General features: G+C 67.3%; 44 protein-coding genes, 2 pseudogenes and 2 CRISPR repeat arrays (1 of these 48 running past the window's edge). Of the genes and pseudogenes, 34 read left to right on the top strand and 12 right to left on the bottom strand.

What is annotated here, in order from left to right; genetic code table 11:
- Positions 1 to 797 carry the 5' portion of an MFS transporter gene (locus tag ACIHFB_RS44600; RefSeq protein WP_365288075.1) on the bottom strand. Its footprint begins 436 nt before the window's first position, so only the first 797 of its 1233 coding nucleotides appear in the window; it begins with the start codon at positions 795 to 797; its stop codon lies off the left edge, out of view.
- 78 nt (positions 798 to 875) lie between these two features.
- Here ACIHFB_RS44600 and ACIHFB_RS44595 point away from each other — a divergent pair, with 78 nt between their 5' ends.
- Positions 876 to 1424 carry a TetR-like C-terminal domain-containing protein gene (locus tag ACIHFB_RS44595; RefSeq protein ID WP_365288077.1) on the top strand — a complete coding sequence of 183 codons (549 nt, stop codon included), beginning with the start codon at positions 876 to 878 and terminating at the stop codon, positions 1422 to 1424.
- 99 nt (positions 1425 to 1523) lie between these two features.
- Here the strand turns inward: ACIHFB_RS44595 and ACIHFB_RS44590 are convergent, their stop codons facing one another.
- Entirely contained in the window at positions 1524 to 1748 is a 225-nt protein-coding gene (locus tag ACIHFB_RS44590) for an integrase core domain-containing protein (protein ID WP_400129873.1), read from the bottom strand.
- Positions 1749 to 1873: 125 nt separating this feature from the next.
- The gene (locus ACIHFB_RS44585; RefSeq protein ID WP_400129872.1) at positions 1874 to 2002 is read right to left on the bottom strand and encodes a hypothetical protein; all 129 of its coding nucleotides are present in this window, start codon (positions 2000 to 2002) and stop codon (positions 1874 to 1876) included.
- A 507-nt stretch (positions 2003 to 2509) separates the two neighbouring features.
- Here ACIHFB_RS44585 and ACIHFB_RS44580 point away from each other — a divergent pair.
- The 8 genes from ACIHFB_RS44580 to npdG all read left to right on the top strand — a co-directional run bounded on the left by ACIHFB_RS44580 (position 2510) and on the right by npdG (position 11881).
- A complete protein-coding gene (locus ACIHFB_RS44580; protein WP_365288079.1) occupies positions 2510 to 3307 on the top strand; it encodes an alpha/beta hydrolase in 798 nt (265 codons plus the stop codon).
- Positions 3308 to 4038: 731 nt separating this feature from the next.
- Complete coding sequence (locus ACIHFB_RS44575; protein ID WP_400129871.1) at positions 4039 to 4920, top strand: alpha/beta fold hydrolase; 882 nt, start codon at positions 4039 to 4041, stop codon at positions 4918 to 4920.
- A gap of 83 nt (positions 4921 to 5003) precedes the next feature.
- Complete coding sequence (locus ACIHFB_RS44570) at positions 5004 to 5726, top strand: hypothetical protein (protein WP_365288083.1); 723 nt, start codon at positions 5004 to 5006, stop codon at positions 5724 to 5726.
- A gap of 509 nt (positions 5727 to 6235) precedes the next feature.
- On the top strand, positions 6236 to 7528 hold the full coding sequence (locus ACIHFB_RS44565) for an MFS transporter (protein ID WP_365288085.1): 1293 nt from the start codon (positions 6236 to 6238) through the stop codon (positions 7526 to 7528).
- 36 nt (positions 7529 to 7564) lie between these two features.
- On the top strand, positions 7565 to 7711 hold the full coding sequence (locus ACIHFB_RS44560) for a hypothetical protein (RefSeq protein WP_365288099.1): 147 nt from the start codon (positions 7565 to 7567) through the stop codon (positions 7709 to 7711).
- A gap of 146 nt (positions 7712 to 7857) precedes the next feature.
- On the top strand, positions 7858 to 10491 hold the full coding sequence (locus ACIHFB_RS44555) for a bifunctional FO biosynthesis protein CofGH (RefSeq protein WP_400129869.1): 2634 nt from the start codon (positions 7858 to 7860) through the stop codon (positions 10489 to 10491).
- 5 nt (positions 10492 to 10496) lie between these two features.
- The gene (cofC, locus tag ACIHFB_RS44550; RefSeq protein WP_400129868.1) at positions 10497 to 11171 is read left to right on the top strand and encodes a 2-phospho-L-lactate guanylyltransferase; all 675 of its coding nucleotides are present in this window, start codon (positions 10497 to 10499) and stop codon (positions 11169 to 11171) included.
- Positions 11168 to 11881 carry an NADPH-dependent F420 reductase gene (npdG, locus tag ACIHFB_RS44545; RefSeq protein ID WP_400129867.1) on the top strand — a complete coding sequence of 238 codons (714 nt, stop codon included), beginning with the start codon at positions 11168 to 11170 and terminating at the stop codon, positions 11879 to 11881. Before cofC ends, npdG begins: the two co-directional genes overlap by 4 nt.
- A gap of 41 nt (positions 11882 to 11922) precedes the next feature.
- On the opposite strand, the gene ACIHFB_RS44540 is transcribed toward npdG, so the two are convergent.
- The 4 genes from ACIHFB_RS44540 to ACIHFB_RS44525 form a co-directional block, all read right to left on the bottom strand.
- Positions 11923 to 12687: a transposase gene (locus ACIHFB_RS44540; RefSeq protein WP_400129891.1), complete on the bottom strand. Its 765-nt coding sequence runs from the start codon at positions 12685 to 12687 to the stop codon at positions 11923 to 11925.
- 360 nt (positions 12688 to 13047) lie between these two features.
- Positions 13048 to 14223: a hypothetical protein gene (locus ACIHFB_RS44535; RefSeq protein ID WP_400129866.1), complete on the bottom strand. Its 1176-nt coding sequence runs from the start codon at positions 14221 to 14223 to the stop codon at positions 13048 to 13050.
- Positions 14224 to 14278: 55 nt separating this feature from the next.
- Positions 14279 to 15961: a prenyltransferase/squalene oxidase repeat-containing protein gene (locus tag ACIHFB_RS44530; RefSeq protein ID WP_400129864.1), complete on the bottom strand. Its 1683-nt coding sequence runs from the start codon at positions 15959 to 15961 to the stop codon at positions 14279 to 14281.
- Positions 15958 to 16215: a hypothetical protein gene (locus ACIHFB_RS44525; RefSeq protein ID WP_400129863.1), complete on the bottom strand. Its 258-nt coding sequence runs from the start codon at positions 16213 to 16215 to the stop codon at positions 15958 to 15960. The genes ACIHFB_RS44530 and ACIHFB_RS44525 overlap by 4 nt, the downstream gene beginning before the upstream one ends.
- Before the next feature lie 476 nt (positions 16216 to 16691).
- Between ACIHFB_RS44525 and ACIHFB_RS44520 the strand changes: the two genes are divergently transcribed.
- Positions 16692 to 17126 carry a hypothetical protein gene (locus tag ACIHFB_RS44520; protein WP_400129862.1) on the top strand — a complete coding sequence of 145 codons (435 nt, stop codon included), beginning with the start codon at positions 16692 to 16694 and terminating at the stop codon, positions 17124 to 17126.
- A 77-nt stretch (positions 17127 to 17203) separates the two neighbouring features.
- On the top strand, positions 17204 to 18217 hold the full coding sequence (locus tag ACIHFB_RS44515; protein ID WP_400129861.1) for an NAD-dependent epimerase/dehydratase family protein: 1014 nt from the start codon (positions 17204 to 17206) through the stop codon (positions 18215 to 18217).
- On the opposite strand, the gene ACIHFB_RS44510 is transcribed toward ACIHFB_RS44515, so the two are convergent.
- Positions 18218 to 19552 (bottom strand): DNA-binding protein, encoded by a 1335-nt coding sequence (locus ACIHFB_RS44510; protein ID WP_400129860.1) that lies wholly within the window; start codon positions 19550 to 19552, stop codon positions 18218 to 18220.
- Positions 19553 to 20792: 1240 nt separating this feature from the next.
- Between ACIHFB_RS44510 and ACIHFB_RS44505 the strand changes: the two are divergent.
- The 5 genes and pseudogenes from ACIHFB_RS44505 (at position 20793) to ACIHFB_RS44485 (ending at position 26649) form a co-directional block, all read left to right on the top strand.
- Positions 20793 to 21561, top strand: a pseudogene (locus ACIHFB_RS44505) (transposase).
- Between the two features lie 337 nt (positions 21562 to 21898).
- On the top strand, positions 21899 to 22624 hold the full coding sequence (locus ACIHFB_RS44500; RefSeq protein ID WP_400129890.1) for an SAVMC3_10250 family protein: 726 nt from the start codon (positions 21899 to 21901) through the stop codon (positions 22622 to 22624).
- 40 nt (positions 22625 to 22664) lie between these two features.
- A complete protein-coding gene (locus ACIHFB_RS44495; RefSeq protein ID WP_400129859.1) occupies positions 22665 to 24767 on the top strand; it encodes an AIPR family protein in 2103 nt (700 codons plus the stop codon).
- A 1-nt stretch (position 24768) separates the two neighbouring features.
- Positions 24769 to 26169 carry a protein kinase gene (locus tag ACIHFB_RS44490; RefSeq protein ID WP_400129858.1) on the top strand — a complete coding sequence of 467 codons (1401 nt, stop codon included), beginning with the start codon at positions 24769 to 24771 and terminating at the stop codon, positions 26167 to 26169.
- A gap of 123 nt (positions 26170 to 26292) precedes the next feature.
- Positions 26293 to 26649, top strand: a complete 357-nt coding sequence (locus ACIHFB_RS44485; protein WP_400129857.1) for a hypothetical protein — start codon at positions 26293 to 26295, stop codon at positions 26647 to 26649.
- A gap of 2 nt (positions 26650 to 26651) precedes the next feature.
- On the opposite strand, the pseudogene ACIHFB_RS44480 reads toward ACIHFB_RS44485, so the two are convergent.
- Positions 26652 to 27208, bottom strand: a pseudogene (locus ACIHFB_RS44480) (IS5 family transposase); the annotation flags it as partial.
- Between the two features lie 172 nt (positions 27209 to 27380).
- Here ACIHFB_RS44480 and ACIHFB_RS44475 point away from each other — a divergent pair.
- Positions 27381 to 28388, top strand: a complete 1008-nt coding sequence (locus ACIHFB_RS44475; RefSeq protein ID WP_400129856.1) for a hypothetical protein — start codon at positions 27381 to 27383, stop codon at positions 28386 to 28388.
- A gap of 231 nt (positions 28389 to 28619) precedes the next feature.
- Positions 28620 to 29077: direct repeats of the CRISPR family, unit length 29 nt; unit sequence GGACAGACCCTCACGCGTGTGGGGAAGAC.
- A gap of 169 nt (positions 29078 to 29246) precedes the next feature.
- On the opposite strand, the gene ACIHFB_RS44470 is transcribed toward ACIHFB_RS44475, so the two are convergent.
- Positions 29247 to 32945, bottom strand: coding sequence for an NB-ARC domain-containing protein (locus ACIHFB_RS44470; RefSeq protein WP_400129855.1), 3699 nt, complete (start codon positions 32943 to 32945; stop codon positions 29247 to 29249).
- A 1213-nt stretch (positions 32946 to 34158) separates the two neighbouring features.
- On the opposite strand from ACIHFB_RS44470, the gene ACIHFB_RS44465 reads away from it, so the two are divergent.
- The 17 genes from ACIHFB_RS44465 (at position 34159) to ACIHFB_RS44385 (ending at position 55470) form a co-directional block, all read left to right on the top strand.
- On the top strand, positions 34159 to 34317 hold the full coding sequence (locus ACIHFB_RS44465; protein ID WP_400129854.1) for a hypothetical protein: 159 nt from the start codon (positions 34159 to 34161) through the stop codon (positions 34315 to 34317).
- A gap of 163 nt (positions 34318 to 34480) precedes the next feature.
- Positions 34481 to 34834 (top strand): hypothetical protein, encoded by a 354-nt coding sequence (locus ACIHFB_RS44460; protein WP_400129853.1) that lies wholly within the window; start codon positions 34481 to 34483, stop codon positions 34832 to 34834.
- Positions 34835 to 35776: 942 nt separating this feature from the next.
- Positions 35777 to 36720: direct repeats of the CRISPR family, unit length 29 nt; unit sequence GGACAGACCCCCACGTGCGTGGGGAAGAC.
- 328 nt (positions 36721 to 37048) lie between these two features.
- Positions 37049 to 39889: a CRISPR-associated helicase Cas3' gene (cas3, locus tag ACIHFB_RS44455; RefSeq protein ID WP_400129852.1), complete on the top strand. Its 2841-nt coding sequence runs from the start codon at positions 37049 to 37051 to the stop codon at positions 39887 to 39889.
- 486 nt (positions 39890 to 40375) lie between these two features.
- A complete protein-coding gene (casA, locus tag ACIHFB_RS44450) occupies positions 40376 to 41929 on the top strand; it encodes a type I-E CRISPR-associated protein Cse1/CasA (RefSeq protein ID WP_400129851.1) in 1554 nt (517 codons plus the stop codon).
- Between the two features lie 37 nt (positions 41930 to 41966).
- The gene (locus tag ACIHFB_RS44445; RefSeq protein WP_400129849.1) at positions 41967 to 42674 is read left to right on the top strand and encodes a type I-E CRISPR-associated protein Cse2/CasB; all 708 of its coding nucleotides are present in this window, start codon (positions 41967 to 41969) and stop codon (positions 42672 to 42674) included.
- Position 42675: 1 nt separating this feature from the next.
- On the top strand, positions 42676 to 43875 hold the full coding sequence (gene cas7e, locus ACIHFB_RS44440) for a type I-E CRISPR-associated protein Cas7/Cse4/CasC (RefSeq protein WP_400129848.1): 1200 nt from the start codon (positions 42676 to 42678) through the stop codon (positions 43873 to 43875).
- Entirely contained in the window at positions 43872 to 44681 is an 810-nt protein-coding gene (gene cas5e / locus ACIHFB_RS44435; RefSeq protein WP_400129847.1) for a type I-E CRISPR-associated protein Cas5/CasD, read from the top strand. The genes cas7e and cas5e overlap by 4 nt, the downstream gene beginning before the upstream one ends.
- Entirely contained in the window at positions 44659 to 45381 is a 723-nt protein-coding gene (gene cas6e / locus ACIHFB_RS44430) for a type I-E CRISPR-associated protein Cas6/Cse3/CasE (protein WP_400129846.1), read from the top strand. The genes cas5e and cas6e overlap by 23 nt, the downstream gene beginning before the upstream one ends.
- A gap of 46 nt (positions 45382 to 45427) precedes the next feature.
- Positions 45428 to 47014, top strand: coding sequence for a Mu transposase C-terminal domain-containing protein (locus ACIHFB_RS44425; RefSeq protein ID WP_400129845.1), 1587 nt, complete (start codon positions 45428 to 45430; stop codon positions 47012 to 47014).
- Positions 47011 to 47880 carry an AAA family ATPase gene (locus ACIHFB_RS44420; RefSeq protein WP_400129844.1) on the top strand — a complete coding sequence of 290 codons (870 nt, stop codon included), beginning with the start codon at positions 47011 to 47013 and terminating at the stop codon, positions 47878 to 47880. The genes ACIHFB_RS44425 and ACIHFB_RS44420 overlap by 4 nt, the downstream gene beginning before the upstream one ends.
- Positions 47881 to 48120: 240 nt before the next feature.
- Positions 48121 to 49716 (top strand): ISL3 family transposase, encoded by a 1596-nt coding sequence (locus tag ACIHFB_RS44415; RefSeq protein WP_400129843.1) that lies wholly within the window; start codon positions 48121 to 48123, stop codon positions 49714 to 49716.
- A 68-nt stretch (positions 49717 to 49784) separates the two neighbouring features.
- Positions 49785 to 50219: a hypothetical protein gene (locus tag ACIHFB_RS44410; protein WP_400129842.1), complete on the top strand. Its 435-nt coding sequence runs from the start codon at positions 49785 to 49787 to the stop codon at positions 50217 to 50219.
- 392 nt (positions 50220 to 50611) lie between these two features.
- Positions 50612 to 50878 (top strand): hypothetical protein, encoded by a 267-nt coding sequence (locus ACIHFB_RS44405; RefSeq protein WP_400129841.1) that lies wholly within the window; start codon positions 50612 to 50614, stop codon positions 50876 to 50878.
- Positions 50863 to 51396 (top strand): RNA polymerase sigma factor, encoded by a 534-nt coding sequence (locus ACIHFB_RS44400; RefSeq protein ID WP_400129839.1) that lies wholly within the window; start codon positions 50863 to 50865, stop codon positions 51394 to 51396. The genes ACIHFB_RS44405 and ACIHFB_RS44400 overlap by 16 nt, the downstream gene beginning before the upstream one ends.
- An 89-nt stretch (positions 51397 to 51485) precedes the next feature.
- Positions 51486 to 52250, top strand: a complete 765-nt coding sequence (locus ACIHFB_RS44395; RefSeq protein WP_400129889.1) for an ECF subfamily RNA polymerase sigma factor, BldN family — start codon at positions 51486 to 51488, stop codon at positions 52248 to 52250.
- Between the two features lie 614 nt (positions 52251 to 52864).
- A complete protein-coding gene (locus ACIHFB_RS44390) occupies positions 52865 to 53164 on the top strand; it encodes a hypothetical protein (protein WP_400129837.1) in 300 nt (99 codons plus the stop codon).
- Between the two features lie 92 nt (positions 53165 to 53256).
- Positions 53257 to 55470, top strand: a complete 2214-nt coding sequence (locus ACIHFB_RS44385) for a tetratricopeptide repeat protein (RefSeq protein ID WP_400129836.1) — start codon at positions 53257 to 53259, stop codon at positions 55468 to 55470.
- Here ACIHFB_RS44385 and ACIHFB_RS44380 read toward each other — a convergent pair.
- Both ACIHFB_RS44380 and ACIHFB_RS44375 read right to left on the bottom strand, forming a co-directional pair.
- A complete protein-coding gene (locus ACIHFB_RS44380) occupies positions 55418 to 57019 on the bottom strand; it encodes a UvrD-helicase domain-containing protein (protein WP_400129835.1) in 1602 nt (533 codons plus the stop codon). The two genes, ACIHFB_RS44385 and ACIHFB_RS44380, sit on opposite strands and share 53 nt — an antisense overlap.
- Before the next feature lie 70 nt (positions 57020 to 57089).
- Positions 57090 to 57587, bottom strand: coding sequence for a hypothetical protein (locus ACIHFB_RS44375; RefSeq protein ID WP_400129834.1), 498 nt, complete (start codon positions 57585 to 57587; stop codon positions 57090 to 57092).
- Positions 57588 to 57671 lie beyond the last annotated feature (84 nt).

Below are 57671 nucleotides of genomic sequence, written 5' to 3'. Positions count from 1 at the left end.
CCGCCGATGAGGTGGTTGGTCAGCCCGAAGATCCCTGCGGCGACCGACGCACCCAGCGAGAGATACAGGCCACCGAGTGCCCAACTGGCGATCAGAATGGGCACGAGTGAGTAGAAGTCCGGGCGGAGCCGTTCGGGCACGCCCACCCGCGGCTTCAGTGAGGCGGCGACGCCGGCGCGCGACGCCGAGGTCTCAGGTATCCGCCAGACGGCAAGAGCGGCGAGAACCATGCCGCCCAGCAGCAGCAACCAGACCAGTTGAGTGGGGGAGGGCGCGTACTGCACCAGGGCGCCGCACCCGAGCGCACCCAACGCGAGGCCGCTGGTTGGCGCGACACCATTGATCAGCCCGGCGCGGCCAGGTGCGTGCGGCGGGTTGAGGTCGACCAGGGTTGCGCTGAGCGTGCTCATCGCCATGCCGGTCGCGATCCCCTGCAGGACACGGGCGAGGCACAGCACGGCGACGTTGCCCGCGAAGGCGAACGCCACGAGTGCGGCCGCTTCCAAGGCGATCGCGGCCGCGAGGACCGGGCGGCGCCCGAGGTAGTCGGACAGTGCCCCGAGTACGAGCAGCGAGGCGATCAGCCCCAGCACGTAGATCGCGAAGACCACCGTGAGCGTGGTCGCCGAAAAGTGCCATTTCGCCTGGTAGACGACGTAGAGCGGGGACGGGGCGCTGGAGGCGGCCAGGAAGAGGACGGAGATCGCGGCGACCGCCGCGAAACTGACCGGATGGGACAGCCGGGGCGACAGCCGGCGCGGCGGCGCGGTCGGCGCTAGCAGGGAGGGCTCGGACACGACGACTCCTTAGAGCAAAGATCGATGCGTTTGGGCCCACCATAACTCAAACGCATCGATCGATGCGATAATGAAGGCATGCTGACGAACGCCAGGCCTGGAGGTCGCTCCGCCCGGGTGCGCGCCGATGTGTATCGGGCGGTACAGGAACTCCTGGTCGAGGAACCCGACGAAGTGCTCACCCTGCCTGCCGTCGCCCATCGCGCCGGGGTCCATCCGACAACGCTCTACCGTCGCTGGGGGTCGGTCTCCGAGTTGCTCGGCGATGTGGCGACCAGCCGGTTCAGCGGCGACATCGTGGTGCCGGACACCGGGTCCTTGCGCGAGGACCTCGAACGCTGGACCAGCGATGTTGCGACCGATCTGGCCGACCCGGACGTGCTGGCGCTGATGCGCGCGGCCATCGGTTCCGGCCCCGCGGGCGGTTTCACCTGCACCAGGGACCGGCACGCTCAACTCGCCGCGATGCTTGACCGGGAGCGCTCGCGCGGTGGGTCCGCGCCGGAGGTCGAGCGCGCCGCGGACGCGCTGCTCGGCCCGCTCTACTACCGCGCCGTCTTCACCGACGGTGCCACCGAGCCCGGATGGGCACGAGGGCTGGTGAAGGCACTGCTCGATCGACAGTGACCGCACTTCGGCCCGATGTACGGTGACACTTCGATCGGCCCGGACGGACGGGGGCTGAGGTTGGTCCCCAGGAGTTGACACCGGGTTTCACGCGGCGAGTTACAGCGCAGTTGATGTGATCAGCCGCTGTTCGAACTCGATCGGTGTGCGGTAGCCAAGAGCAGAGCGCCGTAGGCGCCGGGTGTAGTGAGCGAGCCAGCGGAATGACTCGAGCCCCGTCTGCGCTTCGGAAGTCCAGTGCCGTCTGTGGAGCAACTCCCGCTTGAGGCCCTGGAGGAATGACTCGGCCTGAGCATTGGCGTTGCTCAATCCGACGCCTCCCATGCTGCGGGGCTGCCGCACGGTCGGAGGCGTCGGCGAAGGTCCGGCTCGCGTAGGGCGCCCCTGTTCTCGCGCTCCAGCTGCCACTCCTTCTCCGCCTTGAGTAGCCGGGCGCTCTCGGGCCACAGCTAAGTCGGCCCCCCGGCGGGACTCTCGTCGGCACCGTCCATGCGGTGCTCGGACGTGTGCTGGGCAGTGTCCTCGCGGACCCGCGGACGCAGCGTCGTCTCCCCGGTGATCCCGAGCTCTGCGGCCACGCCGCCTACGTACGCCTGGCGCTGCCGGCTCGGTGCAACGCGACGGCGCCCTTCAGGATCTCTGCTGGGCAAGATCCAGTGTTGAGGGAGTCCACTCCAAAGGATCAGCCTCAGCGCCCATCGTGGGCATGCCTAGAGACGGCGGCATCGCAGTAAAGAACATGTCGACTCAGGCCGAGGTGAAGGTCCGTCGGGAATGGAGTCGGAGCATGGCATCCCGTGACGCGCCCTGTCGTGGCCGTGAGGCCCTGACCGCTCAGCCGCTCCGACGGTCAAGCATTGTTCACGACACGACGTGACGCGACGTCGGGGCAGTGCGGGCTCAGCGCTGCGGTCGAGCGCTAAGACTTGAATGACATAGTCAAAAGCTATACACTTACGTCAAGCGAGGATTGGTGGTCGCTACAGGCAGGGCACATGGCTGGCACCCTGATGACCTCCCTCGCCTCGAGATCGCATCGATGTTCACGTCCGGATCAATATCCGCTTGACGAGCAAGGGGCTTCCATGGCGAGTTCAACAACCATCCCGAACAGCGACATCGTGTTCCGTCGTGGCGGCGCGGGCGGCCGTGCCATCGTGTTCATGCACGGGTTTCTCGATGACCAGTACGTCTGGAACCCGGTCATCGCCGAACTTGCGGCATCCGAGTTTGAGACCGTGCAGTTGGACCTGGCCGGCTTCGGAGACCGCACGAAGACGAGTGGGCCGTTGACGTTTGACCGATTCGCGGCCGACCTGTCCGCTGTGGTTGACGCGGTCGGCAAGCCGTTCGTGCTCGTTGGCCACAGCATGGCGGCACCCGTCGTCGAACTGGTTGCCACGGCGCGCCCCGATCGGGCGAAGGGCCTGGTGCTGGTGTCGCCGATCCCGATGGCCGGTACCCGGTTGCCGGATGAGGCCATCGAGACCTTCCGATCGTTGGGTGGACTTGGGGCGCCGGAGCTCGGGGCCGCCCGTCGGCAGACTGCGCCGTCGGCCCCCGAAGCCGAGGTGGAGCGACTTGCCACGGTTGCCGCTAAGGCCCGCCCCGAGGTCGTGCGGGCGCTGGCGGATGTGTGGAACAACGGCTATCCGGACGGCCAGCGGCCCAGTGGCTTCTCCGGGCCGGTACTTGTCCTTCCTGGTGCCGACGACCCGTTGGTCACTGGCGAGGTCGTGGCCACCGCGGTCGCGGCGCGGTTCGACTCGGCCAAGACGAAGGTGACCGAGATCGAGAAGGCTGGCCATTGGCCGCACATCGAGCATCCCTCCGCAGTGGCCGCTGAGATCAATCGTTTCCTGGCAGACAGCGTCACAACCTGAGCCGTCGGCACGATCGGAAGTCATGCCTGGATCAAAGCGTTCCCAGTGAGCATCCGGACGCCTGTGCTCAGGACTTGGCGTTGGAGGGAAGCATCCTCGCCTGCTCGATTGGGGTCCCGCCTGCGCGGGGGTGTGATGGGCGCGATCAGTGGGGCAACGCCCCCAATCTCGGTTCGGCACGTCACGCCTTGCAGCGTCCGAAAGGTGTGCAATCACCTTGCCCGGAAGCTTCTGTTAACGAGTTCAAGCAACTTCCTCCGCCCGCCATCGCCGCTGTGTAGAGCCGGTGTTTGGGCGGCGGACTCGAAGTCGCGCTACCCACTGGCGTCGAACTGATCGCCTGGATTGCGGAGTTCACTGACATGGTGGCGAAGGGCCCTACCCGCGCCTACCCGGCTCCCAAGGCTCTAATGCGCACTTGGGCCTTGGGCGGTGTCACAGGCCCCGGCCAGGCCGTGTTGGACGTCGCCCTGCCGCTGTTTGAGACCGCGGAGACCCAAGGAGCCTTGGCGTCCCCGGTGGACGCGCTTGAGGCAGGACGGCCAGACCGGCGTTCGGCTTCGAGAGGAGCTGAGGCAGGCGCACAACGCCAACGTGTTTCGCCAGGCCTCAACAGCGGACGCATTTCCGAGGCAGATGTCGTGGCTGTCGAGCGGCCCGCCCGCGTAGTCGCACCTGCCCGCCAACTCATCACCACCACGCCAACCGGCCGACAGGATGGAGAGCCGAAGATGACGGCGGAGTCAGCTCACCCGGCTGGGTATTCTCATGTGACTGCGCCGACGCAGTTCATCACCCAGGACGGGATCCGGTACGCCTATCGGCGTTTCGGCGCCGGAAGCGGGACGCCGCTGGTGTTCCTGCAGCACTTCCGCGGCGGCATGGATCATTGGGATCCTGCCGTTACAGATGGACTCGCTGCGAACCGTCCGGTCATCCTGTTCAACAATAGGGGAGTCGCAAGCTCCAGCGGCCAGACTCCGGACACCGTGGAAGCCCAGGCCGATGATGCAGCCACATTCATCCACGCGCTGGGTCTCGCCCAGGTTGACGTCCTGGGGTTTTCCGTCGGCGGCTACGTCGCGCAGGCGCTCACACTTCGTCACCGCGCACTGGTGCGGAGACTCGTACTCGTCGGGACCAAGCCCCGTGCCGGCGACGACACGGACCGGCACCCCGACGTGAACACTGTGGGTACCAGGTACGAAACGCCTACGCTTGAGGACTTCCAATTCCTGTTCTTCGCGCCATCAGCGACCAGCCAAGCCGCGAGCGAAAGGTTCTGGGGGCGCCGTCACCAGCGCACCACAGACACCGACCCCCCTACCTCAAAGCAGACCATGCAAGCTCAAATAAGGGCGATTGTCGACTGGCAACAGCCACATGGGAAGCCGTTCGCTGAGCTGGAGACGATCACTCAGCCGACTCTGATCGTCAATGGCAACCGCGACATCATGGTTCCCACCATCAACTCCTACCTTCTCTCCCAGCACCTCCTCAATGCTCAACTAATCGTCTATCCCGACTCTGGTCACGGTTCGCTTTTCCAATTTCCCGAACTGTTCGTCACCCATGTCGCACGATTCCTGGATGCAACGGTGGCCTACACCTGAAAGATGCTTCACCACGCCGTATCTGTTCGCCTGCCTAGGCGTTCAGCGAAAAAACTCGGCCTCCAGAGCAGGAGAAAACCCTGATGTCCGAACTGTTGTCAGCTGTTCTTGACGCACACGGCACCGTGAAGCGATGGCAAGAAGTCGAAGCCATTGACGTCACATTCAACTTTTGGGGGAACTTGCTTGACCTGAAAGGCTTCCCTGGCCATTTCCGTCCCAGCGTGTCCATCGACCCGCGCTCTCCGCGCACGACTATCCTGCACCTCGACCGTGACTCTGAGGATCGCTGGATCTTCACGCCTGATCGCGTATGGATCGAACGCCCAGACGGTTCGGTGGTCACTGAACGAAGCGATCCCCGTTCGGCGTTCGCCGGTCATGTGCGGGATACGCCGTGGGATCCGCTGCACCTTACTTACTTCCTCGGCTACGCAGTGTGGAACTACCTCACCGCTCCGTTTCTCTTCACCCAGCCCGGATTCACCACGCGCGAACTCGAACCGCACACGGAAAGCGGCGAAACCTGGCGGAAATTGGAAGTCACGTACCCTGATCACGTCGCTACGCACACCAAGGTGCAGACCTTCTACTTCGGCGAGGATTTCATGCTCAAACGCATGGATTACATCACCGACGTGCTCGGCGGTGTCGCTGCGCATTACACCTATGACGTGAAGACGGTCGGCGGGATCGCGTTCCCCCACTTCCGCAGAGTCGTGAGGCGGACCCCCGAAGGGCCGCTGATCAACGGGCCCACCTCGTTCGCGCTGGATTACACCGATCTCCATGTGCGAAACCGCTGACCAGAATTCTTGAAGTCTTCTGGGCCGCCAGTCGGAGTCAATACATTCCCGCGCCTTGCCGGTGGCAATGCCGTAACCCTCCGGCCTACCGGGCATGCCGGCGAGTCCAAAACCCCGGACGCCCGGCCGCGTCCGAGCCCGCAGAACCGCAGGGTTGGAAGAGCTGACCGAGGACGCGGAGTTCGCCCCATTTTGCCCCCGTGGTACTCGGTGAGCTCTCGCTCGGCCGTCTCTTCCGGCTCGGTGGTCCGCTGTTCTGCCGGCAGTTGTCGCTCCGGTCGGCGCCCGACGCGGCCGTGCGAGGGGCGGGCGATGGACATCTCTTGGTATTCGTTCTCGTCCCGTGTCCCGCATCACGTTGGGCCGCCTTGACTGTCCTAGACAGACCTGTCTACCGTGAGATCGGAGCAGACAGACATGTCTAATCGCTTCGATGTGGCGTCGATCGCTGAGCGGATGGTCGCCGGTGGACCGTCTGGTCTTCGAACACATCCCTACGAAGGATCGTCATGAATGCCGTCGAACAACCCGGGCGGACAACGGTGTCGAGCCGTGTGATTCCGCCGAGGATGGCGTTTTGGGTACTTGCCTCCGTCGTGGTCTCACTCCTCGCGGCCTCGAGTGCGCCCACCCCCCTCTACGCGACCTATCAAGCCGAGTGGGGCTTCACCCCGATCACCACCACGGTCGTCTTCGGTGCCTACGCGATTGCCGTGCTCGCCGGTCTGCTGGTTCTCGGGAAGCTCTCCGACCACGTGGGACGGCGCCCGGTGCTCATCACCGCGATTGCCGTGCAGGCTGCAGCCATGCTCTTGTTCTCCGCCGCCGGTGGAGTGGAGGCCCTGCTCATCGCGCGTCTCGTTCAGGGTCTGTCCACCGGCGCCGCTCTCGGTGCGGTGGGTGCAGCCATGATGGACATCAACCGCCCCCGCGGTTCTGTGGCGAACGGCTTCACCCCCGGTCTCGGCACAGCGTTGGGCTCGCTGGGCAGTGGCTTCGTGGTGCAGTACCTGCCGGCTCCCATGCACTTGATCTACCTGAGCCTGCTCGCCGTGTTCGTAGTGCAGGGGGTCGCCCTCGCGTTGATCGACGAAACCGTCAGCCGCGAGGCGGGAGCTCTGGCGACTCTGGTCCCGGACATCGGACTCCCGCGGTCGGTCCGCGCTGCGGTGACGGCCGCAGCCCCCGTCATCTTCGCTGCGTGGGCGCTGGCCGGCTTCTACGGATCCCTTGGCCCCGCCCTCGTGCGAACCCTCGTGGGCTCCACATCAGCCGTCTACGGAGGACTGGGGCTGTTCGTCCTCGCAGGGATTGCGTCCCTGACCGCCCTCGTCCTACACAAGACTCAGGCAACCACCGTCATGTACACCGGCATCACGGCCCTCATTGCCGGAGCGGCGCTCACTCTGCTGGCCATCTGGCTGGCATCGCCCGCTCTGTTCTTCATCGGTACGGCGGTGGCCGGCGTCGGGTTCGGCAGCGGCTTCCAGGGCGGCATCCGCACCGTTATGCCGCTGGCCAAGGCTCATGAGAGCGCCGGCGTGCTGTCCTTGCTGTTCGTCGTCTCCTACCTCGGTCTGGGAATTCCCTCCATGGGCGCCGGGTTGCTGGTGGTACACGGCGGAGGCCTCATCCCGACCTCTGAGGAATACGGTGGGCTTGTCATCGCTCTCGCTCTGTTGGCCCTGGCAACTCTGCTGCTGCGCGGCAGGCAACGTCGCCCCCTCACCCTGACCGTGGCGTCTGTGACGCGGGCGAGTGACCTTCCTTCGACTCAGAAGGCCGAATGCGTGGCCAGATAGCCCCCGACCGTGCAAGATCGCCCGGTCAAGCAGGACATGATCGCGCGTGAACTCCGCGGCCAAGAGAAGGCCGAGTGGTGGAAACTCACGGACGCCGCTTACCCGGACTTCGTCGACTACCGGCCCAGGCCAACCGGGAGATCCCTCTCATCGACCTGGAGCCCGTCACCGACGAGGGGCTGACACCTCCCACCGTCAGCCGTCTGCGCGCCGCCGGGAAAGTCCTCACCGCCAGCCCGCGCGCCCGCCAGTCCGCCTGCGCGCACCTGCGGCCTTCGAAGCACCCCTTCGAAGGCAGCATCCCATACGACAGGAAGTCCCTGAGCACCATGACCAGTATCGACGAGGCGGTACAGGCCACCAGGCCGACTGCCACCAGCATGCGGCGGGCCCTGAAGCGCGCTGCCAACGGGGTCTCCCTCGATGTGCACGAAGCCGCCGTTTTGCTTCAGGCCCAAGGAGATGACCTGACTGACCTCGTCGCGACGGCGGGGAAGATCCGAGACGCCGGGCTGGAAGCGGCCGGTCGTCCCGGAGTGATCACGTACTCCAAAAAGGTCTTCATCCCGCTCACGCGGCTGTGCCGGGACAAGTGCCACTACTGCACCTTCGTCACTGTGCCCGGCAGACTGCACCGCGCAGGCCACGGCATGTACCTTTCACCGGACGAGGTGCTCGACATCGCCCGACAAGGCGCCGAACTCGGCTGCAAAGAGGCTCTGTTCACCCTAGGCGATCGTCCCGAGGACCGCTGGCCCGAGGCCCGGGAGTGGCTGGACGCCCACGGCTACGACGACACGCTCGCGTACGTACGGGCCATGGCCATCCGCGTGCTGGAGGAGACCGGTCTTCTCCCGCACCTGAACCCCGGAGTCCTTTCCTGGAGTGACTTCCAGCGGCTGAAGCCAGTGGCACCCTCCATGGGCATGATGCTGGAGACAAGCGCCACCCGCCTGTGGTCCGAGCCCGGCGGACCCCACCACGGCTCGCCGGACAAGGACCCGGCCGTCCGCCTGCGCGTCCTGGAAGACGCCGGCCGATCGAACGTGCCTTTCACGACCGGAATCCTCATCGGCATCGGCGAGACCTACGACGAGCGGGCCGATTCGCTCTTCGCGATCCGCAGGGTCGCACGCGAGTACCACGGCATCCAGGAAGTGATCATCCAGAACTTCCGCGCCAAACCAGACACCGCCATGCGCGCGATGCCCGATGCCGAACTCGAAGAACTCGCCGCCACCATCGCGGTGAGCCGGATCGTGCTGGGACCTGCCGCCCGCATCCAGGCGCCACCCAACCTGCTGGACGGCGAGTACGCGCTCATGCTGCGGGCGGGCATCGACGACTGGGGCGGGGTGTCGCCACTGACCCCGGACCACGTCAATCCCGAGCGGGCCTGGCCGCAGATCGAGGACCTCACGCTGCGCACTTCCGCTGAGGGGTTCCAGCTACGGGAGCGGCTGACGGTCTATCCCGAGTTCATCCAGCGCGGCGAGCCATGGCTGGACCCTCGCCTCCTGCCCCACGTCGACGCCCTCACCGATGTGAAGACCCGCCTGGCCCATGCGGATGCCCGACCGAGCGGGCTGCCCTGGCAGGAACCGGACGCCGCATTGACCCCAACGGGCCGAACCGATCTGCATCGCACGATCGACACCGCCGGCCGCACCGACGACCGCCGCAGCGACTACAACTCCGCCTACGGTGACTGGGATGCGGTACGCGCACGGGCCGCTGCGACCGGCGTACCTCAGCGCATGGACGGTGACGTCCGGTCCGCCCTCGCACAGGCGGCTGACGAACCGTCAAAGCTGTCGGACGACCAGGCTCTTGAGCTGTTCCATGCCGACGGCCCCGCGTTGGACGTCCTCACCGGGATCGCCGACGCCGTCCGGCGCGATGCCGTCGGCGACGAGGTCACCTATGTCGTCACGCGGAACATCAACTTCACCAACGTCTGCTACACCGGCTGCCGCTTCTGCGCCTTCGCCCAGCGCCGTACAGACGCGGACGCGTACACCCTCTCCCTCGAACAGGTCGCCGACCGCGCCGCGCAGGCGTGGCAGGTAGGTGCGACCGAGGTCTGCATGCAGGGCGGTATCCACCCGGACCTGCCCGGCACCGCCTACTTCGATATCGCGCGGGCGGTGAAACAGCGCACACCCGACATGCACGTCCACGCCTTCTCACCCATGGAGGTCATGAACGGCGCGACCCGCACCGGACTGTCCATCCGCGACTGGCTCCAGCAAGCGAAGGAAGCCGGGCTCGACAGCATCCCGGGTACGGCGGCGGAGATCCTCGACGACGACGTCCGCTGGATCCTCACCAAGGGCAAACTGCCCGCCGCCACCTGGGTGGAGGTCATCACCACCGCCCACGAACTGGGCCTGCCTTCCTCCTCCACGATGATGTACGGCCACGTGGACACGCCGAGCCACTGGCTCGCACACCTGCGGACGCTCGCCCGCATCCAGCAACAGACGGGAGGCTTCACCGAGTTCGTGACGCTCCCCTTCATCCACACCAACGCGCCCATCTACCTGGCCGGGGTTTCCCGTCCGGGCCCCACTCCGCGGGACAACCGAGCCGTGATCGCCATGGCCCGCCTCCTTCTCCACGGTCACATCGACAACATCCAGACCAGCTGGGTCAAGCTCGGCGCCGACGGTGCCGCCGAGATGCTCCGCTGCGGTGCCAACGACCTCGGCGGAACGCTGATGGAGGAGACCATCTCCCGTATGGCCGGGTCGAGTTACGGCTCGTACAAGTCCATCCGGGACCTCAAGGACATCGCGGAGGCCGCTGGCCGGCCGACGCGTCAACGGACGACCCTGTACGGAGAGGTCCCGGCCGAACGCATCACGACGGGGACCGCCTCGGACGGTCACCTGCCCGAGTTGCTGCCCCTCGTCGAGTCCGCCTCGGTCCCCTCATACACCGGCATCCCGACTTCGGAGTGAGAGCCGTGCCCGAGACCTGGACCGTCGTACTGCCGGTGAAGCCCTTCCACCAGGCCAAAAGCCGACTGGCCGGCTGGTGCAGCGCGTCGCGCAAGGATCTCGCGCACGCCTTCTTCAGAGACACGCTGGATGCCGTACGCGACACCACCGGCGTCGGTCGCGTCCTCGTGGTGACGAACGATCCACAGGCCGCCGCCGAGGCCGCGCTCTTGGGGGCCATGACCGTAATCGACCACCCTCGAAGCGGGCTCAACGCGGCGGTCCACAGGGCAACCTGCCAGATGCGCGCCCTTGCGGAGAACGGGCCGATCGCTGTCCTGACCACTGATCTACCCGCACTTCGGAGCGCCGAGCTGGGCCACGTCCTGGCTGAAGCAGCCCTACACGACAAGGCGTTTCTCGCGGACCGCACGGGCCAGGGCACCACTCTGCTGGCCGCGGCACTGCCGCAGTTGCTCACCCCCTCATTCGAGGGAAATTCCGCCCACCGCCACCGACTCGACGATGCCCACGAGATCACCGGCCTGGACGTGCCCAGCGTCCGCCTCGACGTCGACACCCTCGACGACCTACATCTCGCCCGACAGTTGGGCGTCGGCCGCCACACTCAGGACGCCCTCACCCTGGCGCTCCAGACACGGCGGCATCCGCGCCACGCACGAGAGGACCACTCCCCATGAACTCACCTGCCATCCCCATGCCTGCCGCACCGCAAGCCCTACCGTCGCAGTCCGAAACCGGCGACATCGCCCAACAGACCGTCGGCATACTCGGCGGCACCGGACCACAAGGCAGCGGACTCGCCTACCGGCTCGCCCGTGTCGGACAACCAGTCGTCATCGGCTCACGCACGACCGACAAAGCACAGGCGGCGGCGGCCGAACTCGGCCTCGGCATCTCGGGCCTGACCAATGCCGAGGCAGCCAAGCGCAGTGACATTGTGATCGTCACCGTGCCGTGGGACGGGCACGCCGCGATCCTGGAGGAGCTGCGCGAGGACCTCGTGGGCAAGCTCGTCATCGATTCCGTCAACCCGCTCGGCTTCGACTCCAAGGGGGCCTACGCCATCCGGCCACCGGAAGGAAGCGCAGCAGAGCAGGCCGCCGCACTCCTGCCGGACTCCCGGGTGACGGCCGCGTTCCACCACCTCTCGGCTGTCCTGCTGACCGATCCGAAGATCGAGGCGATCGACACCGACGTCATGGTGCTCGGGGAGGACCGCGCCGACACCGACACCGTGCAGGCCCTGATCGCACGCATCCCCGGAATGCGTGGAGTCTTCTCCGGCCGACTCCGCAACGCTCACCAGGTGGAAAGCCTGGTGGCCAATCTCATCTCGGTCAACCGCCGCTACAAGACACACGCCGGGATCCGGATCACCGACTTGTGACCCCCTACACTGACCGCCCACAACTGTTGTGCTCCTCGAACCTATCCGCACGAAAATGGGCCTGCGTCCACTTGATGGACGTGGCACTGCCTCCGTCCGCGCGCGAGAGATAGAGCCGCCAGGTGTCTGTGATTTCCCCGTGCTAGCTCCCGACGCCAGTCATGTGCCGTGACGTTGACTGCGCGTTGCGGCGGCCTGGCCTTCGTGGACCTGGCCGGCGTCCTCGGTTCCCACCGGTGACCGAACTGCCGTTGGGCAGTGCGCTGTCGTAGCAGGCAGCGAGACGCTCGCCGAGAGTGCCCGGGGTCGACGAAGTGGGTGGCGCGCTCATCCATGCGGCGACGGCGGCGACGCGCTCGCCGCCCGGAGCGCCGCACGCCAGCCTTGCGTTGCAGGCCGCCACGGTGCGGCAGGTAGATCGCCTGGTAGATGGTCTCGTGCGCCAGGTGGCGGTCCGGCTTGTCCGGGAACGCGGCGCGCAAGACCTGGCTGATCTGCTCCAGGCTCCAGCGCCGGTCCAGGTGCTGCTGGATGAACTGCTTCAGCTCCGGATCGCGCCGTATCTCGCCCTCCTTCGAACGGGCGCGGCGCACAGCAGCACGCCGCCGAGCCTTGAACGGGTGGTACTTGCCCGTGCGGGGGTCGCGGTCGCGGCGTACCTCCCGGCTGATCGTGGCGGGGTCGCGGCCGAGTTCACGGGCGATCGCGCGCAGGGACTTCTTGGCCCGCAACAGGTCGGCAATGGTGATCTGCTCGTCCTCCGAGAGGTAGCGCGGCGAGACGTCGGAAGTCGGCTCCTCGGCGATCGGCGGGTAGAACCGGTCGCGTCCTGTCCGGTCGGTGTCCTTGCGCCCGTACCTCCATCGGGTCCCGGTCCTCCGGCTTGGGTTCTAACGCTTGTTGCAACGTTCCTTGATCATTCGGTGTGTGTTGATGGCGAGGTAGGGACGTAAGCACAGACTGGACCTTGACGTTGAGTACCGGCGTCTTTTGGTGGCCGGGGTGGGGAGCAAATCGAGTGGATGCTGAAGCCGGCTAGGATCTCGGCGCCATCCCCGTGGGTGCAGGGAACGCTTCGAGCACCAGGGCGAACCTGGCCTGGACTTCGGGACCATCCCCGCGGGGGGAGGCGAAGAGCACGAATCTCCCATCGATGGAGGAGACTGTCATGCCCGCCTCTGGCTCTCACTTGGTGGGTTGTCCGTGCGGTCAGGATCCGACCGCGTGTCGCCGTCTTCGTGCGTTCCGGTCACGGCTGACTGCTCTCCTTCGAGGACGCGGTCGTGTAAGCAGCCCCACCACCAGGCAATAGCGGGAATGGGAGGCGGGTTCCCGACGTCCGGTCCGTGATCTGGCCCGCCGACGGCCACGTTCGCCAGAAGGTCGGCATATCGCGTATCCACACCCTCGCGGTAGCGGGAGCTGGTGTGCCAGAAGTGGGTGCTGCCGGCCACCACCCGGCCGAGATCCCCCAGGTACTGGGTAAGTGCCGCGGAGGTGCCACAGCGCGTCTGCTCGCGCAGCCGCAGGAACAGTGCCATGGTCTGGTTGCGCAGGCCGACCGTGTCCGCCAGGCCCTGCAGGGTGTCCCCGCCCCGCCGTATGGCGCAGAGCGTGACGATGCTGGTATCGGCCAGTTGGTCGGTCAGCTCCTTGGGCAGCGAGAAGATGTCGTTGTCGTATGCGGCGAGCAGCCAGGTCATCTCGGTCAGGGCGCGTACCGGCGGTGCGACGAGATCGGCCGATGCGAGGTGATAGTTTCCCGCGATCTCGCAAAGGGTCGTAATCACGCCCATGCCCACGTCGGAAAGACGCATCGCGGTCACCCGCGCCAGGTCACCCACGCCGACTTCACGCTGGGCCCTTTGCCACACACCCCCGAAGAACGCCTCCCTCCAGGACACGGCCAACCGGTGCGCATGCACCGGCGTGGCGAGGGCGAAGAGGCGTGTACGCAGGTCAACCAGGGCCAGGGCGAGAGGATCGTCATCCAACGGCGGACATAGCGGCGCGTCCAGCAGACGCAAGAGACGATGGAGGCGGACGACGAGAACGTCCCGGTCCGTTGTCAGATCGTCGATCAGGTCGTCGACGATAAAGCCCCAGCCCATGAAGTCGGCAGCAAGCTGCGCCCGCTCCAGGTCGGCGTACGGGTACCAGACGGCAGCCAGGCGGCCGAAACCTGCGCGGGCCAGAGCATCGCAGTACCTGTCATCCCGGCATATCGCATAGTTCCTGACGAAGGTGATCGCTTGTTCGTTGATGAACTCACTCTGCGCATGCATTGCCACTGGGATGGGGTTCCACAAAGGGGCGACAGGGATCTGTGGTGTGGCGGTCATCTCACCTCGCTTCGGGTGGGGCCAGCCCAGAGGCTGCATCCACCGTGGGAGTTGGCTAGGGCACAGCTGCGGATCCGGGCGCCGGTTCTTCGACTGAGCCCGTGGGGCGAGTTGGCGCTGGTTGCTTCGGAGCGGTGGTTGCGGTTCGCAGGGCGTAGTGGAGTTGGGTGAAGGCATCCAGGACATGGACGTCGGCCAGTACTGGGTAGTCGAAGGGCAAGGGGCGTGGGCCGAATTGGTCGGGGACCGATGTGTAGCCGCCGTCGGCATTCTGGTGGGCAAGGAGGTAGTGCAGTCCACGTCTGAGGGCGTGGCGGTCGCCGGTGTAGGCGATGACCGTCAGGGCGTGCGCGGTGGACACGACGTCGCTGTCCTTGCCCGGGTGGTAGCCCCAACCGCCGTCGGGATTCTGGGTCTTGGCGAGGTATCTGGTGCTTGCCAAGGTGGCGTGAGCGATGCGTGCGCTCCGGTCCGCAGAAGCTGGAGGGACGTGGCGAAGGGCGTCCAGAACCCGGTGGATGGCGCTGGACCGGCTGCGAGTCCAGCTGTTTTCGAAGGTGCCGTCGCCTCGCTGAGCGGAGAGGAGGAAGTCGACGCACTTGTCCAGGAGCGGGGCGTGGTCTTGCCAGGAGGCGGACAAGGCCATGACGGCCCCGGCGGTCATATCGGCCTCGCGTTGATGGCCGGGCATGTAGGTGGGAAATCCTCCACGGGGGTCGGCCATCGCGCCCAGGTACTGCTCTGCCCGAGCGAGTACCTGCCGGTATCGGGCTGTGTCTGTGATGCGCAGGAATTCGATGCAGACAGCCGTGTCGTCGACGTCGGTCTGGGAAGTGGTCTCGGTGTACCCCCAGCCACCGTCGCGCTGCTGCAGGCCGGAGATCCGGTCGCCCATCTGGATCAGGAGCGATTGTGGGGCCCGAGCTGCGGCGAGTGCTCTTCCGGCCAGGGCGGTCACAAAGATCTCCTGGCCCGCGATGAAGGGCAGGCCGCCGTCGCTGTTGCGGATCCGGCACAGGGCAGCGATGCCGTTGTGCAGGAGGGGGCTGTCCGGTTGGCAGGCGTGGAGGGCGTGCAGGGCGATCAGGTGCGCGAGCGCGTTCCCTTCCCACACCTGATCGAGGCTGGCGGATGCGAGTCTGCCGGCCAGGTAGTTCCGGTCTGCGGTGCTCACGGCAGCGTGTCCTGCGCGTGCATGGCCGTGGAGGATCTTGATGGCACACAGGGACAGCTCGGTCCATGCCGCGTATCCCTGGTAGTGGAGGGTGTGCGCGTCAGTGTTTGTGTCGGTGGGCATGACGCCCGTCAGGGACAGCAGCGTGCTGAGCATGAGGCGTTTGCGGGCCCCGGTGTGGTGCCGGAACTCATTCAGATAGGCCACTGCCCGGTCGTGCTGCCCGGGTTGTCCCATGGCCGCTTCGACGATCATGGTGTCCATGGGGCCGTCCGGGCGGGCGTTGCGCAGGTATCCTGTGAGACCGTCGTGGACGGTGGGCAGGGTGCGGGTCTTGCGTAATAAGGACAGCAGCAACGCTGACTCCAGCACACGGCTGCCACACTGGTCCCGGACCAGGCCGTCCTCTTCGACTCGACTGTTCAGGCGGTCACGCAGGCGCTCTGCCTGGAGCCGGATGTGCGCTAGGGAGCGGTCCAGGTCCGGCTGCGTGCTGTCCGTAGACGCGGCGGGGTTGTTGCTGGCGTCGTAGGAGGGCGTCTCGCGGCCGGTGGTGGTGCTCATGAGGCCGGCCTTTCGGTGGTGTCCGCGGTCCGGCGGATGAGGGCAGTCAGTTCACGAGACAGTGCGAAGTGTTGGTGCTCCGCGGCCGCTTCGACGAGCTTGACGTCCTCGTAGCCGTGTGCGGCGAGCCATCGCAGCACGTCGTCCACCAAGACGTCGGGCACCGAAGCGCCGGAGGTGACGCCGACCGTGGATACCGGATCCGGCCAGCCCGCGGCATGCGGGGTGAACGACACAGGCGTAGGGATGGTCATGGCAGGGCCTTTGCAGCGGGCTCACGCAGCCCCACCAGGAGGGCGTGATCGTGGGAGTGGATTCCTTCATCGCACTGCACGCCGTCGGAGCACCGTCACCCTCTGCCAGAAGGCAGAACGTGTCACATGGCGCACCATCTCGCTCTGGTTGAAGGGCGAACGGACTGCGATGAAGGACGCGTACCCCGAACAATGCGTCCCACAGCAGTGACACGACCTTGGTCAGGGGCGTACGACAGCACGCTCAGCGCTCATACGCACGGCACGGCCAACGCCGTCCCCCGCGCACGGAACAGCCCCTTCCGGTATCTGACTGCGCGGGCGCATGCCGAAGGGGCCCGCCCTCTCTCGTCTTGAACATGATTGGTGATCTTGGCGGGTGGGTTGGTGCTGCTTCGTGTGCGACGACTCGGTGAACACGAAGGAGCCTTGGGAACGTGGTTGTTGGTGGCTGACGGTCTTGGCATGATCGCGAAATGAGTGGAAGCGCGGACCGAATTGCCTTGTGGGGGCGTTCACTGTTTGAGCGTCAGCGGGACCCGGTCGTGTGGGCGGGCGGTGTGCTCGAGGCTGCTTCGGTGACGCTGGGAAAGTCCCTGGAGGTCCAAGCTGCGTTGGCTCTTGCCGTAGACAGCACGCAATGGCCGCAGGGTCGGGCGGTCTTCGATCGGATCCGTCAGTGCGGGCTCGACAAGGACGAGCCCCTGACGGCTGCGGAGTACCTGGGTTTCCGGCTGGCGGAGCTGGTAGCGAAGCTCGCGCACAATGCGGCTGGTCCGCCTCCGCTTTTCGATTATCACGCAGGCTGGCAGGTGGGGCCGATCGCTTTCCGTCTGGCTGGCGAGTTGAGGGATCCGGCTCTTCGCCACCGCCTGGCTGCCGTCCTGGGCGGGTGGCCGGAAGCAGAGTGATCCTCCGTGATGCCGATTGCCTGCTAGGCCAGAGCGCCGCTTCCCACGCCTCTCCCTGTGACGGCAGGATTGGGGGCATGCGCATTCTGGTGATCGGCGGGACCTGGTTCCTGGGCAAGTCCATTGCAGAGCGAGCGCTCGCGAGGGGGTGGGCCGTTACGACCTTCAATCGTGGGCGGTCCGGCCCGGACGTTGAGGGAGTTCAGCCGGTCCATGGGGATCGTACGGTTCGGGAGGACCTGGGCCGGCTTGCGGGACACGGCCCGTGGGATGTCGTGATCGATACGTCCAGTTCCGACCTGGCGCCGCGCGATGTCCTGTTGTCCACCACCGTCCTGCGGGAAGCGGCACAGCGGTGGGTCCACATTTCCACGGTGTCCGTGTACGAGGGTTGGCCTCACCAGCCGCTGCATGATGCTTCCCCGCTGCTGGAGTGCCCCGCGGATGCGGACGACAGGTACGGGTACACGGGCGAGGACGGGAGCCCCACGGCCTATGGATTTCAGAAGGCGGGCGGTGAACGCGCGGTGACGGAAGCCTTCGGGGAGGCGTCCGTCTTCCTGCGGCCAGGTGTGATCCTGGGACCCGGGGAGTATGTCGGCCGTCTGCCCTGGTGGCTGAACCGGGCCAGGCGCGGCGGGCGCTTGGTGGCCCCGGCTCCGGCTGGGCAGCGCATCCAGCCGGTAGACGTCCGGGATGTTGCTGAGTTCGCGTTGGACCAGGCCGTGAGCTCGACGAGCGGCGGCTACAACGTCACGCACCCGGAGGGGATCACTTTTGACGGCTTCGTCCGTGAGTGCCTGACGGTGACGGACAGCACGGGAATCCCGGTGTGGGTGGCACCGGAGATCCTGGTCGACCAGGGCGTGAGGCAGTGGACGGAGGTGCCCCTGTGGCGCACCCACGCCGGCGTATGGTCGGTGGACTCGGCAGGGGCCGTCGCTACAGGCCTGCGCTGCCGGCCGATCGTTGAGACGATCCGGGACACGTGGGCATGGCTGGCCCGGGACGGACGCCCCGTGGACCACCCGAGGTGGGCAGAGCACGGGATCGCCCCGGAGAAGGAGGCGAAGATCCTCGCCTCCCTGTGATCAGGCCTCGATCGCCAGGAGACCGACGTGCGGGCCGATCTGGTGCGGCGGGGAGACGCGGTTGAAGTCCTCGATTCTTTCCCGGAGTTGCCCGGGGAGCTGCGCCCCGTGGTAGGTCGGGCGTGACAGACGGCGGTGGATACGGGCCGTGCGGACCACGATGCCCGTCATCCGCTGATCGGTCGGGATCTCCCAGACCGGCGCCAGCGCTTCAGCGGCTCCCTCCACGTCATTGGCCAGGAGGCGTGCCATCGCCAAGTCGGCCGCGGCCCCGCCCTGGACGTGAGCGGACTGTGCATCGGGTGTCCGTTGTCCGAGGAGGGCGAGCGCATGGCGCGCGGCGGCCTCCGCCTGGCCGCTGTCGCCGATGATGAGCGCTGTGGTGCTGTTGGACATGGCAAGCCGCTCGGCGGTGAAACCGAACTCGCCGCCCACCGCGTCGTGCAGCTCGTCCATGCGGTCGCGGCCGGGCTCCTGGGAGAGGCGGATAGCGCGCGTCGCGGATGCGATGTCTCCCAAGTGGGCGTACGCGCGTGCCTGGATCGCGTGCAGGCGGCGCTCTGCGACGTCGCCGAGCCCGCCGTAGGACAGCGCGCGTTCGGCTTTGACCACGGCTTCGGTGTTGTCGCCCGCGTGGTAAGCGATGTAGGCCAGCGAGCCGTCGACGTAGGCCCGCAACGGGGCGAACCGTGTGGTCTCGCCGAGCAGGGCGGCGGTGCGGGCAAACGTCCGCGCGTGGCGCAGGTAGCCGAGATCGAAGGCCGCGGAGGACAGCAGGGCCGCCACCTGGCCGTTGAGGATCATCAGGGCTTGGAGCTGCGCAGGCACCTGCGTACGGTCCCTGTGGTCCTCGACCTTCACACGCAGTTCTTCGGCATTCTCGAACGCCCTTAGCGGCGCGAGGCGGTGATAGCGCTGCGCGAGGGTGACGACTTGGTCGCGGAGCTCGTCGATGGTGTTGTCAGAGATGGACACACCGGCGGTTGCGTCGGCGGCCTCATGAGCATCACGTGCGGTCATTGCGATTCGTTCTTCCAGATCCAGGTGGTATGCGGGTACCTGGGAGTCGATGACCTCAGACGGGTGTGCGAACTGTTGCTCCGCGGTGTAGCCGGGGAACATGCGCTCAAGAATCGCGCACGTCTCCGGGCCCGGGAGGCCCACGAGCTTGCCGCCCGTCCAGCGCCGGAACTGAGGCTCGCCGCACGTTGGATTGTTGGGGTTGTGGCCGAACAGCTCAACGCCGGTCAGCGTGAACCGCTCATTGAACTTGCGATAAGGCAGCTTCTCCCGGTCACACAACGCCTTGAGCACTGTGTTCGGCTCGCCGCCCATAACGCCCCCAGTCTCCAGCGCCGTCGAGACGGCGCGTCTGCGGATCGATTCCTTCTCGGGAAGGGGATACCGCTCACTCCCAGTGTGACAACACGCCCTGTGCAGAAGCGACTTCAAAGCTACCCCGGGGCTATGTCCGTCACTCAGAAGCGGCTCAGAGGCACCCCCTCAAGAGATGGCGGGGCTACGGGCGAGCGGAGAACGCTGATCGCCAACCCCGTGAGCGGGGGCTTCCCGTCCCCGCTCCCTGACCAAGGCGTGACGATGACCCGATCAGGAACTACGCAGGAGACTGCCGCCGCTCGCACCAACCCGGATACCGCCGAGGACGTGCTGTACGAGGACGACGATGAGCCGGCCCGCTCTGGTGCGACTTCTCATTTTGGTGTCACCATTGGTTCTCACTTAGATGCCATGCATCTCTGCCGGTCACAGCGCATAGGAGCTGGCATCAGATGAGAAGGCTTGGTGACATCGATTGAGAATCTCCAGCGCAGCGAAATGAGAATCCCAAGGGGGTTAGCCTTCTGACCTGCAGTCTTCTATCCCGATTCTAGTGAATGCTCGGTTCGGCGGCTGGTAGTCCGGCTGTGCCCTGGGGCAACTTCGCTGGGGGCAAGAAGCGTGGCCTCGCTGGTAGCTCGCTGCACCCCCGGCTCGGGGGTCGCGTGCTTCGATCCCGTAAGAATCGGGCCGGAAGGTGCCTGCTGGTGGCCAGACGGGGCACTGCGGGCGATATTTCGGACGTCCCGGTCCGTTTGATCTGGCCTTCCCAGGCTACGGAGTCCCGCGAGCGGAAGTTGCCGGGCTCCCTGGAGGGCGTGGGGTCTGTAGTGCGACGAAGTCGGACTCGACGGACTCCCACGCGTGTAGGAAAGATGGCCCGCCGGATGAGGATGCCTGCCACCTCGTCGAGGACTTCCCCCACGCGTGCGGGGAAGACGCCCCCGCCGCCATGGCCACGGGCCTTCAGGTCGACAGACCCCCACGCGTGTGGGGAAGACCCTTAACGACCTGCTTCAGGGGTTGCCAGGTACATGAGGGCGTGGCCGGATCCAGCCGAGCAGCTTTGAGGGGTCTTTCGGGGTAAAGGCGATAGGGGGGAGGATGCTGGAAGGCGAGGTCGCGGTGGAGGCCGGAGGGCGGCCCAAGCTGAGGCTGGCTGGGTTCACAGCTGTTTTTCCCCACTCCGCCTAAGACTTGTCCCGTAACTGCTGGTCACGGGTGAGATGATCTTGGTGTGGCTGGTGTGATCACGGCGTCGGAGCCGTCCTGGATAGCCCCGTTCACGGGGCTGAGCCCGCCAGTTCGGCAAGGTTCTCACCGCGTTGCGACGCGAGGGCGCGGACCCGGTCCGCAAGGGCCGGCCCTGGAGCCTGCCGCTGGAGGACCGGGTCCTGCTGGTCGCCGCGTACTGGCGAACCAACCTGACACTGCGCCAACTCGCGCCGCTGTTCGGGGTGTCGAAGTCTGCGACGGACCGCATCGTCAACCACCTCGGGCCGGCGCTGGCACTGCAGCAACGCAAGCGGTTCCGGAAGGACACGGTGTTGATCGTGGACGGAACCCTGGTGCCCACCCGGGACCACAGCATCGCCGAGCAGTCGAAGAACTACCGGTATTCGACCAATCACCCGGTCGTCATCGACGCTGATACCCGGCTCGTGGTCGCCGTCGGACGGCCGCTGCCCGGCAACCGCAACGACTGCAAGGCGTGGGAACTGTCCGGCGCCAAGGACGCCGTCGGCAAGACCACCGTGATCGCGGACGGCGGCTACCGGGGCACCGGTCTTGTCATCCCGCACCGCCGCGAGCGGGGCCAGACCGAACTCCCAGCCTGGAAAGAAGAACACAACACCTCCCACCGCAGGGTCCGCGCACGCGTCGAGCACGCCTTCGCCCGCATGAAGACCTGGAAGATCCTCCGCGACTGCCGCCTGAAAGGCGACGGCGTCCACCACGCCATGCTCGGCATCGCCCGACTGCACAACCTCACTCTGGCCGGATGACGGAGAAACGAGCAGGTCACCCACCACGTCAGAGATCATTTACGGGACAAGCCTTAGCCGGACTGTAGTTCACCCTTGCTTGTGGGGTTGCCGGGTGCGTGGGGGCCGTGGCTGGATCCGGGCTGGCAGCGTTTGGCGGCTGCGACTTGCTATTCGGCGTCCTCTGCGACGCAGAGCGGGGCCTTCGTTACAGGTATAAGGAAGGCTCATTGTGATCTGCAGGATTCGACGTTGGTGGCGGCCTTTTACCTGCCCTGCCAAAGGTGGCTGAGATGGCGCTGCTGCCGGGGCTGACGTGGCAGGATGGGGGATCACGTGGAGTGGGGGGCCGTTGAGCGTGTATCGCGAGTTTGTCTACCTGTCGGATGCGAAGTTGCAGCAGTTCGGGTCGCCGCGGCGGCTTGTTCTGCCCAGTGCCCTGCGGCTGAACACGCCTGTGGGGGGTGTTGACGTCGATGCGCCGGCAGCTGACATCGAGCGCGATCGGATGCGGCAGTTGGAGAAGCTCGACAAGTACCTGGGGGAGCGGGCGGAGTGGTTCGCCCAGCCGGGACTGCGTGCGGCGCAGTGGGTGTGGTTCGAGGCGCCGCTGCGTTGTGTGACGTTGCAGGGCGACTATCAGCACATGGTGCTCTTCGCTGATCCCGCTGCGAGGGAGGATCCGGGCTATGAGGGGCAGACGGGTTGCCGTCTGCTCCTGCATGGATCCTCCCGCCACCTGCGAGGGTTCGCGCCTGCCGCGGTTGAGGCGCCTGCACTGGAGGGCATCGAGGGCGGCTCCAGCTTCGCTACGACCTTCCTGACCACCGCCGGGCAGGCAGTACGCGCCTTGTCCCTGGAGCACGAGGTGGCTGCCGAGGGGACGAGGCCCCCGCTGACTGGAGTGAACGGGGCGGGCGTGCGGGAGCTGTTGGAGGCGATCGACGCCAGCCATAGCCAGGTACCAGGTGCCTGGATGTCAGGGTTTGCCCGCGTGACCGCTGAGCTGCCGGCCACCAGTACGGCGCCGCGTTGTGTGGTGGCCAGCCCGCTGAGTGTGGAGTACATGCGCGAGCAGGCGTGAGCGGCCAGCGCCCGGCGTATTCAACGAGGAAGGGGACTGCGTGGTGAATGATTCCGCCCTGCCCAGCACGATGAGGTTTGTGCGGAATCACCTCCTGCATACCTATCGGCCGTGGATCGACATGTCCGACGTCCCCCACCGCGATCTTCAACAGCAGGACATGATCCTTCTGTCCAGGGCTCTGGCCGCCCAGGCGGTCAGCATGCTCACCGGCTGCAGTCCCAAGGAGGCCGCCGCATCCGTCGTGGACGGCCCCGGAGACTCGGGCATCGACGCCATCGCGTTCTCCAAGGGCGGCTCCGACATCTGGCTGGTGCAGGCGAAATGGAGTGACAGAGGCCGAGCCCAGCTGCGGGAGCAGGACGCGGCTGTCCTGGTGACCGGACTGCAACGTCTGGCCGACCAGCGCTACGAGGGCTTCAACTCCCGTATCCGTGCATCGATCAACCGCATCAATGAGGCCCTCAGCTCCCCACGCTGCCGGATCCATCTGGTGGCAGCACTCGCCGGCGACGCCCCCCTGTCCCCGCAAGTCGAGCGTCAACTGGCCCTGGTGGGAGAGAGTTTCGGTTTTGCCGACCACGTCCCGGTCACCGTGATCACGTTGGGACTGGCCGACTTCCATTCCGCGGCACGCACCGACACCATCCCCGCCGCCGTAGACCTCTCCGCCACCCTGACTGACGGCTGGCACCACATCGACGTCCCCTACCCGGCCTACAGCACCAGCATCTCCGCCGAAGAGATCGCCTCTTGGTACAACACCCACGGCGACCGGCTGCTTGACGCTTCGCTGCGCTCGCACTTTACCGGCCGACCTGACCCTGCGGCATTGAGCCGACTGGTCAGCGCACCCGAGGAATTCTGGTACCTCACCAACGGCATCACCGTGGTCTGCGATGCGATCGATCAGCAGTACCTCGCCCGCAGAGCAACGGGGCAGCCGCTGCGCCTGCGGCTGCATAACGCCCGCGTCGTCAACGGGGCCACGGTGCTTGCGACGGTTGCCCAGGCCGTCGATCAACGTCCGGGGACCGGCGATCTGGCACTGGTGCCGGTGCGGATCGTCTGCCCCGGCGAAGCCTCCCAGAGCTTCGTCGCCGCGCTCACCCAGGCACGTGATACCGAAGGCTCGGTGGATCCCCTCGACCTTGTCGCCGTCGATCCCCTCCAGCAGGCGCTGCGTGAGGAGTTCGCCGACGAACTGCACCTGGAGTACGTGTACAAAAAGGGTGCGGTGGCACCTGCCCCGAACGCTGGCTGCACCATGCAGGAAGCGGCGGTCGCCCTGGCTTGCGCGCACCCGGACGTCTCGCTGTCCGCCCGTGCCGGCGCTGATCCCGCCTACCTGTGGCGCCCCGCTTCGCAAGACGGCGCCTGCACGCGCCTGTTCGGCGGACGGCCCAGCGCCCGCCAGATCTGGCAGTGCGTCCTGATGCTGCGCCACGTGAGGACCGCCCTGGTCTACGCGGCCATGGGCGGAGCGTCCCGCAGCCGCGACTTCGCCAGCCACGCCGATCTCCTGATCGCCCACCTAGTCTTCCGCAGCCTCGATCCCGACCTTCTTGAGGAACTCTCCTCTGCTGACCGATCCGAGGATTGGACCCGCCAGCGTACGCGGGAGATCGCTGACCTCGTCGTATCGGCGACCGAGCGCCTCTTCGGCCAGCACCTCTTTCTGGCCAGCGTGTTCACGGACGAACGCAAATGCCATGTGCTCGCCGAAGACGTCATGCGTTCACTCACCACGTCCCCCACGTGGGCCGCCCTCGATACCCATAGCTCCAGACGCCCGCGCAACAGCGTCATGGTGCTCGTCGAGCACGACCGGATCCTCGAAGGCACACGGTTGATGTACCGGCCCACGCCGGCCGAAGAACGCGTCATCGGTGAGTGGCTCAGCGAGGACCCCCGCCGATACCTCGCCACCTGGACCAACCACCCCAAACGTCCCCTGGTCTGGGAAATCGACCATCGGGCCTACTCACCCAGCGCCCTGGCGCGCCACATCTGGAGCGAGGCCGGCTGGGACGACACCCCTTCCGCTATCCAGGGGTCCACCAGGTGGGTTGTCCCTGGTGAAGGCACACTCGCCGACCTAGCCGCGGCGATCATGCCGGCCACCGGCAACGGCGGAGAGTGACATGCGCAGAATCGGACGGTTCGAGCTGCGCACTCTGATCGGCCAGGGCAGCATGGGACACGTCTGGCAGTCCTGGGACACTCAGCTCAAACGCCCCGTCGCCGTCAAGATCATCAACCCTGAGCGGCTCGTCGAGCAGCCCAACAGCATCAGCCCTGAGGCCGTCGCTGCCCGTTTTTGCCGCGAAGCTGAACTCGGCGCCCGTTTCATCCATGCCGGGCTGCCCATGCTCTATGACGCCGAGCTAAACGGCAGCCCGAGCGACCTGTACATGGTGTGGGAACTGATCGTGGGGCAGGACCTCTCCCAGGTCCTCAAGGAGGAAGGCGGTCGCCTGCCCATCAACCAGGCTCTGGCCTTCACCATCCAGATCGCTGACACCCTGGCCTGTATCCACGCAGACCCTGTCATCCACCGCGACCTCAAGCCATCCAACATCATGGTCACCGGAGGCCCGCAGACGAAACTGCTCGACTTCGGCGTCGCCGCCGTCTATGGAGGCGACTATCCCCGCCTCACCCAAGAAGGCCAACTCCTGGGCACCGTCGCCTACATGGCTCCCGAGCAGTTCATCGACCGCGGCGTCATCGTGCCGCAGACAGACCTTTATGCGCTGGGATGCCTGCTCTACGAAATGCTCACCGGCCAGCCCCCGTTCACGGGCGATGCTGCCAGCGTGATGGATGCACACCGCACCCGCATCCCCATTCCAGCCAGTGAACTGCGACCCGATATCCCGCCGGGCATCGATGACCTCCTCATGAGCCTGCTCGCCAAGGAAACCGCCGACCGTCCAGCCTCAGCACACCTCGTCGCACAACAGGTCGCCCCCTACCTCACACCATCAGACCCCACCCAGCCCCCCACTGACATGGAAGCCGGCCAGGCCGCCGACGACCCCGCTGCCCCGCTGGCCGCACTAGAATTGTTGCCAGCGACGATACGCATCGTCCAGGCACAGGCCTTCTTCGACGCCGGACACTTCGGAGAAGCCCTGCCCCTCTACAACAAGCTCGGACTCGAACCGGCCGCACCCGAGGACAACCCACGCCAAGCAGCAGAGTGTCGCGCCAAGGCCGCGTTCTGTCACCTGCGACTGGGCAACCTCCCCAAAGCCCTCGACGAATACACGGCCCTCGCCGCAGAGCTGACTCAGGACACCCCGCCAGAAGACCATCTGTTGCTTGAAGTGCGCAGCCGCGTCGGTCTGCTGCAAGCAGCCAACAACAGACCAGGGGAAGCACTCGCCACCTTCGCCGCCATCTACCCCCTGCTGTTCCAACACCTCGGCCCGGATGACCCCTTGACCAACGAAGTCCGCACCATCTTCAACCGTCTCAACCGGCTCGGCGTGAACATTCCGCGGCCAACTCCCACCCCTGTCGAACAGGGGGCGACCTGACGGCACCAGCGCCCATGCGGCCCCTTCACGACGTGACTCCTCCGACCGGATAAGACATCGTTTCTTTTGGCGCCTGTCCGCCGTCAACGTTGTCTTGTCATTGCGGTGTGAGAGCCTCCGGGCATGAGTTACGACTTGGCCGTCTGGGAAGGAGAGCGGCCGGCAGATGACAGGACCGCCGGTCGAGTCTTCGAGGATCTCTTCGACCGCTACTTGGACACAGCGGTGGGCCCTCCTCCGACCGAGCGCATCGCGGCTTACGTTGCCGCGCTTGTTGAGCGGTGGGGTGACGTGACTGATGATGTGGAGGACGCATCGCCTTGGGCCGCAGGGCCGTTGATCGGCGGGGCCGGTGGCCCGCTCGTCTACTTCCCGATGAGTTGGAGCAGGGCTGAGGAGGTCTCTGCTTGGGCAGCGGCTCTCGCGGACTCGATGGGGCTGGTCTGCTTTGATCCTCAGCAGAATCGACTCAGGTCCTGACGGACACGGTGGCGGATTCCGCGCTTGCGTAGCCATCGGCGCAGGTGGTCGTAGTCGTACCCCTTGTCGGCGTGGAGCTTGGCCGGACGTCGACGGCGCGGGCCGCGTCGGGAGCGGATGGGCGGGATGCCGCGTACGAGCGGTTCCAGGCCAAGGCTGTCGTGCATGTTGGCGCCTGAGATGCCCAATGACAGGGGCAGCCCGTTCCGGTCCGTGATCAGGTGGATTTTCGATCCGCTCTTGCCGCGGTCGGTCGGATTCGGTCCGGTCAGGGACCCCCTTTTGTCGCCCGGACACTGACGGAGTCGATCGCGCACCGCGACCAGTCCAGCTGTCCTCGGGCGCCGAGTTCGTCGAGGATGACCCGGTGGAGGCGGGCCCAGACCCTGGCTCGGCTCCACTGGGCGAAGCGCCGGTAGACCGTGGGCCAGGCCGGCCCGAACACCGGCGGCAGCTGCCGCCAGGTGCAGCCCGAGGTGGCCACGAAGACGATCGCCGCCAGCGTCTCGCGGTCACCTGCCCGCCGCCGTCCCCCGCCCTGCGGACGGTTCGGCGTGGGGCCGCGGGAGCCGAACGGTGAGGTCGAGGTGTCCAGTCGCGGCGCCTGGCTGGCAAGGATGTGAAGGCGACGCCAGTACACCGGGCATGGGCCCTGCCCGCGGCAGGCGACCAGCTGTCAGCATGTGAGCGACGATGACCGTTACTGCTTCAGCTAGTGAAAGACCTTGTGCATGACGCACTCGATCGCCAGGCGTGCCGCAGAATTGATGAGTTCCATTCAAAATGGTCCGATTCGCACGCAATGGCACTGGTTGGGTTATAACTTCAATCCAAAGACGCCTGGCTTCGCGATGGTGGGAGGGCCGACGGTGATGGCGCTGGCGGCCGGTGATGCGGTGATGCCGGGCTTCGCCGCAGAGCAGCTCAAGCGATTGGAGTCGTTCGGCGGGGCCGAGAAGGATCTGGGCCACTATCAGCAGATTCTGGCCTGGTACTGCGAAGTGCTGGTCGTGGCGCATCTGGCCGCCTACGGCTGGCCGGCTCCTGCAGCGTTTGAGATGGAGCCGGTCGCAGGCGGGGCGAAGGCCAATCCCGAGGTCGTGATCAAGCTTGATGGTGTCGGCGCGCTCGGTGTTGAGGTCAAGGCTGCTGACCTGCGTGTACACAGGGAACAGCGGGCGTCGAACGGGTGGCAGCTGAACGCCCGCACCGCGGCGTCTGAAGCGTTGCGCGACAAGGCCGTGACATTCCCTCGCGACAACCCGGTCAAGGACTTCCTCATCAGTGCGGACAAGAAGTTCGCCGGCTTCCGGGCGACGGATCCAGACTTTTGGTCGGTTCTTGTCGTCGTGTGGGACGACTTCGTCAACGAGCCTCTGACGGCGTTGACCTCTCCGGCCTCGGGACTGTTCACCCCCAGGTCGTTCTACCGCGCTGATGGTGGCGCGGTTGAGTTCGCGAACGTGGACGCGGTCTTGTTGGTCAGACATCAGCACCACGTGGTGGAGGGTCTTGCGGGCCGGCCGTTGGCCGATAGCCGGGCACATCTTCTGGACTACGGCCGCCCCGGTGGCCTTCCCCCGCACGCGCTGGTGACGAACCCGGCGGGGCGCGCCTTGGCAGCCGAGTTCTTGGCGGCGTTGCATGCTGTCCCGGTGGAGGCGCTGAACGCTGCAGCGGAATACAACCCTGGGGAGATGGTGATGTGGGTCAACACCACCGAAGACACAACAGGTTGACCCGGCAGTGCCTCATGGTCGGCAGGGTCGTCGTCCCGGGGCTGCTCGATGACGACCAGCACTGACAACCACCGACAACGCAGCCGCAGGCGCGGTCTGCCATAACGGCGGGGGACGACCCCTACGTGTATGAGGAGGTCCCGTGGATCCACCGCGACCATATTCACCAGCCCGACAGACCCCACGTGCGTGGGAATACGGGCTGGGTACGATCAACCCCATCCTCAGAGAGGGCGGACCCCCACACGTGTGGGGACGACCCGGAGCGCTTTCCCGGCTCTGTGACCGTCACCGACAGACCCTCACGGGCGTGGGGAAGACGAGGAAGAGCTGTTCGCGTCCGTCGACGCTCTGGACAGACCCCCACGCGGGTGGGGAAGACGGCCCTACCTTGCTCTCGCAGGTCTACGAGGCGGACAGACCCTCACGCGTGTGGGGAAGACCGAGTTCCTGGCCGGGCTGATCGCGTGCGGGCAGGACAGACCCTCACGCGTGTGGGGAAGACCTTGGCGGCCATCCCGGACGGCGTGACGGTCATGGACAGACCCTCACGCGTGTGGGGAAGACGAGGCGCTGTTGCCGCTGTTGGTGGTGGTGTCGGACAGACCCTCACGCGTGTGGGGAAGACACCGGCCGCATGTGCATCCGCGGCGCCCAAAAGGACAGACCCTCACGCGTGTGGGGAAGACCCTTGCTCACCTGTGGTTTTGGAGATTGGCAAGGCGTTTTCTCTTTACTTTACATGACCTGGCCGTGCGTGTGAGGGCTGCTGCCTGGCCGCGGTCGTCCTTGGTGGTTTGGCCTGAACTGCCCGCCTGGTAGGTGGATTTGGGCTCGCCAGTAGCGCTGTGGGTGGGCTTATCTGTGGGGTTTCTTCCGTTGGGCGCGGGTTGACCGGCGGGGTTGCTGGCGGGCTGTAGCCGGCGGCCGGTGCTGTACGGAGGGTGTGGGCTGGATGCGGACGGATACGAGTCCTGCTGCGAGGAGGCCGTTGTCGCTGGCGCTGTTGATGTGGCGGCCGAGTTCGGTGGGTGAGGCCATGAGGCGCCGGTGTGTGGGGGAGTGGTGGAGTTCAAAGCCGTAGCCGAAGTAGACCACCGCGCTGTGGCGGGTGCGGGCCGCCTGTCGCCATTGGCTGGAGGCTCGTATGGTCGCGCGGGCGATGACGGTGCCGTCGTCGTGTTCGAGAGTCAGCTGCTGGCCGGTCAGCACAAGGGTGAGGTGCTGGGGTGAGATGAGGGTGGGCTGCGGTCCGACCAGGCGGCGCAGGCCCTTGTCGCAGGCTCGGTGGACCTGAAGCTCGATGGACTTACCGGTGTCGGGGGAGGTGGCACCGACCATCTTGTGGGGTTGCAGGATGACCACAGCCTTCGGACCGGGCAGGAACTTTCGGGCTTCCGGCAGGAGGAGGTCGATGGTGGAGTGTCCGGCGAGGCCGCCGTAGACCGGATCTGTGGACAACGACAGCACCGCGTGGCAGCGGGCAGTCGCGTAGGCGTCTTTGACCGCTGGATCCCGATCAAGCGAGGGCAGGCCGGTGGCCAGGATGGCGTCTCCCTCCTCCTGGTAGTTGCGGTGCACCGTCTCACCCATCACGGCCGACAGCCGCGGCATTAAGCCGGAGTAGATCCGCTCCCACACGCTGTCCGGATCGTAGGGCTCGGTGAACGTCTTGTCGTTGAGCCGGCTCATCTGCTCCAGGAACCCCCCATACTGGGAGTTTCCGTTCATGGCCTGCCAGCTGTCGTGCACCACCTGCAGCAGGATGAACCGGGCCTCATCGGTGGCCGTCTCGAGCGCCGGATTCTCGGCGATGCCGGTTTCCTCCAGCAGCCGTCCCAAAAGTTCCACCGCACGCTGTTCTCCCTGGGTCACCCACGTCCAGGCGCAGTGGCAGCCGACGTTGTGCACCAGGTGGTGCAGGGCAAACCCGTACAGCGTGCGAGGGCCGGCGTAAGGCAGAAAGTCGCTGAGCGCAGCAGCGGCCTGCTCCCACTTGTCCTGCAGGACGAGGGCCTCGACCAGGAGGCGTTTGAGGTCGGCTGTGGCGGCAGACCATGGATCGGTGCTGCTGGCCAAGGCGGCGGTGGCAGTGTGTTCGGCGCGTTCGGCATCCCTCTGTTCCAACAGATTCTGGACGGCGAGGAGGTCTTTTACCGCCTGTGTCGTCTTGGTGGGGAGCACGTCGGCCAGGGCACGGAAGTCCTCCAGCAGTTGCGCGAGCGCAGGGTCCGGCTGGTCGCGCAGTCGCATTTGCAGGATCCGCGACGCCTCGGCCGCGAGGTTAGCGACGGGCTCGGGCGGCGGCCCGTCGAGCTGGCGGAGGTACAACAGCACGGGACGCAGATGGGCGGCAACACGGGGGCCGGCGTCGGCTTGCTTGCGCAGCTGGGCAAGGTGTGCAAGCAGGGTGTGCGCCTGGGCGGCCAGTCCCATGTCCGGGTCGCCGGCACGGCCCAGCCACTCCAGCTCCAGCTCCAGCAGGCTGTGGGCGGCTTCGTACTGACCGTGGGCATGGTTAAACGCCGCCAGGTTGCCCATGAGCAGGGCCGTGTACCCGTCGGCTGTGCGCGTGGAGCGGATGTGCCCGACCAGCGCGGTGGCGTGCTGGGCCAGCTCCCAGGTCCGTTCCGCCTGCCCGGAGAGCAGGGCCCCGCGCAGCCAGCGGTCGGTGTGACAGGCCACATGGGACAGGCCCGCCGCCACCTCTGACTGCGACAGCCCCAGGTGCCGGGCCAGAATGTCCTGCAGCACCGCGTTCATCGACACCGTGTCGTCACTGCCCGGAAAAGTCTCCTTGCGGGTTGGCAGCGGCTCGTCATACCGGACCAGGGAGACATCGGTCAGTTCCCGGATGACCTCGCGCACCGGAACCTGCGCCTCGTCGAACACCACCCAACCGGGAGCCGGTGGCAGGTCTTTGGGGCCGACGAATGCACTCGCCAGCGCCAGATGCACCGGCGCCCGGCGAGGGGCAAGCCAGCACAGTGCGGCGACCGCGGCCAGGGTCGGCTGCAGCAGACCACGTGAGCGGGCGCCGCTGATCAGACGCTCGGTGCTCAGCGCCACGGCCGCCGCCAGCGTCCGCGGATACCCGGCAGGCACCGACCGCTCATCGTCCGCGGCCCGATGGATCAGCGTATCCGTGTAGACGTGAAGCCGGTCCACGCCGATACCGCAGCTGACCAGATAGCCGCAGGCCACCTCAATCGCCAGCGGCCAGCACTCCAGTACCTGGGCCAGCCGGGACAGCGCCGCCGCGTACTGCTCAACCTCGCTCTCACTCAAGTCCATTCGCAGCCGCAGCAAGCAGAGTGCCTCCTCACCGCTCATCGGGCTCAGATCGACGCGCCCTTGCACACCGTGCCAGTGCCCGCCCAGCGTCGTGACAATGACCCGGCCTCGCCCGCGACGCGGGATCCAGGCACTGGCCAGGGGCGCGCTCGCATCGTCGAACACCATCAGCCACCGCCCCGGCAGGGACTGCAACGCGGCATGCACCCGCTCCCGTACCAACCGCGGATCCCGCACCTCTGCCGGTTCCTCACTGCCGGTCAGATGCGCCAGCACGCGGGCGAACGACGCGACCAAAGCCTCCTCGCTCTCGGCATCCACCCAGAACACCGCGTCATAGCGGAAGGCCTGATCAGCGATGTGGGCCGCAGCCAGGCTCGACTTTCCCAGTCCCGACAGCCCGGTGACGACACACGTCCTCACCCCCTCATCGCCCTCCTCGTCGGGAGAGAGAACCTCTGCGATCCCATCGACGACGTCCGCGCGCACCACCTCCGGAATGGGCGGCAGCTGTCCGTAGACGATCCCGAACTCCTGCCGGCCGACAGCCGCAATCAACTCCTCGTCGCCGACCAGCACCGACCGGTGAAAATCCCGCACATCCCAGTCCGCCAGGCCAGGGTCGGCCGCACGGCGCATGACCTCGGCCACCAAATGACCCAGCACCAGCCCTCCGGCCCTGCGCGACAATCCCTGCCCGGCACGCACCCGCTCGGCGCGCAGCGCGTCATTGAGATCCGCACGCAGCTGTCCGTCGCTGCGGCCGTCGAACTCGACCTCCGCGCGCGCCAGACGCTCCCAATGCTCCTCCGGCAGTGCCTGGCAGATGCCCCACGCAGCGGGTGCCTTCGCCAGGAGGTCCTTCAGGTCGGCCTTGATCCGCGGCACGTCACCGCGTTTACGGCGCAACAGCTCAGCGAGCCGCAGACATCCCTCATCCGGCACGGCCGAGGTGATCAGCTGGTATCGCTCGGCGTCGATCCCGGCGACCAGATGCACCAGCACCGTCACCGCCTCGCGTGCCCGCACAGTCCGTCCCGCTCCGGCGCTCTTCACTTGGACCGCCATCAGCGAGTGGCCATCGGTGTCGGTCAGATCGAAATCGACCGAATCCGCGTGCTGGAGCGACACCGTGTCTCCGGGCCCCTCGATGCGGCAGGCAGCCGCCTTGCCGGTGCGCACACTGGCCAGCATGGCTTCGACCGTGCGCAGATACTGATACTGGAACCCGCGAGCGGCGATCCGCCCACCGTCGAATGCCACGCAACCCCCTGCGCCGGAACCGACTTGTACTCGTAAGGCTAGGCGCGGGGTCTGACAACGAGCCTTCCCACGACACCACCCGCGGCTGCTTTCGGCCTCAGCCCAGCCACACCTCACGGCACCAGGAACAGACCGGGCCATGCATCGGACGTAGGGACAAACGATCCCCAGGACGGGAAGAGCGGGAGCCGATCGGTCGTCACCGCGACAGTCCGCAGCCGCCACCGCACCCGTCTGCCGCGCCATGGAAGGATCTGGCAGGCCCAGCTCCCGGCACTGTCGAACTGCGACTCCGCGCTTGTGGGAAGAACTGGCCTCGTACGCCACCGTGGCGGAAGCCACGACAGACCTCCCCACGCCTGAGACCCTGTGCGGGGAAGACCACACGAGGACGTTGATCTTTCCGACCTTGGCGGACAGACCCCCACGCGCATGGGGAAGACCTGAACCATGGACTGAGTTTGCTCTTGCTCCAGGAAAGACCCCACGTGCATGGGGAAGACGACGACCACAACTACACACTTGACGTGGACAGACCCCCACCTGCGTGGGGAAGAACCGGTGATCAGCACGACGTCGCTGCAGGCGTTGGACAGACCCCCACGTGTGTGGGGAGCACGCCAGGCCGTTCGCTCCGGCGGCGAAGGCCATGGACAGACCCCCAGGTGCGTGGGTAAGGCCCACAAGCACGGCATCCCCACCGACCAGACTATGACAGACCCCCAGGTGCGTGGGTAAGGCCCTTGTCTGCCTGTGGTTTTGGAGATCGGCGGGCTGTCTCTTGCTTACTTTGCATGGGCTGGCTCCGGCAGATCAGCATCGAGGTGAGCCTGCTCGGCATGCGGCCCCCAGGCGCTCAACTGCCCAGTGCCCGGAAGTAGCTCGCCCTATTTCGCCACTAACCTGCTTGCTGCAAGGAGAGAACTGAGGGAGCGCAGCGAGTGGTGCAGCCTGACGAATTCGAAGTCTCGTACACAACGGAGGACTTCCCCGATACCTTCAACCGGACCGGCCGGATAGTCTTCACCGTCGAAAGCTGGCGCACGCCCTGTTCGTCACGGGCAGAGCACCACAGGACCAGGTCGCGTGCGGCTGGACATCCGTCTACGAATGGCTGCACCGCGTCGCACTAATCCCCGGCCTAGGTCCGCCGCGCGCCCACAGGCCGCGCACCCGCTCCGACCTCGCACGAAGCCTCGACCGCTCGGAGAAGGTGGAACTCTCCTACGCCCTAGGGCAGGCCATGACCGGCGTCTTCAGCCAACAGGTCGTCTCGGTACGGTTTCTGATGCACGTAGACCGCTATGCGGCCCGCCACGGCATCCGGTTCACCCCCAACACCCGGCGACATGCCGACCTCTTCGGGGAGTAACGGTCAGGTGAATGGGTCGTTGCCGAGGCCAAGGCCGGTCCGGCAACATCGATGACGAACTCAAAGAGACAATGCGGGCCAGAAGCGGACCATCCGATCGATCGGAGGAACGCCCGCCGCCATTGCCTAGGCGTGCGCCGCCCATTTCCCCCAGCACAAGGGAGTGCCCGATCAACTCAAGCTGCACGCCGTGGATCCGGAGGAGGCGGAACTCGAGGCCCTCGACCTGCCAGCGGACCGCGACCGGTTCATCCTGGCCTACTACGAGCCCTTCCTGGCCGCACTGGAGGCAGGCCAGGAAGAGCCCACCCGCGACGAGTACGAGTTCGGCTCCTTTGGCCCTTTCCAGGTCAGCATCGGGATCCTGGCAGCAGTCGCCCGACGGGTAAGACAGGCACGACTGGGACGCATGAACCGGCTGTACCAGGACGTCGCGGAGCTCTTGGACACTCATCTGTCCGAGGTCAGGCCGACCAATCGTTTCGCGGACGGGACCACCGTCATGGACAAGTGGTAGCAGGCCCTCGATCAGGACGACTGGAGCACCGAGGCCGACGAAGACCTCCCGGACTGGTGGTACTGATACCGGCCCCGTACAAGCCGCCTGCTGCGCCCGCCAACCTCGCATTTCTCCGCGCAGGGCGATGGGATGCTACATCGCGCGATTCGTGCACTCGGCCGGCACGAACTGCCCACTCATCAGGCCCTGGTGAAGGGGCATCAGGGTGGCCACGCTGCACCGAGGCCACCGAAGCTGGCGGCCGTCGCCGATCAAATTGCACAGGCCAGCGCTGTCGAATCCGCTAGACATCCCTGCGATCGAGCTCGCGACGAGGACTCTGAAGGTGCCGCGGAGCCGTGAGCCCGTCGTACAGACGGGGGAGCACAAGTGACAGCAGTGGGCACCGTCCAGCAGTTCCCGGTAACGGGCCCGGGCCTCGGCAGGCCCGGCCACCCGGACCAGGAGCCCGGCACAGCGGCCGGCCTTGGCCCGGGAGGAACGGAGCGATCAGAGGTATTGGTCCAGGGGTCGGCGGCGTAAGTGCCGTCGTGCAGCGCGGACGGACCCCCGTGTAGGGAAGACTCAACCAACGGCACTGGCCCCAGGCCGTGACCGGACACACCCCCACGTGCGTGGGGAACTTTGAACGACAACCGCGCGGCACGGAACAGCGCGGACAGACCCCACGTACGTGGGGAAGACGCGTCGTCCCTAGACGCGGACACCGCCTGGCAGGTCAGACCCCCACGTACGTGGGGAAGATCGCAGGACGCGCACTGCGGCGCGGGCGGTCATGGACAGACCCCCACGTGGGTGAGGAAGGCAGGGGAAACTCGCGTCCCTGATGGTACCGGTGGGCAGACCCCCACGCACGTGGGGAACAGCGGGGTGAGGGGAAGGCCAGCGCGGGCAGACCCGGGAAGACCTCCGTGCCCCCCGTCGCGGCACGATGTGGGCGGGCAGACCCCCACGTACGTGGGGAGAACCTGAAGGGCGTGCTGCTGGCCTGGGCCTTCGTGGGCAGACCCCCACAGATGTGAGGAAGGCCGCGCATCGCTCAGCTCGCCGCCCTGCTGTACGGCAGACCCCCACGTGCGTGGGGAAGACACCTACGCCGGGAAGCTACCCAGCCCCATGCGGGACAGACCCCCACGTGCGTGGGGAAGACGCATCGCAGGAGAGCGATGCCGCCCTCCGCTCAGACAGACCCCCACGTGCGTGGGGAAGACTTGTCGCACCGGCCCCACATGCCTTCGCCCTTGGATAGACCCCCCACGTGCGTGGGGAAGAGTTGTACAACTCCCGCGAGGACCTATCGGACATGGACAGACCCCCACGTGCGTGGGGAAGACCATCGGGACCTCAGGGGAGTTGGTCAGGGGTAGGACAGACCCCCACGTGCGTAGGGAAGACCTCGGCCTGGCCAGCCTTGCCCCCGCCGACTGGGACAGACCCCCACGTGCGTGGGGAAGACAGAGTTCCTCAAGGAACTAGGCACCTGGCTCAGGACAGACCCCCACGTGCGTGGGGAAGACAAGGTCCGCAATGTCCTTGACCAGGGCTGCCCGGACAGACCCCCACGTGCGTGGGGAAGACCTCGATGCTGTCGACGTCACCGGCCGAGATCAGGACAGACCCCCACGTGCGTGGGGAAGACGACTGGGTGTAGAGGCGGCGGTCGCGGCGCGGGGACAGACCCCCACGTGCGTGGGGAAGACTCGAAGTCGTCGACTGGGGCGCAGCGGTAGGTGGACAGACCCCCACGTGCGTGGGGAAGACCGCTTCTCCCATCTCGTTCTGCTTGAGGTCTCGGACAGACCCCCACGTGCGTGGGGAAGACGTTCCGTCTCCGTCGCGCACCTCTACAGAGGTGGACAGACCCCCACGTGCGTGGGGAAGACCCTTGCTCACCTGCTGTTTTAGAGGACTCTAGGTCGTCTTTCGCTCACTTTACCTGAGCTGACTGTGTGAGGCCGAAACTGCGCGGGGGACTCGTGGGCGGGGAGTGACCGCAATAGCCCGGACGTGGTCTGAGAAGGGCGGAAGCAACCCCCGCTGCGGAGTAGAGGCGTGGCGCGTAGCGAGGAGGACAGCCCAGACGAAACAGCTGTCCCGTGGCGGTCTGTGTGGGCGTCCCGTTGCGTAGGAGATGACCGGGGTGCGGCAGGATCGCTGCCTAACGCCTGTGTATCGAAGGCGGGTTGGCGATGCGGGGGAGTGGTTGTGGGAGTGCGGGAGGATGCCCGGCGCGGTGGGGTCGATCTGACGCCGTGGGGGAAGTTCGACCGGGGTGTGCTGGCGGTGTATCCGTTGTTGTTCCATCTGCTGGATGTGGCTGCGATTGCCGGTGAGGTGTGGGACCGGTTCCTGATGCGCGGTCAGCGGCGGCTGATCGCTGCCGGGTTGGGTGTGGCGCCGGCGCAGGCCCGTTGTCTGGTGATGTTCATCGCCGGCCTCCATGATCTGGGCAAGCTCTCGGCTTTCCAGACGCAGGAGGCTCACCCGTGGGCACGGGTGAGCGAGATGCTGCGGGAAGACAGGCAAGGCTGGCAGCGGATGCCGCATGAGCGGGCTTCCATGCACGGCGTACTGCACCTTCTGGCGGAGGCTGGCTACCCGGTGGATGCCTCCGACAGCCCGGGCGCGCGGGTGGCACAGATCATGGGAGGCCATCATGGCCGGTTCCTCCAGCTCGACCTCGACGGCGCAGCCTCCAAGGCCCGTGTCGACCTCACGTTGGGCGGGCCCGCCTGGCAGGACCTGCGGCGCCGCTACTTCGCCCTCGTACGCCATCTGACCGGTGCCACCATGGTGCCCGCCCGGGTGTCGGTGGAGGCCGCGGTACTGATCACCGGAGTCGGGGTGGTCGCAGACCGGCTGGCCAGCCAGCGTCACCACTGGCTGCCCAGAGCCCAAGCACCCGCGTTCGGCGCCGCTGATCACTACGCCCGGGCCGTCAGCGACGCCCCGGATGTGGTCAAGAACTCTGGTCTGGTCCGCGTCACCCTGCCTGAGGTGCCCTTCGCTCGGGCTCACGGCGGACCTGCGGCGCCGAACGACCTGCAGGCTTCCCTGATGCGGCAACTCACCCCCGTGGTGGGGGAGAAGGGGCCCGGGATCACCGTAGTCACCGACACCACTGGCTCAGGCAAGAGCATCGCCGCTCTGGAGGCCGCACGGATCTTCAACGCCGGCGGTGACACCGCAGGCATCGCCTGGCTGCTGCCCACCACCGCCACCGCGGACGCCGCCTACGACATCCTCGAAGCGTATGTCGCTGCGCACGGCCCTGAGCATGCCCCGGTGTCACTGGTGCGCAGCCACAGTTACCTCAACACCGCCTACACTGACCACTGTCTGGCCGCCCACGAGCGGTCGACCACCGACGAGTACTGGCCCGACGACCCCGCCAGCGCGGAGCAGACGGAGCGGCCCGAGAAACGCGTGACCGTCCCGGACGGCTGGCTGCGCGGCTGGGACCGGGCCCTGCTCGCCCAGTTCACCGTCGCCACCCACGACCAGGCCCTCATGGCGGCCCTGCCGGTCCGCTTCAGCGCGCTGCGCCTGTTGGCCCTGTCCGGGCGGACCGTCATCGTCGACGAGACCCACTCCCTCACCGCGTTCATGCAACCGCTGCTGAACCGCCTGCTGCACTGGCTCGGCGCCCTGGGCTGCCCGGTCGTCCTGCTGTCCGCGACCCTGCCTGCCGCCACCAGCAGCGAACTCGTTCGCAGCTACCTCGCTGGCGCGGGACACGACCCGGACGGCCTCGACCTGGCGCCCCCCTACCCGGGCTGGCTGTTCGCCGCCGCCACCGACGCCTCCGTCACCCGCATCGCCCCTCAGGTGGCCGCCGAGCATGGCAAGCGCCACCGCCGCACCGCATCCATCCGCCTCTGCCCGGTGCGCCACCCCTCCCACACCGATCCTGACGACGCCCCGGCCCGCGAGAGCCGACTGGACCGCATCACCACCGAACTCGCCCCCGTTATCCAGGACGGCGGCTGCGCCGCGGTCACCTGCGCGACCATGGCCGACGCCCAGCAGACCTACCAGCACCTGTACGACCAGCCTGGCTGGCCCGACGGCCCGGACGGCCAGCTGGTGCTGCTGCACGCTCGCATGCCCGGCCACGAACGGGAGGCCCTCACCCGCCAGATCCGCGACCAGCTGGGCAGGACCGGAAGGCGGCCGGACCGCCTGGTGATCGTGGCGACGAGCCTTCTCGACATGAGTCTCGACATCGACGTCGACGTCATGGTCAGCGACCTTGCATCCCTGCACACCCTGATCCAGCGCCTGGGTCGTCTGTGGCGCTTCGAGCACGCATGGGGCCCCGGACGCCGGCCCGCCTGGCTACAGAGTCGTCCGTGCCCGAGCGTGGTCGTCCTGCAGCCCACCGACGAAGAAGGCCGCACCCTTCTGCCGGCAACATGGCGTCCCCTGGATCACAGCTTCCTGCCGCACGCCACCGCCGACTTCCTGACGAGCCACCCGGAACGCACCCTCACCCTCACAGTGCCCGACGACGTCCAGCACCTGGTCGAAGCCGTGCACGGCGACGCCGGGGCCCTCGCCCGCACCAGTTCTGCCCTCCAGCGCAAGCACGCCGTCTACCAGAGCAGGCGCCGATCCCAGGAGCATCTCAGCACCCTGCACCTCGTTCCCGGCCCCCAGTACACGCTCTCTCTGGCCGACCTGCACCGCCAGCGCCTGCACCCCCGCGACGCTGCCACCCGCCTGGGCGCCATGCCCCACCGCCTACTGCCCGTCTACCGCACCCCGGCCGGCAGGCTCACCCTCGACGCAGCTGGCACCCGGCCGCTGCCGCTGGAGAGGACCCCGACCACCGCACAGACCCGCGCAATCCTCCAGCACACCCTGCCCGTTCCCGCCGCCTGGGTCACCGGCCGACGCCGCGAACACCATGCACCCCCGGCATGGCGCAAGCACGCCCTGCTCGCCGACCTGGTCCTGCTCCCGGCTGACGAACCCGATGCGGCCACACAGTTCGGCCGCCACCGTCTGCGACTGGACCCCAGGCTCGGCCTTGTCCACGAGGCCGACTGAGCCACCCCTGTTACTTGCACGCCCGTGCGCGAATGCAAATCTCATGCCGTTAGGTCGCCCTCGCTGCCCGGCAGACCGGTGACGGGAGCAGTTCACCCAGTCTCCGCGAAATTGACTGCCCTCGGACAGGAATGACTCGGTCGATCAAGGTGAACCACCAGTAGTTAAATGATGAATCGAGCGGCTCGCGTAGCAGTTCGCGTCGGCTAATATTTAGATGCGACGGCGCGGTTCAGGCTGGCACCGTCTCGCTCTGCGCTGCTGCGCTGGCGAGCACCACAACCCCGGGTGCCCCCGCACGGCCAGACGGCCCCGTCGGTGTCGCCCCAACTCGGCTCACGCCACCTGACGGACCGCTCTCCTGGTACGCCTTGCCCCCTCGTGGCCCCGGCATGCCCTGCCGGCCACTTCCCTCGCCATCCTTCCCTTCCGCCCTCACCGCCGTCCGTCAACGTGCCCTGCCTGTCAGGCATTTGGAGCTCTCTCGTGGCTGCGCCGTCCTACCTCACCGACCAAGAGCGTTGGATCCCGGTTCTGTTGCTGAATGGACGCCAGGAAGACCTGGGCCTGCGCGAGGTCATGCTGCGCGCTCATGAAATCGAAGACCTGGCGCTGCCGCTGCCTCCGGCCGCCGCTGGTCTGCTCCGCACGCTCACCGCCATCGCAGCACGGTTGACAGCCCTGGATGACCCGAAGATGAGAGCGGGGCAGTGGTCCGGGCGCCGAAGGCAGTTCCTGAAGGAACAGGGCCGTTTCGACGCTGCCACCGTCCATGCCTACTTCGACCAGTACATCTGGGATGCGTTCCACCCCGACCGGCCCTTCCTCCAAGACCCTCGGCTGGCCGTGCAGTGCGAAGAGCGGGCCGGAGTGAACAAGCTGGTCTTCGGCCGCCCGGAGGGCAACAACCTTGCCTGGCTCAGCTCGCACACCGACACCGACCCTAAGCCGGTGCCCACCGAGCAGGCCCTGTGGCACATGCTCATCCACCACTACTACGGCGCCGCCGGCCAGTGGTCTGTACGCACCGTCAACGGCCAGCGGATCAGCCAGGCCAAAGCCGGCCCCCTGCGCTCCACCCTCTCCTTCCATCCACTGGGCCGCACCCTGTACGAAACACTCCTGGCCGGCCTGCCCAAACCGGCCGGCAACTGGCCCCGCGCCGCAGACCACTGCCCCTGGGAAGAACCCCACCTGCCCGACCCGCTGGCCGCCCCGCCGCCCGTGACCTGGCCCGGACGACTACTGACCGGCCGCTCCCGGCACGCCGTCCTCCTCATCCCCGCTCCCGACGGCCGCCACGTCACCGACGCCTACCTCACCTGGGCCACCCAGGAGAAACTGCTGGCCGCCGACCCATTCCTCATCCACGACGTCGACCCGAGCAAACCCATCACCGAAAGGCACCAGCCCCGCCGGGCGGACGCCGACCGCGCCCTGTGGCGCGACCTGGATGCGCTGCTGCTCGCCGGCGACGAAAACGCACGCGTCCAACGCCCCGAAGCCTTCACCACCCTCAACGACCTGCCACCCGAATTGCGTGCCCAACTCCGCGTCCGCGTCCACGGCTTCGACCAGGACGGCAAAACTGTCAACCGCACCTGGTACACCGCCCTGACCCCGCCGATCTGGCCCTGGACGCAGGAAAACGACCCGCACATGGCCGACTGGATCGCTACCTGCAGCACAGAGGCCGAGACGATCGGCACCTTGCTGGAGAAGGTCTCCAAAAAAGCCTGGCGCACCATCACCTCGCCCCCCACAGCAACCGGCCGCGCCCCGCGCGCCCCCAGGCGGCTGCCGGCCTGGACCACGCGCGCCCGTGCCGCGTACTGGCCACGCGCCGAGACCGTCTTCTGGGACCTGCTGGCACACCCCGACCGTGACGCGCGGGCTGCGTTCGCCACGGACGCCGTCGCCGTACTGCGGGACGTCACCCGCCCCGCCGTCACCCAGCACTTCCGCGCCGCCCGCGTCCTGGCCCAGGCAGCCGCCGAACTGCGCCGCCCGCCGCGTGGCAGCCAACGCCGCCCCGCCTGACCGACCGCCGCCCAGCCCCCTCTCTTCGGGAACCACCGTGCCCACGCTCACCACCGCGCAACGCCGCGCCCACTACGACGCCTTCGTCGCCGACATCATCGATCTGTGCACCGTGGGCGGCGTGCGCTCCGCCCTCGCGTCAGGGCGCGGACGCCCTGTCGAAGAGTGCGACCGGATGAAGCCCTACCTCGTCGCCCGCATCAGCGGCTTCGGCGCCCGGCAAGCCCACTACACAGTCGCCAGCCTGATCGCCGCACACCGCCACCTCAGGGACGATGACGAGCCCTACACCCCCGAATCGGCTGTCCCCGCTAGTGGCAACACTCTCGAAGCCGACAGTCGAGACGAGGACCCGCCCGGCGCCGGCCCCACGGACAGGGCCCTGGACACCCCAGGCCAGGGCGATCGGCCCGCCGAGAACCCCGTGCGGCCGTATGACGGGCGGGCGTGGCGGGCACGCCCGAATCTCGGCACCACCCTGGCGATTGCCGTGGCCCGGCACGGCTTCAAGCAAGGCCGCATGGACGACCGCATCAAAACCCTCACCAGGCTGCCCGCCACCCGGCTGCACCCCCGGCTCTGGACCCTCACCGCGCACCTGAGCAGCCTGGATGCAGCCCGCCTCGACTTCGCCGTCCTGCTGGAAGACCTCGCCTGGTGGGACACCGACCGGCTGTACATCGCCGACCGCTGGACCGAGTCCTACTTCCTCACCCTCGACCGCCTCGTATCCCAGGAGAACTGACGTGGCCGCCTACGCGCCCGCCCGCTACATCGACCTGCACGCCCTGCATCCGGTGCCCGCCTCCCTGCTCAACCGGGGGGAGGACGATGAACCCAAAACCCTGCTGCTCGGCGGATCGGTCCGTGCCATGGTCTCCTCCCAGTCCTGGAAGCGGCCGATCCGCCTGGATATGGAGGAGCAGCTCGACGAACACGCGGTGCGCACCCGCAGGCTGCCGCTGCTCGTGGCCGAAGCCCTGCGCGAGGCCGACTGGCCGGAAGACCTGGCCGCCTACGCAGGCGCCCAGGTCGCCCGCTCGGCCAACAGCGAGGGCCTGAAGACCGAAGAGGCACAGGGCGGCATCACGTCCGCCCTCCTGTACATGCCCCGTGACGTCGTCGCCGAGATGACCGACCTGTGCCAGGAACACCGAACGGCACTGGAAGAGGCCCGCATCCAAGAGGCCGCCGCGGCAGACAAGCCCAAGAAGAGCCGCAAGAAAAAGGGCGAGGGCCCGCCCGCCGTCCTGCCCACCGCAAAAGTTGCCGCGCTGATCCGCCGCCGCACAGCGACCATCAACCTGTTCGGCCGGATGCTTGCCGAACTGTCCGGCGCTCAGGTGGACGGCGCCGTGCAGATGGCTCACGCCTTCTCAGTGCACCAAAGCGACCCGCAGCCGGACTACTTCACCACTGTCGAGGACTGGCCCGCCGCCGGCGCGTCGGGCAGCGCGCACCTGCAGACCAGCTTCTTCACGTCCGGCATCCTCTACCGCTACGCGACCGTCAACCTCACCGAACTCGTCCGCAACCTCGGCGGTGACGAGAAGCAGGCCCTTAACCTGCTCGGCCTGTTCACCGAGGCATTCATCGAGACCATGCCGCGGGCGAAGAAGACCTCCACCGCACCACATACCCTGCCCCACCTCGTCGCCTACGCCGTGCGTGACCGCCGCCCGGTCTCCTACGCCGCCGCCTTCGAACATCCCGTCAAGCACGCCCACGGCGGCGGCCACACCATCCCCGCCGTTAACGCCCTCTCCCAGCACGCCGGCGCCCTCAACCGGCTGATCGGCGAGCGCCGCCGCATCGCCCACGGCTACACCACCCTTCAGGAAACCCCCGTCGACCACCTCGGCACCGCCCACGCCTCCTTCGAGGAACTCACCGACGCCCTCACCGAGGCCGCCGCCCAGCCCTCCCCGTCCCGGGCAAATGCGTGAACGGCATCGTGCTGCGCCTGGCCGCCCCGCTGATGTCCTTCGGCGAATACGCCGCCTTCCGGTACCGCGACACTGTCGCCTTCCCCACCCGCTCCGCCCTCATCGGCATGTTCGCCGCCGCCGACGGCCGCTCCCGCGAGGAAGCCCTCGCCCCCGACCCCGCCACCGGCGTCATCCCCTACAGCGATCTGGTCTTCACCGTCCGCATCGACCGGCCGGGCCACCGCCACACCGACTTCCATACGGCCGGCGGCGGCCGCCCCCACAAGCAGGGCCTGCCCACCAGTAACGGCGGCTACCGCAGCCAGAAGGCCTCCACCCACATCAGCCACCGCGTCTACCTGACCGACGCCGTCTTCACCGTCGCCGTCCAGGGCCCCGACCCGCTCCTGGAACACCTCACCCACCGGCTCGAACAGCCCGCCTTCGCGCCCTACCTGGGCCGACGCGCCTGTATCCCCGACGAACCCCTCGTCCTGCGCGACCCGCACCCCCAACCAGTGGACGAGCTCCTTGCCCGCGTCCCGCTCAGCCTTGCCGCCCCGCCCAGACCCGAACAGGCCACCGTGCCCGTCGACTTCGTCTGGGAGCACCGCCCCGAGCACATTCCGGCCGCCCAAGTGCACCGGGAACTCGCCGACGTGCCCGTCGACTTCACCCCCACCAAGCGCCTCCACCGCACCCGCCGGGTCTGGCGCAGCCCCGAAGAACTGCCCGCCTCCCTGTACGCCGCCCCACCCGCCCTCAACGCCCTGGCCGACTACATCCAGCAGGACACCCTCGATGAGCGCACCGACCGCAACTGAGCCCGCCGCAGCAACCCTGATCCGGATCCGCCTCAACCTCGAAAACCGAGACATCCGCCGCAACGTGGACCGGCCCGCCAGCCTGCACAAGACGGTCATGCTCCTGGCCCCCGAAGGCATGGGCGGAAACCCCCGCCAGGATGCGGGACTGCTCTTCCGTCTCGAGCACGCCACCCGCACCATGCCGCCGACGCTGCTCGTCCAGTCCCGGATGCCGCCCGACTTCACCCGCCTGCCCCCTGGCTGCGGCGCCGTCGAGACCCGCGACCTCGCACCCCTGCTGGCCGCCCTCACCACCGGCCGACGCGTGCGCTACCGCATCACCGCCAATCCCAGCACCCGCTACACGGTCAAAAAGGAGGAGGACGCCGACGCCGCTCCCTTCTTCCCGGCAGCCAAACCCCGCCGCACAGACGTCCCTCTGGACGGCGATGACGCCCTCGCCTGGTGGCAGCGCAAAGCCACCCACGCAGGACTCGACGTGCACAGTGCCGCCCTCACCCCCCTGCCGCGATCCCGACGCGCCATCACCCGCTGGCACGAGGGCGGCCGGCAACCGGACACCTTCTGGTGCGCACTCAGGCGCTTCGACGGCGAGGCCACCATCGCCGACGCCGACCAACTGCGCCGCGCCGTACTGACCGGCATCGGCCGCGGCAAGGCCTACGGCGCCGGCCTGCTCTCCCTCGCCCCCGCCTGACTCACCGCCCCGACGTCCACCACCCCCAGGAAGACCCCGGACACCCGTGCCCGCTACGCCACCGCCCGACGGCCCCTACGACACCACCTCCCTGCGCGCCGCCGCGGTCCGCCGACTGCTGCGCCTGCGCGACGCAGACCGCCTCGCTCACCACGATGTCCGCACCGTCGCCGCCGCCTTCACCGTCAACTGGCGCACCGTGCGCCACTGGATGGACAACGCCGACGCCCACCAAGGCACCTACACCCCCCAAGGCCGCCGCCACTTCACCCTCACCCCGGCCATGCATGAAGCCCTGGCCCGATGGAACGGCAACGCGGCAGCCACCTACCGCGAACTCGTCGCCGACGGCATCTTCGGCAGCCCGCCTCGCGTGTCCCAGGCGACCTTCTACCGTGCCGTAGACCGGGAACTCACGCCCGGCCAGCGCGCCGCCCTCAAAGGGGGCGAAGCTGCCCGCCGCCGACACGACGTGCACGCCCTGCGCCCGCACGGCAACCGCAACGACGTCTGGGAGACCGACCACGTCGAAGCCAGCCTCTTCGTCAACGTCGACGGCCACCGCCGCAAACCCTGGATCACCTGGTTCATCGACCACACCACCGCCGTCATCTGCGGGCTGGCCATCACCCCCCACCAGCCCAGCCAGGACGCCATCCTGGCCGCCGCCCGCGACGCCATCCTCTGCACGGACCACCACCGGCCCTTCGGCGGCATCCCCCGCAAGATCCGCACCGACCGCGGCCGTGACTTCCTGGGCAAGTGCGTGGACGAGGCGTTCAAAAAGTTCGGCACCGAACTGATCGTCCTGCCGCCCTACAGCCCCCACCTCAAAGGCACCGTCGAAGCCGTCAACGGCGCCGCCAAGCACATGCTGTTCAAAGGACTGCCCGGCTACGCCCACACCCCCCGAAGCCGCCGCGACCGCCGCGGCCAGCCCCTGTGGGCCCTTAACGAACTCCTCGACTACGAAACCTTCGTCACCGTCGTCCTGGACTGGGTGGACTGGTGGAACAACGACCACACCATCGCCCGCCTCCACCGGCGCACCCCCGCCCAGGCCTGGCACGCCGACCTCACCCCCATCGACACCCTCGACCTCGCAGATCTGCACACCTACACCCTCATGGACGGCGGCCCACCCCGGAAGATCACCAGCAAGGGGGTGCGCTGGAAGAGCGCCTACTACGTCGGCGACTGGATGCACGGCCACTCAAGCGCCGGCGAGATGGTCCGTCTGCGCCACGAACCCCACCACTACCACCGCGTCGAGCTCTACGACGCCGACACTCTCACCTACCGCGGACCCGCCTTCCGCAGCGACGAGATGAACCCCCGCCAAGCCCGCGCACTGCGCAACGCCCGCCAGCGCGAAGCCGACCGCTACGCCGCCAAAGCCCGCCGGGCACGCAAAAGCGCCACACCCCGCTACGCCGCCACCAGCGTCGCCGCCGCGCCCGAGCCCCTCAACCGGCTCACCGCCAGCCAAGCAGCCGCCCAGCTACGCGAACTGCAGACACCGGAAGGTCACCTGCAGGCCGAGGCCCGGCCTGACCTCCTCAACCGGCCCCAGCCCGACTCCGCCCGCTGGACCAAGCCCCGGCCCGGCCCCAAGCCCCAGGACACCGAGTGACCCACCCGACCACCACGCCCGAGAACCAGCCGACCGCCGGCCCCAACTACCACTACATGGGCCTGCCCGGCGCCCGCGCCATGCTGACCCAGGCCAGCGCAGAGACCTACGCCAACCTTGTCACCACCCTCAACGCCGACGCCGGCAAGGGCGCCATCATGTGCGTCCACGGCGGCGTCGGCCTGGGCAAGACCTTCGCCGTCAACAGCCACCTCGACGACCTCGCCCCCCACACCACCCTGCGCATCAAAGTCGGCTCCGCCAAAATCCAGGCCCTGCGCGCCTCGCTGTACCAAAAGCTCGACCTCCCTGGCGAGGCCCCCCTCAACAGCACCCGCTGTGAAGCCATCCTCAAGGAAGCACTGTCGGAAACCCCGCGCGTCCTGGTCGTCGACGAAGCTCAGTGGCTGGACACCCGGGCCTTCGAATTCATCCGCGAGCTCTGGGACGACGAAGACACCCGCCTCGCCATCGTCCTCGTCGGTGCCGAAACCTGCTACCAGAAGATCAAAAACCGGCCTGCCCTCGACTCCCGCATCCTCGTCTGGCAGCGCTACAAGCCCCTCACGCCCAGTGAAGTCCTCACCGTCATCCCCAAGTACCACCCGCTGTGGACCGACGTTCCCACCGACGACCTGCTGTGGGTCGACGACCTTGCCTGCCACGGCAACTTCCGCCAGTGGGCCAAAATCACCTACCTGCTCTGGGAAGAGCGTGGAGGCCCCGACATGAAGGGGCCCGGTACCGCAGGACCGCCACACCAGCCCACGCCACACGGCGCGGCCGCATCGCTCCCTGCTTACAGCCGGGACCTGGTGCGCGCCGTCCTCAGCCGCCTCGACCCCACCCAACGCCACACCGACTGAACGGGTCCAGGATTGACGGCCCCGGAAATCTGGCTGCACCAGCGCTGGGACGGGAGTCCCGCGGCGCTGACGGCTGCCACGGTAATGCACCCACTCCCGGTTAGCTTTGTTCACGAGTTGGGGCTCTGGTCCACTTCTTGTGGCGGTGTACGCAGCGTGACTATTGACCTCTGGGCGATGCGGGTCCAGGTCGCCCGAAAATCGCCCAGCCGACAGGCGGCAGGGTCGACAGTCTACGCCGTGAACAAGGTACGGCCGCAGCTGGATGAGCTGCTGTTCTCCTCAATGGAGGGCGTGTTCGTGGAATCCGTCGAGGTGTCCGACACGGTCGTCCGTGTCGAGGCCCGCACGACTGCCAGCCGGGCGGCATGCCCGCGGTGCGGGTGCTGGTCGGACCGAATACACGGCTCCTACCTGCGGTTCCCTCGTGATCTGCCAGCGGTCGGCAAGTTCGTTGTGGTGTCGTTACGGGTGCGTCGCTTCGTCTGCGTGGAGGAGTCTTGCTCGCGGAGGACATTTGCCGAGCAGGTGCCCGGGCTGACCCGCCGGTTCGGTCGTCGGACCGAGCGGCTGCGATCGATGTTGCTCTCGGTCGGCCTTGCCCTTGCCGGCAGGGCCGGCGCCCGGATGACGGACATCTTGGGGGCACCGGTCAGCCGGAACACTCTGCTGCGGCTGATCGTCTCGCTGCCCGATCCTCCGGTCACGGTGCCCCGCGTGGTCGGCGTGGACGAATACGCCCAGCGAAAGGGCCGTATCTACGGAACTGTGCTCGTCGACGTCGAGACACGTCGCCCGATCGATCTCCTGCCGGACCGGGAGGCGGACACGCTTGCTGCCTGGTTGGCCAAACGGCCCGGCATCGAGATCGTCTGCCGCGACCGTGCCCCCTTCTTCGCCGAGGCGGCGACCCGTGGCGCCCCACAGGCCATTCAAATTGCGGACCGGTGGCACCTCTGGCACAACCTGGGCGAAGCCGCCGAGAAGTGCGTCTACCGGCACCGCGGTTGCCTGCGCCCCGCGCCAGAACGGCCTGAGGAACCAGCGGAGGAGGCGGAGTCGGCTGCGACGTCGCCCTGGCCCACAGGCCACCGGTTCGCCGAACGCACCCGCGCCAAGCACGCCACCATCCACGCGCTTCTGGACGCCGGCCACAGCAAGCGGTCCGTCGCCCGGCAGCTCGGCATGACGCTCAACACGATCCTGCGCTTCTCGCGCGCCACCACGCCGGAAGAGTTGTTCACCGGGCAGTGGCAAAGCCGCGCGACCAAGCTCGACGCCTACAAGCCCTACCTAGCCCAGCGCTGGGAGGAAGGCTGCACCAACGCCTGGAAGCTGTGGGAGGAGATCAGAGAGCAGGGCTACCCGGACGGCTACGGAAACGTCCGGAACTACGTGAGCAGGACTCTGCGCCGCAAACCCCAGCCGGTCGGGCCCCGGCCGCCCTCGGCCCGCGCCGTGACCCGCTGGATCCTGACCCACCCGAACGCACTGGTCGAGAGCAACCGGATCCAGCTCAAGGCTGTGCTGGTCAACTGCCCCGAGCTGGATGTCCTCGCCAAGCACGTGCGGGCCTTCGCCCACATGGTCACCGACCTTCGAGGCGACCAACTGCCAGAGTGGATCGAATCAGCCAGAGTCTCTGCCGACTTGCCCAGTCTCAGCCGGTTCGCTCACCACCTCGAACGCGACCTTGACGCCGTCGTCGCAGGGCTCTCCCAACCGTGGAACTCCGGCGTCGTGGAAGGTCATGTCAACCGGATCAAGATGCTCAAGCGCCAGATGTTCGGCCGCGCAGGATTCGAGCTCCTCCGCAAGCGTGTCCTGCTGGCGTGAGCGAGAGCCTTCAGAGCTCGTCTGCGGAGATTCTGCCTTAGCCTGCGATCGGCGCATAGGATGCTGCCGTGAGCAGCGCGAACGTGCACGCAGACCGATTCCTCGGGGAATTCCGGGAGTTGGAGCATGGCCGCACCGACGGGCCCTCGCTGAGGGACTGCATGCAAAGAAAGGGTGCGGCCTATGAAACGGACCTCGTTCGCTACCTGCGTGCTGGCTCGGTGCTGGCCGCGACCACCTCACGGGTCCATGACGTCCTCAGCGCTAGGAACGAGCTGATCGGCGGCCTGCATCTCCTCACTGACGGTGAGTGGTTCTGGTACACGGATCTGGCGTACTACGTCGAGCACTATCACGTGCCCCTCGACGCACAATTCGTTGATCACGCACGCGGGCGCGGGTGGACACCACCTCAGCTGAGTGACGCCGAGCTCGTCCGGATTGCCGACACTTTCTTCCCGGACGACGGCACTGCACCTGTCGTTGTTGACGGTGGGCAGTAGAGAGGGTTGAGGACGCTCAGTACCGGGGCCGCTCGACCCTTCATGGGGTTGTGATTTCAGCCGACGGGCTTCTACCGCTGTCACACTAAGGCGGCCCTCACGCTGCGTACACGTCCACAAGAAGTGGACCAGAGCCCGTTCTCACGTACAGAGCCACCCGGTGGCTGTCAGCGTGGGGGAGTGGCCAGCAGATCCACCCGCGGTGTCGGCAAGGACAGCCCATCACAACCAGCGCACCACACAGATCGGTTGGCGCAGATTTCCGGGTGCCGGGCATCAACCTCACTCCTAGTGCAGCGTTTTGACCGACGGCCGCCTTTCCTGTGATGAGGACCGCCAGTGGGCGGGTGCCGGAACCGGCGGATGGAGACGGTGTGGGAACACTGACTGACGTGGCACCAATACTTGCCGCCGCAGCTGCCGGTCTGGCAGCCAGGCACGCCGGCGGAGCGCACGCGTGGGGGCTTCTCAAGGAAGCGTTCCGTTTCCGCGAAGCGGTACGAGCCGAGCGGGAACGGCATGCCGGACTGGTGGCCCTGGTGGAGCGACTCCCGCCGGGCAGCCGTCTTGTCGTGCGACAGGAGCCGGGCGGCCGCCGCAGCATGGAGATCCGCACGGAGCCTCGCCCGCCGACGCCCGACCGGTGCAGCACACCATGACAGGCGCGCAATCCCGTCCGTCAGTAACCGGGTTCGAGGCGTTCTTCATGCATCACGAGCCATGCGTGCGCCGCTACCTCTTCACTCGCGGTGCCCACAACGATGTGCTGGAAGAAGCGGCTCAGACGACCATGGAGGAGGCACTGCGCTCCTGGGATCGCCTCAAAGACCACCCGAAGCCGCAGGCATGGCTCTTCACGGTGGCCGCGCAGCGGCACGCCAAGATCTACATGGAGCACTGGCGGCTGGGGGAGCCGACCGACCCGGCCGACTTCGACCAGCACCTGTACGACGACGCCACCATTTCCTGCGAAGAGCGGCTCGACCTCCTGCGCAGCCTGCGCGAGTTACCGAAACAGCAGCGCCAGGCCCTGGTCCTGCGCTGCCTGTTCGACCTGCCCTATGAACAAGTCGCTGACGTCATGGGCATACAGCCCAGCTCGGCGAGAGGCCATGTATCCCGCGCACTGTCCCACCTTGCCCAGATGTATGACAAAGAGGAAGGAGGGTGCACATGAGCGTCGAAGAGCGACTGGGGCAGACGCGCCACGCCCTGGCACAGATGTGGTCCGACGAGGAGGCGACCGCCGAGCGCCTGCGGCGACTCATGGCCCGCACCTGCCCGGTCGCACCTGAGCCGGAAACGTATGCCGCCACCCCAGTGGTGCCGGACGAACAGGTAACCGCCCCAAAGACAGTTGGCCCTGGCGAAGAAGAACTCGCACTCTGCCCGGCAGTCGCGCACAGGGCAACCGGCCGAGCCGGGCGGCCGCACATGGCCACTCCGGCAGATGCCCACACCTCTCGGCCGGTCACGGACCGCGGCGGCGCCCGGATGACGGATCTCGTGGAGCGTGCCCAGGCCGGCGAAGCCGACGCCTTCGGCCGCCTCTACGACCAGTACAGCGACTCTGTGTACCGGTACATCTACTACCGGGTTGGAGGCAAAGCCACCGCCGAGGACCTCACCAGCGAGACGTTCCTGCGCGCCCTGCGCCGCATCGGCACCTTCACCTGGCAGGGCCGTGACTTCGGCGCCTGGCTGGTGACGATCGCCCGCAACCTCGTGGCGGATCACTTCAAGTCGAGCCGCTTCCGGCTGGAAGTGACCACCGGCGAGATGCTCGACGCCAACGAGGTCGAGCGCTCCTCCGAGGACTCCGTCCTGGAGTCCCTGTCGAACGCCGCACTGCTCGACGCCGTGCGCCAGCTCAACCCGCAGCAGCAGGAGTGCGTCACGCTCCGCTTCCTGCAGGGCCTCTCCGTCGCGGAGACCGCCCGGGTGATGGGCAAGAATGAGGCAGCCATCAAAACCCTCCAGTACCGCGCTGTGCGCGCGCTCGCCTGCCTTCTTCCGGACGACGCACACTGACCGGGTCGGGGCTGCGTGCCTGCAGAGGGTCTTTCCGCCGTGGCCAGTTGCCGCGGTGTCCGTCAGTCTGCTGACCAGACCCAGATCCCGCTTCACCCTCCGCGACGGGTGCCAGGCGGCGCCCCGCTCCATCAACACCTTCACCCGCGACCTCCCCTGCACGGCACTGCGCACCTTCGAGCCTCTCACTCCGTCCTGCAAGCGAGGGCGGCCCGTAATTGAGGGGCGTCGTGAGCAATGGGCGCAGCCGCTCACGAAACGGAGGGGCTGCGGTGCTGATTGCGCATCAAGTGGCAAGAACTCGGCGGCTGTCGAGCCGCTGCTCTCACAGCGGGAGGTCCGAACAGATCGCGCAATGTGTCCTCGCCCGTACGCTTAGTTACTCGGAGGGGTGGGCTGGCTGGCGGCCTTGCCGGGAAGGCAGGTTGGGGGATGGCATGTTGGATGAGGCGTTGACGGCCTTGGCTTCAGCAGCCGGTGCGGCGGTGGCCGCAGCAGCAGGTACTGATGCCTGGACGGCAGTTCGGGAGAGGGTAGCCCGGCTCTTTGGCAGAGAGAACGCACCCCAGAGCCGGCGAGCCCTGGGGCGTTTGGACCAGACGGCAGCAGCCATCGTGAGTGCTGTTCCCGGGGAGGCTGGGCAGACCCAGGCCGCTGTGACGGCCGCCTGGCAGACCCGGTTTCAGGACCTGCTCGAAGACCTGGAAGAGCCCGACCGCAGGGCAGCAGTCGAGCAACTGCAGGCGCTCCTGGACCTGGTCCGGCATGCCACGGGAGGCATGGTGGCCCGGGACGGCGGGGTCGCCATTGGTGGGAACGCTGACCTCCGGGCCGACCGGGGGTCGGTGGCCGCTGTGCGCACGGGGGACGTGACGGTCGGAAACCCTCAGCCGCCGGGCCCGGACCACGTCTGACCGGTCCCGGCACCAGGTCCGCCCTGTACGTCAAGGCGCAGACGTCGCTCGTCGCTCAGAACGGCGGCCTAAGCGTCGGGCACGCCGAGACGGTGACGCAGACGTATTATGCCGCCGCACGCTTCTCGGCGTGCTGGCCGCATCTGGTCGGGGCGCTCCCACCACTGGCGGAGTGTTTTCAGCACCGTGCCGCCGCGGACGCCTTGGCCCAGAAGATCGCCGCGGGCAGCCCCAGCGTGCTGTCGGGGACGGGAGGGGTCGGTAAGACTCAGCTTGCCGCCTTCTACGCTCGCACGGCCTGGCAGGCTGGTGCCGTGGATCTCCTGGTGTGGGTTACCGCCTCCAGCCGGGATGCGATCATCAGCGGCTATGCCAATGCCGGGGCCGACGTTGCAGACGCCGCCCCCGCAGATCCCGAGCAGGCCGCCACTCGCTCCCTGGCCTGGGCCGAGACCACCGACCGCCGATGGCTGATCATCCTGGATGACCTGGCCGACCTCACCGCCGTGCGTGGCCTGTGGCCGCCTGAACACCATCGAGGCCGGGTGTTGGTCACCACCCGCCGTCGTGACGCCGCGCTGCGCGGCCACAGCCGGCATTTCATCGGCATCGACCAGTTCACCTCCGCCGAGGCAGCCGCTTACCTGACCGCGAAGCTCGCCGTCCATAACCGCCAGGACGATCCCGAACAGATCGTCGGCCTGGCCGCAGACCTGGAACACCTCCCGTTGGCGCTGGCCCAAGCGGTCGCCTACCTGATCGACCTCGAACTGGACTGCTCCACCTACCGCGAGCGGTTGGCCGATCGTGCTCGTACCCTGCCTGGCCTGCTCCCCGAGACCGGCTCTCTGCCGGATGACCAGGCCGTCACCGTGGCTGCGACCTGGTCCCTGTCCATCGACCGTGCCGACCGGCTCAGCCCGGAAGGCGTCGCCCGCCCTCTGATGCACCTGGCCAGCCTGCTCGACCCCAATGGCATCCCCATCACCGTTCTGACCAGCCCTTCGGCTTTGGCCTACCTCACCGCACACCGCGCTTTCCGTAACGCCACTGGCCCCATCGGCTTGTGCCCGCCGGTTACCGAGGCAGACGCGGCCGACGCGTTGCGCTGCCTGCATCGGCTCAGTCTCGCCGACCACACCTCCGGCACCTCTCACAACGCTGTTCGGGTCCACCGACTCGCCCAACGTGTCACCCGCGAATCCCTGACAGACGACCAACGCGACGCTCTGGCCCGTGTCTGCGCCGACGCCCTTCTGGAAGTCTGGCCCCAGGTCGAACGAGACACGGCCCTCGCCCAGGCACTACGCGCCAACACCAACGCCCTCACCCGGCATGCCCAACACGCCCTGTGGCGGCCCGTCAGCCACCCCGTCCTCTTCCACACAGGCAACAGCCTTGGCAGCGCCGGTCTCGCCGCCACCGCCCGCAGCCACTTCCACGACCTTCACATCACCGCCCGCCAGCAACTCGGCCCTGACCATTCCCACACTCTGACCGCCCGGGCCAACCTCGCCTACTGGCAAGGCGTGACGGGGGACGTGGTGGGTGCCGTTGCTGCGTTCGAAGAGCTGTTGACGGACATGCTGCGAGTGCTTGGTCCTGATGACCCTCACACTCTGACTGCTCGCGCCAACCTCGCCTACTGGCGGGGCATGGTTGGAGATGCGGCCGGTGCCGCTACCGCGTTCGAAGGGGTGCTGACCGACGAGGAAAGCGCACTCGGCCCCGATCATCCCCACACCCTGACCGCCCGCGCCGGTCTTGCCTACTGGCGCAGAAAGGCAGGTGACGTGGCCGGTGCTACCACCGCGTACGAGGACGTGCTGGCCGACAGGAAAAGAGTGCTGGGCCACGACCATCCCGACACCCTGACAACCCGCCACAACCTCGCCTATTGGCAGGGGGAGACGGGGGACGCGGTGGGTGCCGTTGCTGCGTTCGAAGAGCTGTTGACGGACATGCTGCGGGTACTGGGCCCTGATCACCCCCACACTCTGACCGCCCGCCACAACCTCGCCAGGTGGCGGGGCGAGGCGGGGGACGCGGTGGGTGCTGTCGCTGCGTTCGAAGAGCTGCTGACCGACATGCTGCGGGTACTGGGCCACGGCCATCCCGACACCCTGACGACCCGCCACAACCTCGCTTACTGCTGGGGTGTGACAGGGAACGCTGACGCTGCTACTGCCGCGCTCCAGCGCGTGCTAGCCGATCAGGAGCGGGTACTGGGCTCCGATCACCCTGACACCCTGATCACTCGCCACAACCTTGCTCGGTGGCGGGCCGAGGTAGGGAACGCGGAATGACTGGGGCCTGGACAGGCAGACCAGAAAGGTCGACATCGAGTGAATCCGACGATGGCATGCTTTCCAGCAGGCGCCGTGTAGCCGCGGGTCTCATCGGGCTTGGGTGGGTGTTGATCCAAGAGAGGCCGCCCAGGTCGAGGTGCTGGCGGGCGCGGGTGACGGCGACGTAGGCGAGGCGGGCGTCGGTGTCGTTGACGGGTTCGGGGATAGGGCGTCCTTGGTCGTCGTGCTGGTCGGTGTCTTTGGGGGGTGGGAAGTCGTTGCCGATTTGGACGGTGGGCCATTCGCGGCCTTTGGCGGTGTGGGCCGTGGAAACGGTCACATCAGCCTGCTCTTCGTCAGTGAGCTGGTCGACGGCCGCAAGGATCGCGTCGGGACCGTGGGCGTCGACGAGGTCGACGAAGGGTTGCACGTCGCGTCCCGCGGGATCGCATGCGGCGTAGTCCTGTAAATCGCCCCACGAGCGGAAGAGGACGAGTTCGGGGTGGGGGGTTCGGTGGCCGCTCTTGAGGTCGCGGGCGGCGAGCGCGAGTGCGGCCAACTGCTGTCCTCCCCGGGTCAGGGCGACCCGGTGGCCAGCGGCGAGAAGGCGCATGACTTCGGTCATGGCGCCGATGTTGGTGCGGCACAGCACCGCGTCCGGGCAGTCGAGGCCGCCTGCCTCGGCAGGGATGCTCTCGGTGCCGGTCAGACGGATGGGAGCGTCGGCCAGAGCCAGCCACCGATTGGCCTCTTGGGCAATCACAGGGCCGAAACGGAAGGAGTGGGTCAGGGTGAGGGGGGTAGCGTCGAAACCGGTCATCACATCCCGAGCGCCGCGCCAGCCGTAGATGGCCTGGGCTGAGTCGCCGACCATGACGAGCTGGGCGTGCCCGCGCTGCGCGTTGAAGACCTCCTCCAGGACCGGGTTGGTGTCCTGGGCTTCGTCGAGGAAGAGGAAGTCCGCCTCGATCTTCGGCTCGGTCAGAGCCCACATCTTCAGGTAGTGGTCGTGCTCGAAACGCACCACCCCCTGGTCGCGGTCTTGTAGGTCGGCCCAGGCCCTGCCAGCGAACTGCACGGCGATGTCAGCGAGTTGCTCGTGCTCGCCGGGGGCGGTCAGGCCGCGCAGGCGGGGCACGTGGTGGTGGGCGAGGGCGCGGTCGGCGGAGTGGCAGTAGCGGGTCACGGTGCGAAGCACGTTGTGGGAGAGCATCCGGGGAGTGATCTCGTGATCGCCGATGCGGACCGGCCGGGTGATGCCGAGCGCTTGGCCGGTTTTCCAGGCGGCCTGGCGGGGGCTGTTGAGGCGGCCTGTGTAGCGGTGGCCGACGGCGGCGTAGGCGGTGGCGTGGGCGGTCCTACACGTCACCGTGCGGGGGAAGCGGGCCGCGGCATCCCGGGCGATGTTTTTGTTGAAGGCGACGTAGCGGCCGCAGCGCTGGGTGCTTCCGGCGAGCAGCTCAAGCGTGCTGGTTTTCCCGGTCCCCGCGCCGGCCTGAAGGACCAGATGGCGACCGGCCTTGAAAAGGTTGAGGGCGTGAGCTTGCTCGTCGGTGAGCGTGTACAACAAAGCCTCCGTGAAAGAGAGAAGCAGAAGGGCAGAAGGGAAAGACCAGCAGTTGCTGCGCTAGGCGGGCCTACAGCGCCGGCGGTGTGCATCGGTGACTGCGCCCGCACAGGCACCGGGCCACGCCAGCTAGGACTTCATCGGGCGTGTAGTGGGCGAGCACGCTGTTGAGCTGGTCCTCCAGGCCCCGGGCGCGCTTCCGCGCATCTCGGGCCACGGCTGCGTGCAGACGTCGGCTGAGCACGTCCCGCGGGCGCTGCCCCAGGACCGCTGCGTCCCTGCAGAGAGCCTCATGAACGGCGGAGTCGAGGTCCAGGTTGAGCAGGACCTGGCCGCGCCGGTCAGGGTAGTGCGTGGTCAGGCCGTCGATGGGCAACAGCGTGCCCAGTCGGCGCCGCAGCACATGCAGTGCCCGGCCGGGACTGCGCGCGCTGTGGACCACCATCAGCCTGGTGCGGTCCGCATTCACCGCCAAGGGCACATGACGACAGGCGGAGCGGAGTTCACCGGGGACGGCGGGTCTGGTCAGTGCGACCTCGACGGCATGGTGCACAGGAGGCTGCCTCATGGCTGAACCGCCCTTCGTGCGCAGCCTGCAGGCCCGGGACGTTGAGTGCGGGCGGGCAGGCGCGTGCTGATGTGCTCGTGATGG

The sequence above is a fragment of the Streptomyces sp. NPDC051963 genome, from assembly GCF_044593495.1.
Lineage (GTDB): Bacteria > Actinomycetota > Actinomycetes > Streptomycetales > Streptomycetaceae > Streptomyces.
This window is presented reverse-complemented; position numbering and strand designations above follow the sequence as displayed.

Bases quoted from the DNA above. Each gene is read 5' to 3' on its own strand.
- ACIHFB_RS44595 (WP_365288077.1), top strand. From the start codon at position 876: ATGCTGACGAACGCCAGGCCTGGAGGTCGCTCCGCCCGGGTGCGCGCC.
- ACIHFB_RS44590 (WP_400129873.1), bottom strand. From the start codon at position 1,748: ATGGGAGGCGTCGGATTGAGCAACGCCAATGCTCAGGCCGAGTCATTC.
- ACIHFB_RS44580 (WP_365288079.1), top strand. From the start codon at position 2,510: ATGGCGAGTTCAACAACCATCCCGAACAGCGACATCGTGTTCCGTCGT.
- ACIHFB_RS44575 (WP_400129871.1), top strand. From the start codon at position 4,039: ATGACGGCGGAGTCAGCTCACCCGGCTGGGTATTCTCATGTGACTGCG.
- ACIHFB_RS44570 (WP_365288083.1), top strand. From the start codon at position 5,004: ATGTCCGAACTGTTGTCAGCTGTTCTTGACGCACACGGCACCGTGAAG.
- ACIHFB_RS44565 (WP_365288085.1), top strand. From the start codon at position 6,236: ATGAATGCCGTCGAACAACCCGGGCGGACAACGGTGTCGAGCCGTGTG.
- ACIHFB_RS44560 (WP_365288099.1), top strand. From the start codon at position 7,565: ATGATCGCGCGTGAACTCCGCGGCCAAGAGAAGGCCGAGTGGTGGAAA.
- ACIHFB_RS44555 (WP_400129869.1), top strand. From the start codon at position 7,858: ATGACCAGTATCGACGAGGCGGTACAGGCCACCAGGCCGACTGCCACC.
- npdG (WP_400129867.1), top strand. From the start codon at position 11,168: ATGAACTCACCTGCCATCCCCATGCCTGCCGCACCGCAAGCCCTACCG.
- ACIHFB_RS44535 (WP_400129866.1), bottom strand. From the start codon at position 14,223: ATGACCGCCACACCACAGATCCCTGTCGCCCCTTTGTGGAACCCCATC.
- ACIHFB_RS44530 (WP_400129864.1), bottom strand. From the start codon at position 15,961: ATGAGCACCACCACCGGCCGCGAGACGCCCTCCTACGACGCCAGCAAC.
- ACIHFB_RS44525 (WP_400129863.1), bottom strand. From the start codon at position 16,215: ATGACCATCCCTACGCCTGTGTCGTTCACCCCGCATGCCGCGGGCTGG.
- ACIHFB_RS44520 (WP_400129862.1), top strand. From the start codon at position 16,692: ATGAGTGGAAGCGCGGACCGAATTGCCTTGTGGGGGCGTTCACTGTTT.
- ACIHFB_RS44515 (WP_400129861.1), top strand. From the start codon at position 17,204: ATGCGCATTCTGGTGATCGGCGGGACCTGGTTCCTGGGCAAGTCCATT.
- ACIHFB_RS44510 (WP_400129860.1), bottom strand. From the start codon at position 19,552: ATGGGCGGCGAGCCGAACACAGTGCTCAAGGCGTTGTGTGACCGGGAG.
- ACIHFB_RS44490 (WP_400129858.1), top strand. From the start codon at position 24,769: ATGCGCAGAATCGGACGGTTCGAGCTGCGCACTCTGATCGGCCAGGGC.
- ACIHFB_RS44485 (WP_400129857.1), top strand. From the start codon at position 26,293: ATGAGTTACGACTTGGCCGTCTGGGAAGGAGAGCGGCCGGCAGATGAC.
- ACIHFB_RS44475 (WP_400129856.1), top strand. From the start codon at position 27,381: ATGACGCACTCGATCGCCAGGCGTGCCGCAGAATTGATGAGTTCCATT.
- cas6e (WP_400129846.1), top strand. From the start codon at position 44,659: ATGAGCGCACCGACCGCAACTGAGCCCGCCGCAGCAACCCTGATCCGG.
- ACIHFB_RS44395 (WP_400129889.1), top strand. From the start codon at position 51,486: ATGGCCCGCACCTGCCCGGTCGCACCTGAGCCGGAAACGTATGCCGCC.
- ACIHFB_RS44375 (WP_400129834.1), bottom strand. From the start codon at position 57,587: ATGAGGCAGCCTCCTGTGCACCATGCCGTCGAGGTCGCACTGACCAGA.